Raw genomic sequence first — 55,411 nt, forward strand, 5'->3', positions numbered from 1 at the left:
GGAGGCATCGACGACCACGCCTCAAGGCCGCGGAGCGCCGGGTCGACGTCGCCGACCATGCCGCGGCCGGTGTCCACGCCGCTGTAGCCGCCGAACAGCACCCGGCCGGTGGCCGCGTCGCGCATCGCCCATCCGTACGGGGCGCTGCGCCCGCCCTCGTGCACGGTCCAGATCTCCAGGCCGGGACGGTCGGGGTCGAGGTCGCCGACGTGCATCGCGTCGCCGTGGCCGAGGCGTACGGTCTGGCCGGGCACGTTGCTCTGCGGCGGGGCCTCGGCGAAGGACGAGTACAGCACGTCGCCGTCGTCGTCGATGGTGGCGGCGCCGTACACGATCTCCTGCCGGCCGTCGCCGTCCACGTCGGCCGCGCTCATCGAGTGGAAGCCCTGCGTGGTGATGTCGGCGTATTTCGGGTTGGTGCCGGGCTGGCCGTGCGGGGAGGCGTTGAACGGGTTCGCCATCGGCACGTGGCCGCTGTCGGCGTACCAGACCTCCTTGAGCCGCCGGCCGTCCCAGTCGTAGGCGACGAGCGTGGTGCGCGTGTAGTAGCCGCGCGCGAAGACCGCCGACGGGCGCCGGCCGTCGAGGTAGGCGACGGCGGACAGGAACCGGTCCACCCGGTTGGCCGGCTCCACGCGCGCCATCGCGTAGTCGCCCCACATGAGGCCGTCGTCGCCGCGGCCCGGCTTGTACGGGACCGTCTGGAGCTCCTTGCCGGACACGCCGTCGAGCACCGACAGGTACTCGGGGCCGCTGACGACGAACCCGGCGAACTCCCGCAGCCGGTTGTTGGCGCTGCGGCCCGGCGCGTACACGTCCACGAAATGGTTCGCCAGCTCGACGGCGGCCTCGTGGGAGAGCGGGTACGTGTGCGCGGGCGCGATCCCGAACGCCTCCTCCAGCGTCCGCGGCCAGCGCCCGGCGACCACCTCGGGGTGCTCGTGCCACTTCTCGAACATGGCCACGAGGTGGTCGAAGTAGCCGGCGGCGCTCAGCCGGTAGTCGTCGGCATGGGAGCGGCCCGCCTTGACGTCGGCCTTGGGCATGGTGACGTAGCGCTCGGAGACCACCTGGCCGCGGGGGCCGTACCGGATGATCTTCGTGCCGGGGGCGGTCTTGAGCATGAGCTCCGAGCGGCCGTCGCCGTCGAAGTCGTAGACGAGGAACTGCGTGTAGTGGGCGCCGGAGCGGATGTTGACGCCGAGGTCGAGCCGCCAGCGCAGGGTGCCGTCGAGCTCGTACGTGTCCAGATAGGTGTTGCCGGTGTAGCCGCGCTGGGAGACGTCCTTGGAGTTGGACGGGTCCCATTTGACGACGTACTCGTACTGGCCGTCGCCGTCCACGTCGCCGACGCTCACGTCGTTGGCGGAATAGGTGTACGCCTCGCCGGCCGGGGTGACGCCGTCGGCCGGTTTGGTGAGCTTGAGATCAAAAAACGATTTAAGCCACGGTGTGACAACGGCGCCGCGGCCGCCCTCGCGGCCCCTCGTGACCGGGGCCACCTGGTAGCGGGAGGCGGGCGTGCCGGCCGGGTCGAGGTAGTTGGTGCTGTCGGTCACCGTCGCGATCGGCCGGCCGTCGCGGTAGACGCGGAAGTCGGCGCCGGTCATGCCCGCGGCGCCGTGGCCGGTGACCTCGTCGCCCAGCAGTCGCCAGCTCAGGAACACGCCGGTGGAGGTGGAGGCGGCGACCAGGCCGCGGTCCAGGCGTTCGAGGCGCGGTCCCGCGCCCGCGCCGCCGGTCGCGCCCGTTTCGGCGATCGGGGCGGATCCGGCTGCGGCGGCCGCGGCGGGCGGGGGCGCGGTCGCCAGGGTGGTGAGGAGGGCGGCCAGCGCGAGGGTCGCGGCGCGGCGGCGCGCGCGCGGGCCGGTGGGGAGGCTCATCGTGACGGGCTCCTCGGGGTGAGGCCCGCGTGGGGGCGCGGGATTAAATCGATATAATTAATGCGCCCGCGATATTTGTCAAGGATTCATTTACTGCTTATTACGCGCAGTATTTTCGCGAAATTACTGCACCCGTTCGCAGTGGATGTTCTCGCGAACTGGGACGAATGCGGCAAGATGCCGAACATGAACACTGACAAGGTGCTGGATGACGCGGTGCTCGCCGTGCAGCGCGACATCGATGCGACCGGCGTCGGCGGGCGGCTCGGCTTCGATGTCCCGGAATGGGACGACCATGGATATCTGCGCGTCGAGTACAAGGGGCAGTACTCCAGTCAGGGGCTGCTCGCCGGCGAAGAGCATGAACCGGTCGCCGCCCTTGTGCTGATCGCCGATCTCGCCCAGGCGGTGATCGCCGAGCAGGAATGGCGGGCCTGGCCGACCTGCCCGGAACACTCTCTCGGGTTGTATCCGCAACGGGCGGGTGGGGCGGCGCTGTGGAGGTGCAACGGCGGTGGCGGGCACCCGGTGGCCGCGATCGGGGAGCTGAAGCGAGGAGACTGACCGGTCCGGCGCCGGTCGGCTCATTGGGACTTGCAATGCTAAGTTAACATGCTAAGTTAGAGGCTGTGGAACAAAACCTCAGCCTCAACCTGCACGTGCTCGTCGCCCGGCTCGACCGGATGGCCGACCGGATCCTGCGGGCCGAGCACAACATCTCCTACAGCCGCTTCCTCGCGCTGACCCTGGTGGGCGAGCTGGGCTTCTCGACGCAGCGCGCCCTCGCCGACGGCCTGGGCGTGACCGAGCCGTCCGTGAGCCGCATGACCGCCGTCCTCGCCGCCGAAGGGCTGCTCGACGTCCGGCCCGACCCCGCGGGCGGGAACCGCAGGCAGCTCAGCCTCACCGATGAGGGAAAGCGGGTCGTGGCCTCGCTCCGGCAGGAGTTCGAGGACAAGCTGGCCGCCCTGGTCGCGCACAGCGGCGTGCCCTATGCCGAGTTCGCCGAGCACACCGCGCGACTGCTCGCGACGTTGGACCGTACGGAACAGGAGCCCACCAGATGAACCGGACCACCCAGATCACGCGGACGAGCACCGTCTCCTCGGCCGACGGCACGCCGATCAGCTATCAGACCTTAGGCGCCGGGCCGGACCTCATCGTGCTCGGCGGCAACCTGCGGACCTCGCAGGACTACCTGCCGCTGGCCTCCGTGCTGGCCCGCTCCTTCACCGTGCACGTCGTCGACCGGCGGGGACGCGGCGCCAGCGGCCCCCAGGGACCCCGGTACGACCTGGGCAAGGAAGTGGAGGACCTGCTGGCCGTCCAGGAGGAGACCGGCGCGCGGCTGGCGTTCGGCCACAGCTACGGCGGGCTCGTCGTCCTGGAGACCGCGCGGTCGTCCCAGGTGTTCGAGCGCATCGCGGTCTACGAGCCCGGAGTTCCCGTCGCTCCCGTCCCCACGCACTGGATGGCCCCCTACCGGGAGCGGCTGGCGGCGGGCGACCCCTACGGCGCGTTCGCCCATTTCATCCGGGGTTCGGGCGGCGCGCCCGCCTTCATGGCGAAGATGCCGCACTGGTACCTGCGGACCGTGTTGCGGATCGGGTTCCGCGGGCCTAGCTGGCAGCGGATGCGGCCGCTTCTCGAGGCCAACCTGGCCGAGCACGAGCAGCTGGCGGCCCAGCACGGCCGGCTCGCCCTGTTCGCGGACGTCACCGCTCCGGTGCTGCTGCTGTGCGGGGGGCGTACGCGGCCCGCGAGCAGAGCGGAGTTCGGCGTCGTACGCGACACCCTTCCGCACGCCACGCTCGAAAGTGTGCCCGGCCTCGGCCACTTCGGGCCGGAAGGGAAGACGGCCCCGCTCGTGGCCGAGCGCACCCTTCGGTTCCTTCTGCGGTAGCCGACGCGGAAGAAGCCGTCCGGGTCCTTTTGGGGCTCCGGCCGCGTGCTGGTGCGCGCGGGCGATGCTCGGGGATGTCGCGCCGGGGCGAAGGGCCGCCCCGGCCGGTGATGAGTCAGACGGGGTCGATCGCGAGGTCGGTGACCTGGTCGTCCTTGATGCCGAACACGAACGCGAAGGACAGAGGCCCGCCGGGGAACTCACCGTCCCCGGAGGCCACCAGACGGTCGCCCGCGAACGAGGTCGGCGTGATCACGATCTTGGGGTTGATCAGGTGCCCCTGGATCCACTCGCGGATCTCGGCCTCGCCGGCGTAGGTCGTCCCGTCATCGCGCACGGTGGCCCCGTCGCCGAAGACCGCGGCCAGCGCGTTCGCGTCGTGCGCGTTGGTGGCCGCGACGAAGTTCTCGACAGCCTTGGGAAGGGTGAAGTCGTCCATTTCCTCTCCGGTCTTCTCGGGTGACAGGACGCGGGCGCGTCCTGGTACGTCCCTGCGGCACCTCAGCAGCACGATGACGATGCGGGCGGCGACCCGTTACAGGCCGTGCGGCGCGGTGACCAACTCGAGGTGCCGAGCAGGGGGCAAGTCGGGCACCGACGAGGCTCCTCGCGTTCAGGCGACAGGCTCAGAAGTCCGCACCGCGCGAGAGCTTCTCGTTCGCGCGCAGCTCCGCGAGCGCGTTCTCGTGCATCGCGACAACGACGTCGTAGCCGGAGTTGCCGAGCACGATCCGTCGCGGCGGAACGGGTGCGTTCATCGCGCTGATCACGGCCTGCACTCCGCGTTCAGGGTCACCCTCTTGCTTGCCGTCATGTTCCACGAACGCCGCCTTGACGCCCTCGACCATCGGCACGTAGGCGTCGACGGTCTCGTTGACGGGCTCGTTCCGGAAGCCGGCGAAAGCCTTGGTGCGGAACGCTCCCGGCTCCACGACGAGCACGCGCACCCCGAACGGCTCAACTTCGTGGCGCAGTGTCTCCGACAGTCCTTCGAGCGCGAACTTCGCCGCTGAGTAGTAGCCGAACCCCTGTGCGCCGACGAGGCCCGCCACCGACGACATGTTCACGATCCAGCCGTCGCCGCGTGCCCGCATACCGGGCAGGACCGCGCGTATCACCTCGACCACGGCGAACAGGTTGAGGTCGAACGTGCGGCGGATCATCTCGTCGGGGGCCCCCTCCACCGAGCCGAACCAGCCCCGGCCCGCGTTGTTGACGAGCACGTCGATCCCGCCGAACCGCTCCTCCGCCGTCCTGACCGCCGCACGCACCTGCTCGGCATCGGTGACGTCGAGCTGGAGAACCAGCACCCGGTCGCCGTGCGGTTCAGCCCATTCCTGCAGTTCAGAGGGCCGACGTGCGGTCACCACCACCTGATCGCCCTGTTTCAGCGCAGCCTCGGCATAGAAGAGGCCGAACCCTCCGGGTGTCCCGCCAGTGACGAACCAAGTCCTCATGGACTTCTCCTTCCGCTATAGCGGGCAATGTAGCGCTATATAAGCTAATGTAGCAAGCATGCAGAACGCACGGGATCGACTCCTGCTCGCCGCGGCGGAGTTGCTGGAGAGCGGCGGCACGGTGTCCACGAGGGCGGTGTGCGAACGCGCCGGGGTGCAGGCCCCGACGCTGTACCACCACTTCGGCAGCAAGCAGGGCCTGATCGACGCCGTGGTGAACCACGGCTTCACCCAGTACACCGCGGTCGAGAGCTCCGACGACCCACTGCACGACCTGCGCGAGGGCTGGGACAAGCACGTGCGGTTCGGGCTGGAGCACCCGTCGTTCTACGGGCTGCTCTACGGCCGCGCCGAGCCGGGAAAGCCCTGCGCCGTCACCGCTCCCGCGCACGCCGCGTTGCGTGAGCGGTTGACCGCCGCCGCCGCCCGGGGCCTGCTCAAGGTGCCGGCAGACGAAGCCGCCGAACAGGTGCTCGCCGCCAACGTCGGCATCACGCTCACCTTGATCAGCCAGCCGGAGCCGGACTTCAGGCTGTCCGAACGCGTCCGCGAGGCCGCGCTGGCCGGAGTCCTGCACACACCCTCCGCCGACGCCCCCGCGACCCGTGCGAGCGCCGCACTGACGTTGCGTGCGCTGGTCGGCAACGACCCGGGCGACCTCACCCCTGGCGAACGCGCGCTGCTCGGCGAGCTGCTGGACCGCCTGGCCCGCTAGAGCACTGTGAATGGTCAGACAGGCCTTGGCAGGCCCGCTTGACGCCGGAATGACCACGGATTGACATGGATTGAGCGTCGCTCTGATCACGGTGCCTTGCCGCGTTCCTCGACAAATCGTACGAACGGAACGCACCTCTCATTCATGCACATGGAGGCCGCCGTGCGCTTATCCATCCCGTTGGCGAGCATCGCCGTCTCGGCCGTGCTCCTCGCCCCGGCAGGGACGGCGACCGCCGAACCGCCCGCGCCACCCCAGCCCGCCGTACGCGACTTCGGCAACGGCCCCGAACGCCACGAGGAGGCGGCAGGCGGCGACGAGCAGGCCCGGGCCCTCCGCACCCCCGCCCCTCCCACGACCGGCGAGCCGTCCGGCGGCCCGTCCCGCGACCTCGGCTACCCCCGCCGCACCGAACTTCCCGAACCGCCCGAGAACCCTGCCGACGCCTCCATCAAGCTCGGCCTGGTGCCGTACCACGGCATCGCCCCCAAGCTCAACGAGCTGCAGCGGCGCAGCGACCGGGTGAGCGCCGAGATCATCGGGCGCAGCGCCCAGGGCCGCGACCTCTACCTCGTCACCGTCACCGCCCCGGAAAGCCGCGCCGAGGCGCGTGAGCAGGCCCGCCTGCGCGAGCGCATCGCGGACGACCCGGCCGCCGCCGCCCGCGACCGCAGGCTCGCCGCCCGCTACAAGGCCCCGCTCTACGTCAACGCCAACATCCACGGCAACGAGTGGGAGGGCACCGACGCCTCACTGCGTACCATCGAGGAGCTGGCCACCAGCGCCGATCCGAAGGTCGCCGCGCTGCTCGCGCGCACCCGCCTCTACTTCAACGTCACCGCCAACCCCGACGGCCGGGTCAACGGGGTGCGCCCCAACGGCGACGGCTTCGACCTCAACCGGGACTTCGTCACCGCCTCCCAGCCGGAGGTCAGGGCGATGCGCCGGCTCATGATCGACGCCCAGCCGGTCACCATGATCGACCTGCACGGGTACGTGAACGGCACCCTCATCGAGCCCACCACCCCGCCGCACGGCGCGAACTACGAGTACGACCTGTTCATCAGGAACGCCTACGCCAACGGCCTCGGCATGGAGGCCGCCGTCAACGGTCTCGGCTACACCGCCGAGAAGGACGGCGTGCACCCGGCGCAGATCCCGTTCCGCGACAGCGCCGAGGGCTGGGACGACTGGCCGCCGATCTTCACCCCGCAGTACGCGCCCTTCCACGGGGCCGTCGCCTCGCACACCGTCGAGATCCCGCTGCGGGTCAACAACGCCGACTACGCCAACCTGCCGGTCGAAGAGCTGCGCCGTCGCTCGGCGATCAACACCGACGTGGCCGCCGCCGCCATCCGCGCCTCCTACGCCTTCGTCCAGGCCCGGCACGACGCGCTGATCGCCGACCAGATCGAGGTGTTCCGGCGCGGCGCGGCAGGGGAGCCGGCCAGGACCGTGCCGCTCGGCATCGTGCCCGGCTTCGGCCCCGAGGACGTCTACACCACGACCTTCCCCCGCGCGTACGTCATCACCGGCGAGCGCTCGGCCACCGCCGCCGCCCGCCTGGTCGACCACCTCGTGGCCAACGACGTCAGGGTCGGGCGGGCCAGGCACGCCTTCCGCGCGGACGGCCGGACCTACCCGGCCGGGTCGTACGTCGTGGACATGCGCCAGCCCAAGCGCGGCCTGGCCAACGTGATGCTGGAGCCCGGTGCGGACATCTCACCACGGGTGGATGCGATGTACGACATCTCCGGCTGGAGCCACGCTCTGCTGTGGGGCGCCACCGTCGAGCCCGTGACCGGATCGGCGCCGCGCGTGGCGGCGGAGCCGGTCAAGGCCGCCGTCCCGACCGGATCGGTGCCGCGCGGCTCAGGGCCGCTCGCGCTCAAGGTCGTGGACGCCAAGGAGGTCCGGGCGGTCAACGACCTGCTCGCCCAGGGCGTCGCCCTGACCTGGACCGACGACGGCCGGGCGATCGTCCCGGCGAGCGCCCGCCGCGCGGCCGGGACCGTCTCCGACCGGTACGGCGTCGCCTTCACCCCGGCCGCCGGCGCGACCGGCAGGTCGCTGGCGCCGGTCCGGCTGGCCGCCGCCGTCGCGGCGGACGAGCTGTTCACGCTGCGCGAGCTGGGCTTCCCGGTCACCCCGGTGTCGACCGCCGTGCTCAACGCCGGATTCGACTGGAGCGCCACGGACGTGCTGGTCGTCTCCAGCGGGCTCAGCTACACCGCGCTCAACCCGGACGCCCGCGCGGCGCTCGACGCCTTCCTCGCCACCGGCGGCGTCATCACCCGGGGCGGCACGGGCGCGGCGTTCAACGCGGCGGCCGGGCTGCTCACGGTGACGGCGGTCGCGGGCCGTTCCGACGCCAACGGCGTCGTGCGCGTGGCGTCCTCCGCCGGGCCGGTCGGCGCCGGGTCGCCGGAACACTCGTTCGTGTACTCGCCGCGCTGGTTCACCGGCCTGGGGCCGGAGGTCAGGGTGGAGCAGTCGTACGCGGCGGAGGGACCTCTCGTCGCCGGTCACTGGCGGGCCGACCCCCGCACCGGCGCGGGCGGGCCCGAGCAGGCCAGGGGGCAGGCGGCGGTGGTGAGCGGCCGGGACGAGCGCGGCGCGGCCGTCGTCATGTTCGGCACCGAGCCGATGTTCCGCAACCACCCGAAGGGCCTGTTCCCGCAGGTCGCCAGGGCCGCCTACTGGACGGCGACGGCGACGGCCGCGACGGCCGCCGCCGCTCACTGAACGAGCCGCCGGCCCCATGAGCCGGACGGGCCGGGCGGATCGCTCCGCCCGGCCCGCGCCGGTCACGGCGCCGGCGCGTACCCGGCGGGCCGGGCCGTGAACGTGCCGCGGCCGTGCGTCCTGCCGCGCAGGCGCGTCGCGTACCCGAACACCTCGGCCAGCGGCACCGTCGCCGTGACGACGACCGTGCCCGTCCGCGCCGCGGACCCGGTCACACGCCCGCGCCGCGCCGCGAGGTCGCCGAGCACCGCGCCCGCGGCCTCGTCCGGCGCGGTCACCGTGACCTCGGCCACCGGCTCCAGCAGCGCCATCGCGCACGCCGCCAGCGCCGCGCGCAGCCCCAGCCGTCCGGCGGCGCGGAAGGCGAGCTCCGACGAGTCCTTCGGATGCGTCGCCCCGTCGGTCAGAGTCACCCGCAGCCCGGTCACCGGATGGCCGCCGAACGGCCCCGCCGCGAGCGCGTCGCGGCAGCCGGCCTCGACCGCCCGGACGTACTCGCGCGGCACCCGCCCGCCGGTCACCGAGGAGCCGAACGCGAACCCCTCGCCGTCCAGCGGCTCGACGTCCAGCACGACGTGCGCGAACTGCCCGGCGCCGCCGTCCTGCTTGACGTGCCGGTACAGCACGCCCCGCACTCCGCGCACGACCGTCTCCCGGTAGGCGACCTGCGGACGCCCGGCGGCCACGGCCAGGCCGTGGTCGCGGCGCAGCTTCTCCACCGCCACCTCCAGGTGCAGCTCGCCCATCCCGGACAGCAGCGTCTGCCCGGTCTCGGCGTCGGCCCGTACCGACAGCGACGGGTCCTCCTCCGTGAGGCGGGCCAGCGCCGTGGCCAGCCGGCCGGCGTCGGCGCTCCTCCGCGCCTCGACGGCCACGGACACGACGGGCTCGGCGGGGCTCGGCGGCTCCAGCACGACCGGGGCGTCCGGCGCGCACAGGGTCGCGCCCGCGCGGGCCGCCTTGAGCCCGACCAGCGCCACGATGTCGCCCGCCACCGCCCGGTCCACCTCGGCGTGCCGGTCGGCCTGCACCCGCAGGATCCGCCCGGCCCGCTCGACGCGTCCCGCGCCGGCGTCCAGCACCGCGTCCCCTTTCCTGAGGGTCCCCGCGTAGAGCCGCACGTACGTGAGCCGTCCCGTCGCCGTCGCGCTCACCTTGAACGCCAGCGCCACCAGCGGCGCCGCGGGATCGGCGGCTCGCGCGGCGGCGGCCACGTCGAGCGGCGACGGCAGGTACGCCACGACCGCGTCGAGCAGCGGCTCCACCCCGCGGTCACGGTAGGCGGCCCCGCACAGCACGACCACGGCCGCCCCGGACAGCGTCAGCTCCCGCAGCGCGAGCGCCAGCGTCTCGTCGGAGAGCGCCGCTCCGGCGGGGGCGGCGCAGAACTCCTCCAGGGCGCCCGGGTGCAGCCCGGCCACGGTCTCCTCCAGGAGCCCGCGCCGCCGCCGCGCCTCCGGCAGCAGCTCCTCGGGCACGGGCTCCTCCCGTACCGGCGCGCCGCCGCCGTCCCAGACCAGCGCCCGCATCCGGACCAGGTCCACCACGCCGCGGAAGCCGTCCTCCGCTCCGATCGGAAGCTGGACGGGCAGCGCCACGGGGTGCAGCCGCGCCCGGATCGCGGCGACCACGGCGTCGAGGTCCGCGCCCGCCCGGTCCATCTTGTTGACGAACGCCACCCGCGGGACCCCGTGCCGGTCGGCCCGCCGCCACACGGACTCGCTCTGCGGCTCGACCCCGGCCACGCCGTCGAAGACGGCCACCGCGCCGTCGAGCACCCGCAGCGACCGCTCGACCTCGTCGGAGAAGTCGACGTGACCGGGAGTGTCGATGAGGTTGATCCGGTGGCCGTCCCAGTCGCAGCTCACCGCGGCGGCGAAGATCGTGATGCCGCGGTCGCGTTCCTGGGGGTCGAAGTCGGTGACGGTGGTGCCGTCGTGCACCTCGCCGCGCTTGTACGTGGCGCCGGTCAGGTACAGGATCCGCTCGGTGACGGTGGTCTTGCCGGCGTCCACGTGGGCGAGGACGCCGAGGTTGCGTACGGTGGCGAGGGGGTCGGCTACGACACGGGTGCGCATGGCCTGCGGCCTTTCGTGAAAGGTCGGGAAACGAGGACAGCGCGATTCGCCCGGCGAACAACCCGGCAGGATCAGGAAGAGGAGGCGTTCGTCAGGACGTCCGGCGACGGCCGCGCAGCCGGCGCCGGGGCGACGAGGACACCAGGATCACCTCGTACCGCGAGGACGGGAGGACGACGGCGGCGCTGACGGGGCGCATGGCGGGGTCCTTCCCTTCTCGATCGCGGCGGGTTCGGGGCGAGTGTAGTGAAGCGGTTTCCGGCAGGGCGACGGGTTTTCCGCGCGTCACCGCTCGACGACGTGGCCGACGCGGAAGAAGCCGTCCGGGTCGTAGGCCCGCTTGACCTCCCGCAGCCGCGCGTGGTCCGCCTCCGACCAGGCCGCGGCCGTACGCCCGGTGTCGGCGAGGAAGTTGAGGAACGTGCCCCCGTTGTCGTACGGCCGCAGCGCCTCGGCGAGCCCCGGCACCGGCGTGTCCACGATCACCGACAGCCGGGTGCGGCGGTGGCTGACGGGGCCGGCGTCCGGCCCCGGACGGCTCATCGCGCCGCCCCAGTGCCGCACCTCCACGGTCTGCGCCTGCCCGGCCGCGGCGACCAGCACGTCCACGACCTCGCCGGGGACCTCCTCCAGCATGGACATGTGACGGATCGGGGTGCCGCCCATGGCGGTGTCCGCGTACGTCGTCGTGCGGGTCTCGTCCAGCAGCGCCGGACCGGCCGCCCGCAGGAGCGGCGCCAGCAGCCGCCGGCCCTCCGCCTCGTCGCCGGCGTGCACGACCTTGAGCTGCGCCACGTGCCGCCCGGCGAGCGGCCCTTCGTCGGGCATGCGCCGCAGCACGACGGCGGTGCTGAGGTCGTCGGGGGCGGTGTCGATCCAGGTCCGGTACGCCTCCAGCAGCTCGCCCGCCACCTCGATCGGGAAGTACGCGAACCCGCTGTAGACCTGCGACACCGGGTGCAGCCGGAACTCCAGCGAGGTGACCACGCCGAACCCGCCGCCGCCCCCGCGCAGCGCCCAGAACAGCTCGGGGTGGCTGTCCGGGCTCGCCGTCACGTGCCGGCCGTCGGCCAGCAGCACCTCGGCCCGCAGCACGCTGTCGGCGGCGAAGCCGTGCCTGCGCGCCAGCCAGCCGAGCCCGCCGCCGAGCGTGTAGCCGGTGACGCCGACGTCGGGCGCCGAGCCGGACAGCGGCGCGAGCCCGAACGGCGCGGCGGCGGCGATGACGTGGCCCCAGCGCGCGCCCGGCCCGACCCGCGCGATCCGGCGGACGGGATCCACCAGCACCGACGCCATCGGCGTCGTCCGCACCAGCACGCCGCCCTCGGCCCCGGCGTGCGTGCCGTGCCCGGTGGCCTGCACCGCGAACGGCACCCCGTGCGCCCGCGCCGCCAGTAGCGCCGACCGCACGTCCGCCATGCCGTACGCCTCGGCGACCAGCGCGGGCCGGGCGTCCACGGCGGGGTTGAGCGCGCGGCGCAGCTCGTCGTAGCGGTCGTCCCCCGGCCGGTGCGCCCGCCCGGTGAAGCCGGTCAGCGTGATGTCCTCGTCGATCCTGTAGGGGTTGCTCATCTCGATCGCCCTTCTCGTCATGTCCTGTGATCAGGGTGCGGGAGGGCGCTTACGGTCTCGTTCCCGTCGCCTTACCGCACCTCTTAAGACCGTCCGAGAGTCAGAATCTCGTCGCCGCGCGGCCGGCGAATCCCGCGGGCGTCGTCTTTTCCGCTACGCCGCCGGCGGTAGGCGGGCGCCGGCCTGCCACGGCGGGAGTGGTACCGGAGAATGAAGGACGACCGGGTCTACGTGACGGGCACGATCTCGGCCCTGGTCAGGACGCCGTCCTCGACGGTGAGCAGGCCGATCGTGCCGTGCGGCTGGCGGCGGCGGTCGGTGGGGGAGCCCGGGTTGAAGATGCGCAGGCCGTCGCCGGACTCGTCCAGCGGGATGTGGGAGTGGCCGAAGACCACCAGGTCCGCCTCGGGGAAGCGGCGCCGCAGGCGGGCCAGGCGGCCCTTGGCCGGGCCGCTGTCGTGGATCATGCCGATCCGCAGGCCGTCCAGCGTGAGCTCCAGGGTCTCCGGCGCCGTCACGTCCGGGCCGTCGTTGTTGCCCTTGACCGCGTGCACCGGCGCGTACGCGGCCAGCTCGGCCAGCACCGAGGCGACGCAGACGTCCCCGGCGTGCAGGATGACGTCCGCGCCCCGCAGGTGCTCGGCGACCCGGGGCGGGCAGGAGCGCCAGCGCCGGGGCGCGTGGGTGTCGGACAGCGCGACCACGTTCATGCCCTGCCCCTGCCCGCGTCGCCCGGGCCCGTCACCCCCGCCGCCCGTGCCTCGAGGTAGTCGCGCTCGGGGGCGCTGGCCGTCAGCCGGGCCGCCTCGCGGTAGGCGTCGGCCGCCCCGGCGTGGTCGCCAGCCAGCTCCAGCAGGTGCGCCCGGACCGCGGCCGGCCGGTGGTGGTCCTTGAGCCGGCCGTCGGCCGCGAGCCGGTCGAGCCGGTCGAGCCCGGCCCGGGGGCCGTGGACCATGGCCTCGGCGACCGCGTGGTTGAGCTCGACCACCGGGTTGTCGTCCAGCCCCGACAGCACCCGGTAGAGCGCGAGGATCTGCGGCCAGTCGGTCTCGGCGGCCGACGGGGCCTCGTCGTGGACGGCCGCGATGGCCGCCTGCACCTGGTAGGGCCCGAGCGGGGCCGTGGACAGCGCCTTGCTCACCAGCTCCACGCCCTCGGCGACGAGCCGCCGGTCCCACAGTCCGCGGTCCTGCTCGGCGAGCGGGACCAGCCGCCCGTCCGGCCCGGTGCGGGCGGGCCGCCTCGCCTCGGTGAGCAGCATGAGCGCCAGCAGCCCGGCCACCTCGCCGTCGTCCGGCAGCAGCCGGTGCACGGCTCTGGCCAGCCTGATCGCCTCGCCGGTCAGCTCGTCGCGGTGCAGCTGCGGCCCGGCCGTCGCGGTGTAGCCCTCGTTGAAGATCAGGTAGAGCACGTGCAGGACGACCCGCAGCCGTTCGGCCCGCTCGCCCTCCGGCGGCGGCTCGAACCGGGCCCCCGCGGCCTTGATCCGCTGCTTGGCCCGGCTGATGCGCTGCGCCATCGTCGCCTCGGGCACCAGGAACGCGCCCGCCACCTGCGCCGTGGTCAGCCCGCCGACGGCCCGCAGCGTGAGGGCGAGCTGCGAGGGCGGCGACAGCGCCGGATGGCAGCACAGGAACAGCAGCGTGAGCGTGTCGTCCCGATCGCCGGCCGGCTCCTCGCCAGGCCCGGCCACGGTGTACGCGTCCGCGGGCTCGCCTGCCCCGGCGCTCTCCTCGCGCCGCCGGCGGGCGTGCTCGCTGCGTACGAGGTCGATGAGCCGCCGCGAGGCCACCGTCACCAGCCAGGCCCGCGGGTTGTCCGGCACGCCCTCGCGCGGCCACTGGACGGCGGCGTCGAGCAGCGCCTCCTGGACGGCGTCCTCGCAGGCGGCGAACTGCTCGTGGCGCCGTACGAGGATGGCGAGCACCTGCGGCGCCAGCTCCCGCAGCAGCGCCTCGACCTCGGTCATCCCAGAGCCGGGCCGCCCTCGCCCGCGGGCGGGTCGACCTCGTCGATGATCGGCCGCACCTCCATCGCGCACAGCCGGGCGTCCGGCCACCGGGCCGCGATCTCCGTGGCCCGCTCGACGCTCGCGCACTCCACGATGAGGTAGCCCGCCAGGAACTCCTTGGCCTCCAGGAACGGCCCGTCGGTGACGGCCGGCACGCCGCCGCGCACCCTGACCACGCGGGAGGTGGCGGGCCCGTCGAGCGCCTGCCCGCCCACCAGCTCGCCGCTCTCGGCGAGCTCCTTCATCAGGGCGTCCACCTCGGCCATCACGTCGGCCTCGTGATCGGCCACGTGCTGCTGCGACTCGGCGTTGGCGTAGATCATCAGCATGTACTTCACGGGCTCATGCTATGGGCTCAGTGGCAGCGGAGGTCCAGGCCGGCGTCGGTGCTGTCGGACGCCTCCACGATGAAGGACGTGGGGAGGCCGTCGACGTCCTGGCCCCTCTCGAAGTAGATCCGCAAGGAGACCGGCTCGGTCTCGACGCCGGCGATGCGGGCGGCGGCGTAGTAGCGGAGCACCGCCTCCTCGGAAAGGTGCGTGGACAGGGAGATGCGGACCTGGTAGTCGCAGTGGTTGCCGTTCCCTCGCAGGGCGATGGAGCCCTCGGCGGTGTTGTCCGTGTGGAAGGTCTCGGGCGGCGGCGGATAGGCGAGGAGGCGGTCCCCGAGGGCCTCGAGCTTCCTGTCGTTCGCCCACGAAGGGATGGCGAACAGCAGAAACAGCCCGGCGAAGGGCGCCAGGACCGCGCACGCGACGGCGACGAGACATCCGGATCTCATGACCGCGAACTCTACGCGGGATCAGCGCTGCGGCGGGCGGCCCCAGATGCGGCGGAAGTCGGCGAGCGGGTACGGCACGTCGGCGGGCGGCAGGTCCCAGAGGCGGGTGCGCCGCTGGTCGAGGTCGAAGCGGGGCCAGCCGGGGTCGCCGGTGGCGGCGAACGACGTCCAGGCGCGGCGGACGCGCTCCGACAGCTCGGCGAAACCGGCGGGCGGCGGGGAGCCCAGGAGCCGGCCGGCGAAACGGCTCCGGCCGTCGCCGAAGGTGAACGGCACGTCCACGCCGTGCGCCGCGCCCAGCGCCGGTCCCTTCCAGGTGAAGTCGTACAGCCAGGTACGGCCGCCGGCCCGCGCGTGGGCCTCGGCGGTCCACGTGGTCGGCATGCGGACCAGCGCGTCCGACATCAGCACGGTGAACAGCTCGGCGTCACCGGCCCCGGGATGCGCCAGGCCGTACGTGGGCACGGCGTCGGCGTCCAGCCCGAACGAGGCCGCCCCAGCGGCCGGATCGACCCCGGCGGGCGGTCCGCCAGGGGCGAGCCCGCGATACTCCTCGTGCGTGAAGCCGCAGATCAGCTCCACGCCGCGCGCGGCCGGACCGGCCATGCCCGCCCACGGCGGCCCGGTGACCAGCTCGCCGTCCACGACCGGCCCGAACGGGCTCGTCGCCGTGACGTCCCGCGCCGCGAGGACGGCCTCGGGCGGCAGCCCGGCGAGGGCTTCGTACGTCGCCGGAACCCCGGCCGCCGCGGCCAGCGCCCCGGTGACGCGCCCGGCCTCGTCCGGGGTGCGGAGACCGGCCGGGATGCTCTGCGCGATCGCCCGGCGGAACAGCCCCGCGGCGGCCGGCGCGGCCGTCAGCAGCGCGACCGAGGCCGCGCCCGCCGACTGCCCGAACACCGTCACGTTGCCGGGGTCGCCGCCGAACGCGGCGATGTTCCCGCGCACCCACTCCAGCGCGGCGACCTGGTCGCGCAGGCCGCGGTTGTCCGGCACGCCGGGCAGGTGGCCGAAGCCCTCGAAGCCCACCCGGTAGTCCACGGTCACCACCACGACGCCGGAGCGGGCCAGCACGGCGCCGTCGTACTGCGGCATGGCCGTCGCGCCGACCTGCCACGCCCCGCCGTAGAGCCACACCATGACCGGCAGCCCCGCCCCTCCCGGGTCGGGGCTCCACACGTTGAGGTTCAGGCAGGCGAGGCCGTCCCCGGGCCGCCAGATCGGCGGCACCCCCGGCGCAGGGGGGAGCTGGGGCGGCGCGGCGCCGTACGCGACGGCGTCCCGCACCCCGTCCCACGCGGGCGGCGGGGCGGGCGGCCGGAGACGCAGCGGCCCTTCCGGCGCGGCCGCGTACGGGACCCCCAGGAACGAGGCGACGCCGTCCCGCGTCGCGCCCCGCACGGAGCCCTGGGCGATCTTCACGATGACCTGCATGTTTCCAGTCTGGCCGGGCATGCTTGGAGATCACTTGGACGCGGCTGCACCCCTTATCGGCCGCGCAGCCGGGACGAGGGCGAGGCGGGGGAGCGGGGCCGGCCGACGCGGGCGATGTGCAGCAGCGAGGAGGGATCGGCGACGCCCAGGCGGGCGGCGAGCTCGCGCCGTGTGCCGGGGCTGTCGATGATCTGGCTCAGCGGATGCGTGGCGTAGCCGGCGCCCGACAGGGTGAGCCAGTGCCGGAGGAGGAGCCGCCCCTGCTCCACCTCGTCGCCCGCCGGGCCGACCAGCACCAGCACGTCGCCGTCGTGGTCGAGCAGCCCGCGCGAGGCGCCCGCCAGGACGCGGGGCAGGCCGAGCGGCCGGAGCGCCGGGTACAGCGCCAGCGACGCGCGCAGCGCCGCCGCCTCCAGCCGGGTCAGGCGCAGCGCCCGGTCGCTCAGGCCGTCGAGCAGGTAGCGGCGGTGCCTGCGGGTCAGCCGCAGCCACTGGCGCAGCTCGCGGGTCACCTCCGGCGAGCCGTACTGGTGCAGGTCGGCCGCGTGCAGCAGGTCGGCGAGGTCGCGGCACGGCACGCGGCGCATCCCGGTCAGCCCGGCCACCAGCTCGTCCGGCAGCCGGCCGGGATGGTACTCGCCCCGGTTGGCGCCGCGGGCGCGCACGTCGGCCGTGGTGAAGGGCGTCGCGTACGTCCCCGCGGCCCGCACGAGATGGCCGACGCGCAGCGGCCCTGGATCGGCGGCGAACGCCACGGGCAGGCCCGCCGACGCGCAGACGATCAGGCAGCACTCCACGAACGCCCCCAGGCCGAGCCGCAGGTCGCGGCCCGTGGGGTCGCTGACCGGCAGCGCCCGGTCCGGGTCCCAGCCGACGGTCACCCGGTCGTGCTCGTACGTCAGCGTCCAGGGCTGCGTGTTGTGCGCGCTCGGCGCCCGCCAGAAGTCGGGCTCCAGCGCCCGCAGCTCGTTCACGTGAGGTCCTTGGCGTAGAAGGCGTAGCCGTGGAGGGGGCGGCCGCCCATCGCGGTGTACTGGGCGGCCGAGCCGGGGTTGGTGCGCTCGACGTACGTGCTGCGCAGCGTGCGGTAGCCGCCGCGGCGCAGGCCCGCGTGCAGCTCGCGCGAGAGCAGGCGCATGTAGCCGCGGCCCTGCTCGTCCGGCACCGTGCCCTTGATCACCAGCACGGCCTCGCGCCGGTGGCGGGAGCGGGTGGCGAGCAGGCGGAGCTGGTTGAGCAGGTGGAGGTCGCCGCGCACCCGCATCACGAACTCGGAGATGTCGGGCAGGCACAGCACGAACGCGACCGGCCGGCCCGCCTTGGTGAGATACAGCAGCAGGTCCTCGTCCAGCAGGTGCGCCAGCCCGTCGGTCTGCGCCGCGAGCTGTTCGGCGGAGATCTCGGTGTAGTAGCCGAGCCCGGCGAAGGAGGCGTTGAGCATGCCGCGCAGGATCGGCAGCTGCTCGGCGATCCGGCGGCGGTCGCCGCGGTGCACCTCCAGCCGTTCGGCCGCGACGCGGGCGTCGTCGAAGGCGAACACGGGCTCCTGCGGCACCGGGCAGATCCAGGTGTCGGACTCGAAGCGGCGGGCGAAGCCGTACGCCTCGTACGCGGCCGGGTAGTAAGGCGGGTTCCAGGCGCTGTCGATGAAGCCGCGCTCGGCGAAGCCCGAGGTGATGACGCCGCCCGCCTGGTTCGGCAGCAGCGAGACCGGGCCGAACGCCGTCCGCCGCCCGTCCGCGCGGCCCGCCTCGCACACGGCGTCGAACAGCTCCTCGGCGGCGTCCTCCGTGAACTCGGTGAGGCCGAAGAGCTGCAGCCGCTCGCCCAGCTTGGCGTCGAACGCGGCGTCGGTGTGCAGGGTCGTGCGGGCGACGACCCGGCCGGCACGGCGCAGCACGTACAGGGCGACGCCCTGGCGCATCCACGCGCGGACCTGGGCGTGCAGCGGCGGGACGAAGCGCGGCGGCCCGTCGCCCGGCGCGTGCAGGCGGTCGGTGAGCGACAGGAAGTCGCGCAGGCCGGCCCGGCTCGTGACACGTTCGAGCCCGCTCATGCGCGTTTCACCGGCGGGCCCGCGCTCTCCGTCGACAGCGGCGTGAACGTCTCGATGTGCGCCATCCCGTCGCCCTCGGCCCGCCACACCCCGTTGCTGTAGCCCTCGGGCTCGGCGTTGTAGACCCGGATGTAGCCGCCGGTGGCGTTCTTCGTGCCGTCGGTGACCCACTGCATGAGCCTGCGGTGGTGGCGGGTGCGGGCGAAGCGCATGAGGGCGTCGCGGTCCTCGAAGAACGCCAGCGTGCCCAGCGTGAACGGGAACTCCCAGTAGACCTTGTGCCACCGGTAGCCGCGCATCCGCTTCATGTCGCGCACCATGCGCCACCAGGTGAAGGAGAGGACGACGATCGACAGCGGCCCCCGGTAGCGGGTCGCCCCTACGAACATCGCCGTCGCCTGCCCCTGCGGCGGAGCCTTGCTGAAATCGGTGGTCCTCATGCGTCCTTCACCAAATAGACGTTCTTCATCTTGGTGAGCCCGGCGAACGGGCCCTCGCCCGGGCCGAAGACCCGCACCCGCAGGTCGGCGGCCGTCGGGTCCTCGCGCAGCGACTCGGCGAAGTCGCGCGAGACGGCGCTCAGGTGGGCCAGCACGCCCTTGCGGCACAGCGCGGCCAGCTCGTCGCGATCAACCTCGCCGCGTACTTCGAGGTTCACCACCGGGCGGTACTCCAGGCCGGGCAGCTCCTCCAGGGACAGGCAGAACCGGTTGATCGCGGCGGCGTACGGGTTGCCCTGGTAGAGGCCGTACTCGACGTCCTGCGGATACAGGTTCGCCCCCATGTAGGAGATCGTCGAGTCCTTGCGGCCGAACAGGAACAGCAGCGGCAGGTTCAGCCGCTCGTCGGTCCAGGCGCGCTCGTACGCCTCGTCGCCGAGCGCGGCGCGCACCTCGGCGAGCGTGCGCAGCGCGGCCTCGTCGCCCACGTTGTAGCGCAGCTTGGGCTGCAGGGTCGTCTTGGTGTTGATCGTGCACAGCAGCTCGCCTGCGGCGTTGACCTCCAGGAACGTCTCCAGCGGGTTGTAGTGGAAGATCATCGGCAGCCGCTGCTCGCCCGGCCCCAGCAGGCGCTCGCGCAGCTCCCGATCGACGGCGAGGCGCTTGCGCAGCCACACGCTGAACCCGCTCTCCGCGCCCATCCCGATCGTCAGGTCGCTCGCGCCGTAGCCGGAGCGGACCTCCTCGAAGCGCTCCTCCAGGTAGTCGCGCAGCGCCTCGGTCATGCCCTCGCCGCCGACCATGCCCCGGATCCGGTAGTCCCGCCAGGGGAAGCCGCGCTCGTCGAGATGGTCGCGCAGGTGCTTGAGGAACGGCGGGTACGCGGAGACCACGTAGTCGTAGCCGGGCCCGAAGTGCTCCAGCGTGTCGGCGATCTTCTCCAGGTCGGGCCCGGTGTTCTTGACCATCGCGATGCGCGCCATGGCCGTGCCGGTGGTGGTGCCGGTGGCCCAGGCGCCCATCGAGTACGCGTTCACCACGAACAGCCGCCTGCCGGGGAAGACCAGGTCGATGTAGCCGGCCGCGTTGCGGTACACGCCCTTGAGCTCGCGCGGCCCGCGCACCCAGTTGTACGGCTTGCCGCTCGACCCGGACGACTCGTCCACGATCACGCCGGCCCGGTGCAGCCTGCCCTCCTGGCAGCGGCTCTCCTCGTCGTAGGCGGCGGCGTAGTTCTGCTTGGTGGTCTCGGGGAAGTCGGCGAGCCGCTTGGCGTGCTCGGCGCCGTTCTCGCGCAGGAAGTGCCGGTAGGCGGGCACGTCCACGGCGGCGAACTGGCAGGCCACGCGGGCGTGCCTGGCCGCCACGCGGTCCAGCGCCGGATGGTAGCTGCGGGCGACCAGCCGCCAGATCGCGGGATGCAGCGCGCCGAGCCGGTAGGCGCCGGTGAGGGACCAGGAGTACGCCTGGAGCCGCAGGCGGCGCCAGCGCTGGCGCGCGGTGAGGGGGCCGAGACGGGGACTGAGCCGGTTCATGAGCGGTGACCCTAGTGATCCCGAATTGCCGATCACTTGCGTCGCACTTGAACCGCCGACGCGGAACCCACCTTTCCGCATTCGTCCCTACGGTGAGCGGTGAAAGCGGACGGGCCGACCGAGGAGAACGTCGATGATCGCACTGTCGTGGCCGCAGGTGAGCGCGCGCCGGCTGGAGCGGGCCGGCCTGGGCGCGGAGCCCGCCAGGACCGGCCCGGCGGAGGTCGTGGCGGCCATGTGCGGCGCGCACGCCCAGGTGATGTCGGCGGCGGAGGTCTCCGTCGGCCTGCGCCTCGCCGGAGCCACCCGCGCGCACGTGCGCGCCGCGCTGCGGCCCGGCGGCGAGCTGGTCAAGACGTACGGGCCGCGCGGCACCGTCCACGTCCTGCCCGCCCGTGACCTGGCCACGTGGGTGAGCGCGCTGTCGTCGCTGCCGGCGGGCAGGAATCCGTTCGGGCCGTCCGTGCGGCTCACCCCCGAGCAGACCGAACGGGTGGTGGCCGCGATCACCGAGGCGGTCGCCGCGGACGAGCTGACCATCGACGAGCTGAGCGACCGGGTCGTGGACCTCGCCGGGCCCTGGGCGGGCGACCTCGTCATGCCGGCGTTCGGCGGGAACTGGCCGCGCTGGCGGCAGGCGATGCACCTGGCCGCGCACCGGGGCGCGTTCGTGTTCGGGGCCGGACGGGGGCGCAAGGTCACCTACACCGCGCCGCCCGCCGCCGCCCCCGTCGTGGACGGGCTCGGCGAGCTGGTGCGCGGCTACCTGACGGCGTACGGGCCGGCCACGCCGGAGCAGTTCGCGCAGTGGGCGGGCGGGCCGGCGCGGTGGGCGGCGCGCGCCTTCGAGGGGGCCGGGCTGGAGGAGGTGCTGTTCGAGGGGCGGCCGGCCTGGGTGGTCGCCGGGGACACGGCGGTGCCGGAGGAGCCGCCGCGCGGGGTGCGGCTGCTGCCGTACTTCGACGCGTACGTGGTGGCGGGGCGGCCCCGCGAGCTGCTGTACGCCGGGCCGGCGGCGGCGCGGGCGCTCAACCGGGGGCAGGCGGGCAACTTCCCGGTGCTGCTCGTGGACGGCGTCGTGGCCGGCGTCTGGCACCAGCGCCGCTCCGGCGACCGCCTCGACGTGACCGTGGAGCCGCTCCACGAGCTCGGCCCGGAGGCGGAACGGGAGCTGGAGGAGCAGGTGGAGCGGCTGGGCGAGGTGCTGGAGGCCCGGCCCCGGCTGACCGTCGGCACGGTCACCGTGGGCGCGCACGCCTGAAACACTCCCCGTCGTGCCCTACGAGGTCGGTCAGGTCCGGCGGACGGCGGACTCGATGCCGTCGAGCACCACGTCCAGGCCCGCCAGGAACGCCTCGCGGGTCCGGTGCTCCAGGTAGGGCTCGCCGTCGCCGCCGGGCCAGTCGTCCTCCGACTCCACCCACCGCGCCATCGGGTAGCGCCCGGCGAACCCGGGAGCCACCTCCTCCAGCAGCGACGCGCGGGCCCGCCACCACTCCTCGTCCGACACGCCGGTCTCCGACGGGGCCTCGCGCGACTCGGAGACCGTGCGGGCCGCGCCGCGCACGAAGTCGTACAGCAGCGCCACCACGCCCCGCACCCGGGCCGGCCGCAGCCCGGTCGCCCGCAGGATCCCGACCAGGGTCTCCAGCGCCGCGAACTCGTTGGGCCCGAGCACCGGCCGGGCCTGCGACACCTGGAGGATCCACGGGTGACGCAGGTAGAAGGCGCGGGTCTGCTCGGCCCACGCCGCGACGGCCGGGCGCCAGCCGCCGCTCAGGTCGTACTCGGCGGGCAGCTCGGCCATCGCCCGGTCGTACATGAGGTCGACCAGCTCGCCCTTGCTCGGCACGTACGTGTAGAGCGCCATCCCGCTGCGGCCCAGCCGCTCGCCGACCTTGCGCATCGACAGGGCCGCCATGCCCTCGGCGTCGGCCACCTCGATGGCGGCGTCGACGATCACGTCCACGCTCAGCCCCGGCTTCGGCCCCGGCCGGGTCTCGCGCCGCTCCTGCCCGTCGCGCCACAGCAGCGCCATCGAACGGCGGGCGTCACCCTGACCGGCGTAGACGACCAACGCGCGACTCCCCGTACGGACCCGACTGTGCTACGCCGTGAAGCGTAGCAGCGCCGTCCCTGACGTACGGGCCTGGCTCAGCCGGGGACCAGCAGGACCTCCGAGCCGATCGGGACGTACCCGGCCGCGAGGAAGGCGCGCACGCTCGCCGCGTTGCCCGGCGCGATCTGCGCCCACAGCGGCCGGGACGCCAGGTGGCGGGCGGCCGTGGCGAGGAGCCGGCCGAGCCCGCGGCCCCGGTGGCCCGGCTCCACCTCGACGGCGGCCTCCCAGCGGCCGGCCACGCCCCGCCCCACGGTCAGCAGGCCGCCCTCGCACGTCCAGACGCGCACCTCGTCACGGTAGGCGAGGGCCCGCTCGACCCGTGGATGATCGGCCGCGGTCACCTCGCGCAGCGCGAGCGGCGGCGGACCGGGAAGCGGGTCCGCCACGGCGAGCAGGTCGAGGTTACCTGCGCTCCGCCCGGTCCGCAGGCCCAGCTCCAGCAGGAACGGCGGGTTCACCGGGGCCGAGAGGTCGCCGGCCGGCAGCCGCTCGCGTACCCAGGCGGGCGGCAGGTCGGCGAAGACGACCGTGTGCCCCGTGAACGCGATGACGCCCAGGTCGCGCGGGGACGGCTGGGCCACCACCGTCAGCCCGCCGTCCGGAGCGGGCGGCGCGCCGCGCTCGGCGGCGGCGAGCACGGCCTCCAGAGAGTTCAACGCCCGGCCTCCTGCTTGGCCGCTTCGACCGCCTCCAGGTAGGCGAGGATGCGGTCCCGGTTGCGTGACAGGCACTCCACCCGCTGCTGGATGCGGGCCGCCTCGGACCTGAGCAGGTCGGCCAGCTCGGGCGTCAGGCAGTCCGGATGCAGATGGATGTCGTCGGGCCGGTCGAGGAACGGGATGACGCGGCGGATGATGTCCGTGGTCAGCCCCGAGTCGAGCAGCCCCCGGATCTGCTGCACCCGGTAGACCGCCGCCTCCGGATAGACCCGGTAGCCGTTGACCGCCCGGTCCGGGCGCAGCAGGTCCTGCTCCTCGTAGTAGCGCAGCATCCGAGCCGGTACGCCCGTGCGGCGCGACAGCTCCCCGATCCTCATGCGGCCTCCTCGCTTGCCTTCTCATTGATGAGAAGGTTTCAGCATGGTCGCATGACCGACACGATGACCGCTCCTCCGGGGCGGGACTCCCGCCTGCCCTGGGCCGGCCTGCTGGCCCTGTTCACCGCGGCGTTCACCGCCGTCATGACCGAGCTGCTGCCCGCGGGGCTGCTGCCGCGCATGGCCGAGGCCCTGGACGTGCCCGAGGGCCGGGTCGGCTTCCTCGTCACCGGGTACGCCGTGGCCTCCACGCTCGCCGCGATCCCGCTCACCGCCCTGGTGCGCGGGCTGCGGCGGCGGCCCGTGCTGGTGACGGCGCTGAGCGGGTTCGCGCTGCTCAACGCCGTCACCGCGGCGTCCTCCTGGTATCCGCTCACCTTCGCCGCGCGGCTGCTCGCCGGCGTGATGGGCGGGCTGCTGTGGGCCATGCTCGTCGGGTACGCCGCCCGGATGGTCCCCGCGGAGCGGCGCGGACGGGCCATCGCCATCGTCTCGGCCGGCATCACCGTCGCCCTGTGCGCGGGCCTGCCCGCGGGTGCGGCGCTCGCCGCGGCCCTCGGCTGGCGGGCCGCCTTCGCCGGGCTGGCCTGCGTGGCGGTCGCGCTGGTCGGGTGGGTGCTGTGGAAGGTGCCGGACTTCCCCGGCGAGGCGGCGGGGGAGCGTACGCCGCTGCGGCGGGTGGCGGCGGCCCCCGGCGTGCGCGTCGTCCTCGGCACGACCGCGCTCGTCCTGGTCGGGCACCAGGCCGTCTACACGTACCTGGCGCCGCTGGCCGAGCTGTCGGGGACGGCGGCGACGAGCGTCGTGCTGCTGGTGTTCGGGGCCGGGACCGTCGCCGGGATCTGGGCCACCGGCGCGACGATCGACCGGCGGCCCCGCGCGGCCCTGCTCGTGGTGCTGGCCGTGATGGCCGCCGTCATGCCCCTGCTGGGCGGGCCCGGCTGGACGCCGCTGGCGGCCGTGGCCCTGTGGGGCGCCGCGTTCGGCGGGGTGCCGACGCTGCTGCAGACGGCGCTGGTGCACGCCGCCGGGCCGGGCCACGCCGACGTCGCGACCTCCATGCAGACCACCGTCTACAACGCCGGCATCGCCGCCGGCTCGCTCACCGGCGGCCTCGTGCTGGAGTCCGCCGGCGCGGCGGCGCTGCCGTGGACCGCGCTCCCGCTGCTGGCCTGCGCCCTGGTGACGGCCGTGGTGGCCAGGCGGCACGCGTTCCCCCGGCGGGCCGCCGCGGATTGACCGTCTCTTGTGCCGGCTCGCGGCGGCGCTTGGCGCGGCAGAGGGGAGGTTGATGGGGATCGTTGCCATCCGCCGTCGTGAGGAGACGCGCATGACGACCAGACGCCCTGCCAAGGCGACGCGGTCCAAGACCGACAGCCAGCCGTGGCTGCACATGAACGGCGTGCAGATCCAGGAGTTCGGCACCGTGCGGATGTTCCCGCTCGGGCTGTCGCGGGACGCCCGGATGTACTCGTGCGAGCGGCTCAACCAGATCCTGGCCGACACCCAGATCCTCCACGCCCTGTACAAGAAGCACCACTGGCTCATGCGCGGCCCGACCTTCTACCAGCTCCACCTGCTGCTGGACAAGCACGCCGGCGAGCAGCTCGAACTGGTCGACCAGATCGCCGAGCGGGTGCAGACCCTCGGCGGCGTGGCCGTCGGCGACCCGCGCCACGTCGCCGAGATCACCGTGATCCCCCGCCCGCCGAACGGCTGCGAGGAGGTGCCGGCCATGCTCTCCCGCCTGATCGAGGCCCACGAGACCATCCTGGTCGCCTGCCACGACGCGGCGGGCCGGGCGCAGGAGATGGGCGACGACGGCACCAACGACCTGCTCGTCTCCGAGGTGATCCGGACGAACGAGCTGCAGACGTGGTTCCTCATCGAGCACCTGGTGGACACGCCGCTCGTCGAGACGCCCGGGAGCTGAGCGAGGGAAATTGTCGGGGCCGCGCGGTACGGTCGGCGTCTCGGCGAGCGGGAGGCGTACATGATCGACGACGAGGTGGCGGCGCGGCTGCGGGAGATCTGCCTGGGCCTGCCCGAGACGGAGGAGCAGCCGTTCGGCGGGCACACCGCGCCCAGCTTCCGGGTGCGGGGCAAGCTGTTCGTCATGACCAGCGAGGACGGGCGGTCGATGACGTTCAAGGCCGGGCCCGGCGTGCAGGAGGCGCTGGTCGGCTCCCAGCCTGAGCGCTTCTTCGTGCCGCCCTACGTCGGCGCCAAGGGCTGGGTGGGGGCGTGGCTGGCGGCCGGGCACGACTGGGACGAGCTCGACGAGCTGATCAGGGACAGCTACCGCCTGGTCGCCCCCAAACGCCTGGCCGCCCTCCTCGACGCCTGAGCCCCCCGCGCGGCGGCGCTTGCGCGCGGGGGGCGCTTCGCGCGGAGAGCGCTTTCGCGCGGGGTTCGCCTGCGCGGGGGGCGGCGTTCCCGCACAGGCGGGCGTTCCCGCACAGGCGGGCGCTCCCGCGCGTGGGGCGCCGTGGTCGCGTGGATGGCCGATAATGGCCGAGGCCCAGCGTGCGGGCGTTCCCCGCACCGTCCCGCCCGTTCTCGAAAGCGACTCCGCCCATGCTGCCCGACGACCTCCGCGCCGCCCTGGACCAGGCCCTGGCCCGGCACTCGCCCCAGGAGCTGGCCCGCTCGGTCGCGCGGCTCACCGAGCGCTACCGCGGCAGCGCGACCGGTGCGACCAGCGCGCCCGGCGCGCCCGGCGCGCCCGGCGCGCCCGGCGCGCCCGGCGAGGCCGCGCACATCCGCGGGCAGGCCGACGTGGCCGCCTACGCCGCCTACCGCATGCCGGCCACCTACGAGGCCGCCGCGCTGGCTATGCGACATGCGGCGGCCCGCGTCCCGTGGTTCGCGCCGGTCAGCCAGCTCGACGCGGGCGGCGGCACCGGGGCCGCGATCTGGGCGGCCGGGGCCACCTGGCCGTCCCTGCGCCAGGTCACGGTCATCGAACGCGACCCGCAGATCATCGACCTCGGCAGGCGTCTCGCCCGCACCGCGCAGGCCCCCGGGGTGCGCGGCACCGCCTGGCGGCAGGCCGCCGTCGGGTCCGGCCTCGACCGGCCGCGCGCCGATCTCGCGACCATGTCGTACGCGCTGGGCGAGTTCGCCGAGCGGGACCGCGCCGACGTCGTACGCTGGCTCGCCCGCGACGCCGCCATGGTGCTGGTCGTCGAGCCGGGCACGCCCGCCGGCTACGCCACGATCGCCGCGGCCCGCGAGGTGCTGCTGGCCGAGGGCCTGAGCGTCGTGGCCCCGTGCCCCCACGACCGCGCCTGCCCGATCGAGCCCGGCCGCGACTGGTGCCACTTCTCGGTGCGCCTGCCGCGGACGTCCCTGCACCGCCAGGTCAAGGCGGGCACCCTCAGCTTCGAGGACGAGAAGTTCGCCTACGTCGCCGCCACCGCCCGCCCCGCGCCGGCCTCCGCCGCCGACCGGGTGCTGCGCCACCCGCAGAAGCGCAAGGGCGTGGTGTCGCTGCGCCTGTGCACCGACGCCGGCGGCATCCGCGACGTGCTCGTCTCCAAGCGGCAGGGCGAGCTCTACCGCCGCGCCAGGGACGTCGGCTGGGGAGACGCCTGGGCGGCCACCGGGGAAGCCGCCGGTGAGGCCACCAGAGAAGCCGCCAGCGAAGCCACCAGAGAAGTCGCCAGCGAAGCCGCCGGGGAAGTGGATCGCCCCGCGGCCGACCCCGGATGACGGCGACCTCCCGGTGCCGACTTTCTCGAATCCTCCCGAACCGGCCGACCCCGCACGCCATTCTTAGGGGGTGCACGTAAGCGATCTTCTTCATCCCCTGTACGCCCGGCGCCTGCGCCGCCAGGTCTCGACCGGCCCGCTGCCCCGGCACGTCGGTCTCATCATCGACGGAAACCGCCGCTGGGCCAGGCAGAAGGGCCTGCCCAACCCGAGCATCGGCCACCAGTACGGCGCCGACCACATCCAGGACGTGCAGGTGTGGTGCGAGAGCCTCGGCATCAGGCACCTGACGGTGTTCCTGTGCTCGACCGAGAACCTCCAGCGCCGAGGCGACAAGGAGGTCGCCTTCCTGCTGCGGGTCATCGAGGAGATGGTCGCCGACCGGCTCGCCCGCCCGGGCGCCCGCTGGCGGGTGCACGTCGCCGGGCTGCTCGACATGCTGCCCGACACCACCGCCCGCGCGCTGAAGAACGCCGTCGAGGCGACCCGCGACTGCGCGACCGGCTTCCACCTGACGCTGGCCATCGGCTACGGCGGCCGCCAGGAGGTCATCGACGCCCTGCGCGAGCTGCTGTACGAGCGGGCCGAGGCCGGGCAGAGCATGCACGAGCTGGCCGAGACGCTGACCGCAGACGACCTCGCCGGCCACCTCTACACCGCCGGGCAGCCGGACCCCGACCTGGTCATCCGCACCAGCGGCGAGCAGCGCATGTCGAACTTCCTGCTCTGGCAGTCGGCCTACTCCGAGCTGTACTTCTGCGAGGCGTACTGGCCGGCCTTCCGCGAGATCGACTTCCTGCGCGCGCTGCGCAGCTTCGCCGCCCGCCAGCGCCGCTTCGGAGGCTGACGCGTGAACCACGACGAGGTGCTGAGCCTGTACGAGCGGCGCTTCCGCCGCGAGCCCGCGCCCGAGATGCCCGGAGCCGTGGTGGAACGGGCGGGCGCGGTCGTCCGCCAGTCCGGCCCCGCGCCCTGCTGGAACGGCGTCCTGTGGTCCGACCTCGACGAGCGGACCGCGGACGCCGCCATCGCCGAGCAGATCCGCCACTACGCGGAGCTGGGCACGGAGTTCGAGTGGAAGCTCTACGACCACGACCGCCCGGCCGACCTCGACCGGCGGCTGCTCGCGGCCGGCTTCACCGCCGAGCCGCCCGAGACCCTCATGGTGGCCGAGACCGCGCGGATCGCCGCCCTGCCCGCCGCTGGGCCGGAGGGCGTGCAGCTGGTGCCGGTGACCGGCATGGACGGCGTCGAGCTGGTGGCCGACGTGCACGAGCGGGTGTTCGGCGCCAGCCGGGTACGGATCAGGGAACGGCTGGCCGTGCAGCTCGCCGAGGGAAGCGTCGTGGCCGTCCTCGCCATGGCGGGCGACGTGCCGGTCAGCGCCGCCCGCATGGACCTGCACTCCGGCACCGAGTTCGCGAGCCTGTGGGGCGGGGGCACCGATCCGGAGTGGCGGGGGCGCGGCATCTACCGGGCGCTGGTCGCCTACCGGGCCCGCGAGGCGCTCGCCCGCGGATACCGCTACCTGCAGGTGGACGCCTCCGCCGAGAGCCGGCCGATCCTGACCCGGCTCGGCTTCGCCGCCCTGGCCACCACCACGCCGTACACGTACGGGTGACTATCCTTGAGCGTCCGCCCGCGCCCGAGGAGATCGCACGTTGCCCTCTGCTGACGACTTCCGTGAGCTGGAGCTGCTGTCCGACTGCGGCAGCTGCTTCGGCCTGTGCTGCGTCGCGCTGCCGTTCGCGGCCTCGGCCGACTTCGCCGCCGACAAGGCCGCGGGGGACCCCTGCCGCAACCTGCGCGAGGACTTCCGCTGCTCGATCCACGAGCGGCTGCGTCCGAGCGGCTACCCCGGCTGCACGGTCTTCGACTGCTTGGGGGCGGGGCAGAAGGTCTCGCAGGTCACGTTCGGGGGGCGGAGCTGGCGGGCCGCGCCGGAGACGGCCGGGCAGATGTACGCCGTCTTCCCGGTCATGCGGCAGCTCCACGAGCTGCTGTGGTACCTCGCGGAGGCGCTGTCCCTGGAGCCCGCCCGGCCGGTCCACGCCGAGCTGCGCCGCGCGCTCGACGAGACCGACCGGCTCACCCGGCAGGACGCCGGCGTCCTGGAGAAGTACGACGTGGCCCCGCACCGGGCCGCGGTCAACGAGCTGCTGCTGCGGGTCAGCGAACTGGTCAGATCCGGCCCCCAGGGAAAGGGCCGGGGCAAGGACCGGCGTGGGGCCGATCTCATCGGGGCCCGGCTCAGGGGCGCGGACCTGCGGCGGGCGAACCTGCGGGGCGCGTACCTGATCGGGGCGGACCTGCGCGGCGCGGACCTGCGGGAGGCCGACCTCATCGGCGCCGACCTGCGCGGCGCCGACCTGGCGGGCGCCGACCTCACCGGGGCGATCTTCCTCACGCAGGCCCAGCTCAACGCCGCCGCCGGCGACGCCGCCACCCGCATCCCGGCCGCTCTGACCCGGCCCGCCCACTGGGCTGAGACGGCCTCCCGTCCGGCCGCCCGGCCCGCCCCTGCCCGGCCCGCCAGGACCGCCCGCCGCCCGCGCCGCCGCTGAGCCCGGGCGCGGGAAGAGGGGGCGCGTGGGAGCATCGTGCCGACATCACGTCCAGCACCCTGGAGGAGATCGGCATGAGCATCACCGTCTACCCCGTGACCGACCCGGTGTCCGAGCACGGCGAGGGGCCGGTGTGGTCCGCCCGCTGGGGCGGGCTGCGCTGGGTGGACATGCTGGCCGGCGACGTGCTGGCGCTCGACGGCGCGACGGTGCGGCGGCGGCACGTGGGCAAGAAGGTCGCCGCCGCGCTGCGCCCCCGCGCGGCCGGCGGCTACGTGGTCGCCGCCGAGCGCGAGCTGCTGCTGGCCGACTCCGACGACCTCGACGCACCGCTGCGCCCGCTGGGCGGCGAGGCCTGGAGCGACCCGTCCGTACGGATGAACGACGGCGGCTGCGACCCCGACGGCCGCTTCTACATCGGCAGCATGGCCTACGACGCCGCCCCGGGGCGCGGCTCGTTCTACGTGGCCGGCCAGGACGGCGCCCTGCGCGTGGTGCTGCCGGAGGTGACGATCTCCAACGGGTTCGACTTCAGCCCCGACGGCTCGCTCGCCTACTACGCCGACACCGCCACCGGCCGGGTGGACGTGTTCGACTACGACCCGGACAAGGGCCTCGGCGGGCGGCGGCCGTTCGCGTACGTCGACCCGGAGCGGGGGCAGCCCGACGGGCTGACGGTGGACGCCGAGGGCGGCGTCTGGGTGGCGCTCTGGCAGGGCGGAGCCGTGCACCGCTACGACCCCGCCGGCCGGCTCGACGCCGTCGTCGCGCTGCCGGCGCGTCAGGTCACGGCGGTGGCCTTCGGCGGCGACGACCTCGGCCGGCTTTTCATCACCACCTCGGCGCTGGGCGTGGACCGGGCCGAGCAGCCGCAGGCGGGGGCGGTGTTCGCGGCCGACCCCGGCGTCCGGGGCCGCCCGGTGCTGCCGGCCGCCTTGTGAGGGCACGCGGCCCGCGCGCTTCCTCGTCAACTACTCGAAGGGAAAGGCCCGCGGGCCGTCGCGTCAGTCGAGATCGCCGCTGAGGTAGCGCTGGACGAGGGGAGCCAGGATCGCGACCAGGTGCTCGCGCTCCAGGGAGGCCAGTGGCTCGACCCGCAGCACGTATCTGGCCGTGGCGATGCCCAGCAGGTGCGCGCCCGTGAGGTTGGCCCGCAGTTCGGCTCGATCCGCCCCGATGGCGCGGGCGAGGGGAAGCATCACCTCGTCCGACATGAACGAGGCCACCATCGCCGACGCGCTCGGCGACGCCGACACGCCGCGCACCACCGCGAGGAGGCGTGCTCCTGTGCCGGGCGCCTCCCAGAGTTCGAGATAGCGGCGCGTCAGCCGCTGTCCGAGGTCCGCGAGGTCGCCGTCGTGCACCAGAGCGGTCAGTGACCGAACGGGCGGATCGGCCCGCAGGGCGGTGTCGAAGAGCTTGTCCTTGTTGCCGAAGAACTGCAGGACCAGCGCCGGATCCACGCCGGCGGCCGCGGCGACGCCTCGGATGGTGGTCGCCGTGTAGCCCTGCTCGGCGAAGCTGTGCTGGGCCGCGGCCAGGATCGCCTCGCGCGTCCCTGACACGCCGGGACGGCGCCCGCCGGCCCTCTTCTGACGGGTCTCGCTCACTCCACAAGAGTAACTCACCCATGTTGAGTTTCGTTCCGATGGCGAGTTATCGTGAACTCACCATCGTTGAGTTACCTCGTGAAGGGAGCAGCGATGTCACGAACGGTCATGATCACCGGAACGTCATCGGGAATCGGCCGGGCCACGGCTCTGGCGCTGGCCGCCCGGGGCTTCACCGTCTTCGCCGGAATACGCGAGACGGCCGACGGCGAGGCGCTGCGCCACGCGGCCGGCGACCGGATCATCCCCCTGTACGTCGATGTCACCGACGCGGACTCGATCGCCGCGGCCGTGGTGCGGGTGGAGCAGGCCACCGGCGCGGCCGGGCTGGCCGGGCTCGTCAACAACGCCGGGATCGGCGCGCCCTGGCCGATGGAGCTGGTGCCGCTCGACGAGTTCCGGCGTCATCTGGAGGTGAATCTCACCGGCCAGCTCGCCGTCACCCAGGCGTTCCTGCCGCTGGTCAAGCGTGCCAGAGGGCGGATCGTCAACGTCGGATCCGAGGGCGGGCGCATCACGCTGCCGTTTCTCGGCCCCATCACCAGCGCCAAGCACGGGCTGGTCTCGGTGACCGACGCGCTGCGCATGGAGCTGCGCCCGTGGGGCGTGCACGTGAGCATCGTGGAGCCGGGCGCCACGCGGAGCAGCGCCCCCGCGAAGCTGGTGGAGAACGGACGCCGCGCCGTCGCCGAGCTGTTCTCGCCGCAGGGCCGCGCCGACTACGGCGCGACCGTCGAGCACGTCATCGGGAAGATCGCCGCGAGCAACCAGCGCAGCGGCAGCCCGCCCGAGGTGATCGCCGGAGCCGTGGTGAGGGCGATGACCTCCCGGCGGCCGAGGACGCGCTATCCGGTCGGCGGCCACGCCAAGCTTCTCACCCGGCTGCGGCGGGTGCTGCCCGACCGCGCGATGGACGCGCTGTGCACGCGAATGCTGGACCTGCCCACCGGAGCGAGATCGGAGTACGTGAGATGAGACTGTCCGCCCGCGCACTGGTCGCAGTGCTGACATGGGGCGCGACGCTGCTGCCCGGGGGCACGGCACACGCCGCCGATACGGTGGTCGAGACCATCAACGTATGGCAGTGGAACGTGGCCGGCTGGGTGATGAACGACGGCTCCACGACCACCGGCATGGTCGAGGCCGCCGCCGCGTCGATCGTGAACCGGGACGCGGATTTCGCGGCCTTCAACGAACTGTGCTGGAGCCAGTACGTGGCACTGCAGGACCGGCTGACGGCGGCCGATTGGCCCGAGGGCGACAGCTTCGCCCGCTTCGCCACCATCCGGGAGACGACCTGCGACGGTGAGCCGTTCGGCGTCGCTCTCTTCAGCCGGCGGCAGCTCGGCATCGCCAAGAAATACGACCTGCCGGCAGACGGGCGAGGCGGGGTGCACAAGCTCCTTTGCGCGCCGCTGGACGCCCGGCCGCACCTGCGCTTCTGCACCACGCACATCACCGGCTCGGAGGCGACGATCGGCGGGAGCAACATCAAGACACAGCAGCTGGCGGCGGTGCGGGGCCACCTTGAGGACCTCCACGACAATGGCGACACCGTCCTCGTCGCCGGCGATTTCAACGTGCGGCCGCATGACGAGCGGCTCGACAGCTGGTATTCGTCGAGCCTCGACGTGCCGAACAACGCCGGCAACACCGGTGCGTACAGGGAGCTGGACGACGAGGACCCGCGATGCCCCGGCGTCGGCGAGACGACCGTCAACGAGGTCAACGGGGACGGCGAGCCGATCGGCGTCGAGGAGCCCTGCGGCCAGCGCCCCAAGATAGACCTGCTCTTCGTCCGGGAGAGCGCCATCGCCGGCCCGTACACCGGTGACGCGCTGGGCAAGGGCACGGCCTGCGGCGGAGCGTGTTCCGACCATCGCGTGACGATCGGCACGGTCCCGGTCCGCGTTCGGCTCTGACGGCCTGACCCGCCGCCGGCCTTCGTCCGCCGACCCCGGCGGCTTTCTGGCCGAAATATTTCCGGGGCAAGGCCCCTGTGGACATTTATCGAGAAATTTCGCTATGTTCCCACAGGTCAATTCATGTCCCCGGAGGTCCGCATGTTTCCCTCAGTCGCGCACGAAAGAAGGGAGGTATGGCGGACCATCTCCGGCCTCGCTGTTCCCCTTTTCGTGGCCGGGTCCGTTAATTTTGCCGCCCAGCTCGGAATTATCGCCATTCTTGGACGTATGGGGGGAGAGGCGATTTATGTGCGTTCCCTCTATCAGCCTGTCGCCCTCGTCGTCCTTGCCCTGGGTGTGGGCTTCGCGGTCTGCAACCAGGTCGCCGCCGCGATCAGCAAGGGGGCCGGGCGCCCCCAGGACGTCATGTCGAACGCCGCCAGCCTGGCCAGGGTATGGCTCGGGCTCGGCGCGGCCCTGTTCCTGGTCCTCGCGGTCGCGGCTCCCTCCCTGCCCGGTCTCCTTCATGTGGACGCCGGGCTGCGGGACACGTTCGTCTCCTTCCTGCGCTGGACCAGCGCCGCCGGCCTGCTGGCCGTCGCGGGGGAGTTGTGCGCGGCCGGCCTGCGCGGCTATGGGCACGTGCGGCAGGCCACCGTCCTGGTCATCTGTACGGCGGGCGTGCGGGTCGGCCTCGTGGCCGGACTCGGGCTCGGTGCCGGCATCGGGATCACGGCGGTGCCCGTCGCCGAGGCGGCAGCCGGTCTGACCGGCCTGGCCATGGGTCTGGTGCTGCTGCGCCGCACCGAGCTGTGGCATCCGGCGGCCGCCCGGATCTGGCGGCGCGGGGTGTTCACCGACCTGCGCCGCATCGGGGTGCCCATCGCCATGTCCTTCCTCGTGATCTCGGTGTACAACCTCGCGGCCATCGGCGTCCTCGGCAACTACGGGGAGAACGCGGTGGCCGGGTTCACCGTCGCCGCCACCGTGCAGAACGTCGTGCTGCTGCCGGGCATGGTCCTGGGCACGGCCACGGCGATCACCATCAACCAGCGACGCGGCGCGGGCGAATGGGGGCGCATCCGTGCGTCGATGCGCGGCGGCATCGAGGTCACCGTCGTCACCTACGTGGTGATCGCGGCGCTGGTGTGGTCACTGCACGACCCGCTGGCACGGCTGATCGGCGGCGACGCCGGGGTGGCCGCGGCCGCGGGCGCTTATCTGGGCGCCGTGGCGCTCACCTATGCCGTCCAGGGACCCGTGCTCGCCTCGCTGACCGTCATGGAGGAGACCGGCGGCGGCTTCCTGGCCATCGTGCTCAACGCGATCTACTTCGGCCTGATCGTCGCGGTGGGCGCGGCGGCGGCCCACGCCGCCGGCAGCGCGGACGGCTTCTACGCGGCGGTGGCGTACTGCAACCTGATCGGCGTGACGGTGCCGATCGTCGCCGTACGGCACATACGAAAGCTGTCGGCACCCACAAACCCTTTGCCCCTCGAAACTAGATAGCCTAGGTTTGTACCTAGTGATCCTAGTTTGAGGGAAGAGCCATGAACCCCGTCACCGAACGCGACCTGCGCGCGTCCTTCGTCAACTGCTCCAAAGGGGAGGCCCGCAGGCTCGGACTGCCGCGCGACCTGGCCGCCACCCCCTGGGCCGACCTCGACTTCCTGGGCTGGCGCGACCCGGGGGCGCCCGAGCGGGCGTACCTGGTGGCCGAGCGCGGCGGCGGGCTCACCGGCGTGGCGCTCCGCCTGGCCCAGGACGTGCGGAGGAGCCTCACCAAGAGCACCCTGTGCTCGGTGTGCGTCACCCCGCACGCGGGCACCGGCGTCGCGCTGTTCACCGCGCCCCGCGTCGGGGCCGCCGGCCGCCAGGGCAACACGGTCGGCGTTTACATGTGCGCCGACCTCGCCTGCTCCCTGTACGTACGCGGCAGGAAGCAGACCGAGGCGGGCACGCGGTTCGAGTCGCTGACGGCGGAGGAGAAGGTCGCGCGGGCCGTGGCCAACCTGGACGCCTTCCTCGGCCGGGTGCTCGACGACACTCTCGCGAACGCCTGAGCCCCGCGCCGGCGGCACGCGGACCTCAGGCGGGCCGCCGGCGGGCGCGCGGCACCAGGGCGGGGCTGACGTGGTGCAGCACCGTGTCGCGGGTGATCACGACCCGGGCCACGTCGTCCCTGTCCGGCACCTCGTACATCACGTTGAGCAGCACCTCCTCCAGGACCGCGCGGGCCGCCCTGGCCCCGGTGCGGCGCAGCAGCGCCTGCTCGGCGACCGCCGCCACCGCGTCCTCCTCGAAGGCGAGCTCGACGCCGTCCAGCTCGAACAGCCGCTGGTACTGCCTGATCAGCGCGTTGCGCGGCTCGGTGAGCATCCGGACCAGCCCGGCCCGGTCCAGCGGGCGCAGCGTCGTCAGCACCGGCAGCCGGCCGGTCAGCTCGGGGATCAGCCCGTACGCCACCAGGTCCTGCGGCATGACCCGGGCCAGCACGTCCTCCTCGGCCGGGTCGTGGGGCGCGCCGCCGAACCCGGCCGCCCGCCGCAGCGCGCGCCGCTCGATCACCCGCTCCAGCCCGTCGAACGCGCCCCCGGCGATGAACAGCACGTTCGTCGTGTCCAGGGCGATGAGGTCCTGGTGGGGGTGCTTGCGCCCGCCCTGCGGCGGCACGTTCGCGACCGTGCCCTCCAGGATCGTCAGCAGCGCCTGCTGCACGCCCTCGCCGGAGACGTCGCGGGTGATCGACGGGTTGTCCGCCTTGCGGGCGATCTTGTCGATCTCGTCGATGTAGACGATGCCGGTCTCGGCCCGCCGCACGTCGTGGCCGGCCGCCTGGATGAGCTTGAGCAGGATGTTCTCGACGTCGTCGCCGACGTAGCCGCTCTCGGTGAGCGCGGTGGCGTCGGCGACGGCGAACGGCACGTCCAGCATCCGCGCCAGGGTCTGAACGAGGTACGTCTTGCCGCTGCCCGTGGGGCCGACCAGCAGGATGTTGGACTTGCCCAGCTCGACCGGGTCGTCCCTGGAGACGGGGGCGCGCAGGCGCTTGTAGTGGTTGTGGACGGCCACGGCCAGGGTCCGCTTGGCCCGGTCCTGGCCGATGACGTACTGGTCCAAAAAGGTGTGGATCTCGCGCGGGGTGGGCAGGTCGCGCGCCGGCCCGGCGGGTGCCGTCGCGGCCTCCTCCTCGGCCATGAGCTCGGTGCACTGCCCGACGCACTCCTCGCAGATGTAGACCGACGGCGGCCCCGCGATCAGCCGCCGGACCTCGTTCTGGCCCTTCCCGCAGAACGAGCAGGCCGGTCCCGTCGAGCGGGTCACGGCCGTCAGCCCGCCGTGCCCAGGGTCACCGGCAGCGACAGCAGCCGGGCCGTGCCCGGGTCGGGGACGCGCCGCGGCGGCCCCGCGAGCGCGAGGCCGGGGAAGCGGCGCAGCAGCGAACCGAGCGCGACCGCGGTCTGCACGCGCGCCAGCGACGCCCCGGCGCAGAAGTGCGGCCCGTGCGCGAACCCGAGCTGCCCCGCGGCGTCCCGCCCCACGTCGAACCGGTCGGGATCGGCGAAGACGCGCGGGTCGCGGTTGGCGGCCGGGATCGCGACCGTCACCGGCTCGCCCTCCGGCACCGTCACGCCGCCGATCTCGACGTCCTCCGCCGTGAACCGGGGGATGGTCAGCAGTTGCGGACCGCACCAGCGCATCAGCTCCTCGACCGCGCCCGGCATCAGCGCCGGGTCGGCGCGCAGCGCGGCCAGCTGATCGGGATGCTCGTGCAGGGCGGCCACGGAGTTGGCGATGAGGTTCGTCGGCGTCTGCCCGGCCAGGACGAGCTGCCACACCATCGTCACCAGCTCGGCCTCCGACAGCCGGTCGCCGTCCTCCTCCTGGACGCGGGCCAGCTCGGAGATCAGGTCGTCGCCCGGCTCGGCCCGCGCCCTGGCCACGGCGGCCTTCGCGCCCTCCAGGATCCCGGGGATCGCCTCGGCGAACGCCGCCCCGTGCCCCGCCGCGACATCCGCGCCCCACGCGCGCCAGCGCGGCCGGTCGGCGGCCGGGATGCCGGTCAGCTCGCAGATCACCTCCATCGGCAGCGGCCGGGCGAAGCGCGCCAGCAGGTCCACCGTGCCGCCTCCTGGGCCGCCTCCTGGGCCGCCTCCTGGGCCGTCGTCCGACCGGTGGCCGGGCAGCTCGTCCAGCAGGGCGTCCACGACGGCCTCGACGCGCGGCCGGAACCGCTCCGCCTGCCGCGGCGCGAACGCGGGCGCGACCAGGCGGCGCAGCCGGGCGTGCTCGGCGCCGTTCAGCTCGGACATCGTCGTCATGTACGGCAGGCAGTCGGCCGGGACGTCCGGCCGCTGGTAGCTGTCCTCACGGGTGCGCAGCCGCGGATCAGCGAGCGCCGCCCGGCCCTCGGCGTGCCGCAGCACCACCCAGAACGCGAACCCCGGCCCGGTGAGCCGCGCCACGGGGGAGTCGGCGGCCGCCCTGACGTACGCGGCGGAGGGGTCGCGCAGCAGCGCGGGGTCGGTCAGGTCGAGCTCGGGCACGTCGGCCATGGGCCACCCCTCATTTCAGATGATCTCATCATTTGAGTGTTCACGGTATCCTGACCGGCGGGACCCGGCAACGCGAGGAGGACGATGGCCCGGCTGACCAGAGCGCAGGCACAGGAGCGCAACCGGGCGAGAGTGCTGGCCGCGGCGCGGGAGGAGTTCACCGAGCGCGGATACCGGGAAGCCAAGATCGACGGCATCGCCGACCGCGCCGAGCTCACGCGGGGAGCGGTCTACTCCAACTTCCCCGGCAAGCGGGCGCTTTACTTCGCGGTGCTGGCCGAGCTGGCCGAGTCCGCCGAGCCGCCCGCGCCCGCGGAGCCCGCGCTGACCGTGGGCGAGGCGCTGGGGGAGGTGGCCCGCGCCTGGCTCGCCCGGCTGCCGCTCGCCACCGACGACGAACGCGGGCCGAGCCGGCTCGGCATGCACCTGATGCCGGAGATCCTCGCCGACGAGCTGACGCGGGTGCCGTACGCGCAGCTCGTGAAGCTCGACGCGATCCTGCTCGGGCTGGCGCTGGAACGCCTGCGGCCGCCGCCCGCCCCGGACGGGCGGCTGGTGGGGCTCGCCGAGGCCGCGCTCACGCTGCTGCACGGGGCGGGGCAGCTTGCGGCGGCGGCGCCGGGGTTCGTGGAGCCGTTCAACGTGGTGCGCGCCTGCGAGCGGCTGGCCGATCTCGACCTCGACGACCGGTGGTTCGTCGCACCGCTGCTGCCGCGCCTGTCGGCCGGCGACGAGCCGTGGTCGCCGCCGTCGTCGCCCGTGCCGGACGCGGTCAGCGGCGAGCCCGTACGGCTCACCGACGACGGCGTGGTGGCGGTGCTCGGCATGCACCGGCTGTCGGCCGTCGAGGACGCCGTACGGGCCGCGCCGCCCGGGGCCGAGGTCACCGCCGTCGTGGTCAGCGGCGCGCCCGAGGAGCTGTTCCCGCTGGCCAGGCTCACGCTCGCCGAGCTGTGCGGCTGCCTGCGCCCGGCCGTGCCGCGCTCGGCCTGGCCGCGGCTGCGGGTGGTGTGGGACGAGAGCGGCGACCTCGCGGCGGCGGCCGGCGTCACCGGCGTGGACGACGCCACGGAGGTGGCGCTGCGCGTCGAGGCAGGCCGTGTCACGGTGCGCGCCGAAGGCTGGGGCGCCGCCCACGCCGCCGCCCGGCACCCCGGCTGATCGCCCCGGCTCGTCTGCCCGTATGGTCTGTCCGGTTGATCGCCCCGGCTGGTCCGCCCGCCTGGCCTGCCCGCCTGGCCTGCCCGCCTGGCCTGCCCGCCTGGTCTGTCCGGCTGATCGCCCCGGCTCGTCCGCCCACCTGGTCTGCTCGCCCGGGAGCACGTCATGCTGGTGGCAGGCGGGACCGGCTCTGTGGGGACGGGTCGCGGTGACATGACCGGCATCTGATAGGAAAGTCGCCCATGTCGGGTTATTTGTCGTCCAAGGAGGCCGTTCCCGGTCTCGTCGCGCGGCTCAGGGCCGCCGGGTGCGTGTTCGCCGAGGACGAGGCGGAGCTCATCCTCGCCACCGCCCGCACCCCTGACGAGGTCGAGGTCATGACCGAGCGCCGCGTCTCCGGGCAGCCGCTGGAGCACGTGCTGGGCTGGGCGGAGTTCTGCGGGCTCCGGCTGGCCGTCGAGCCGGGGGTGTTCGTGCCGCGGCCCCGTACCGGGTTCCTCATCGGGCAGGCCGTCGCCCTGGCCGGGGAGCTTCCCGGCACGCCGGTCGTCCTCGACCTGTGCTGCGGCACGGGCGCGATGGGCGCCGCCCTGGCCGCCGGGCTGGCCGGGCCGGTCGAGCTGCACGCGGCCGACCTCGATCCCGCCGCTGTGCGCTGCGCCCGGCGCAACCTGCCCGACGCCTCCGTCCACGAGGGCGACCTGTACGAGCCGCTGCCCGCGACGTTGCGCGGCCGGGTGGACCTGCTGATCGCCAGCCCGCCGTACGTGCCGTCCGCCTCCGTCGGGCTGCTGCCCCCGGAGGCCCGCCTGTACGAGCCGCTGACCGCGCTCGACGGCGGCCACGACGGCCTCGACGTGGTCCGCCGCGTGATCGCCGGCGCGCCCGGCTGGCTGGCCCCCGGCGGCCACCTGCTGATCGAGACCAGCGAACGCCAGGCCGAGGCCACCGCCCGCGCCGCCGAGGAGGCCGGCCTGACCGCCCGCGTCACCGGCTCCGACGAGCTGGACGCCACCGCCGTCGTCGCCACCGCCTCACGGGAGTAAAGGACCAACGGCACCCCGATCCAGGGACTTCGTCCCCGGGTGCGGCCCGCCCCGTGACGCCACGATGAAAGGGGAAGGCCGAGCCGCTGGAGGAGTGTCATGAGCGTCGAGACCCTGGTGGCCGAGCAGGTCATGAGCCGGATCCTGGTCGTCGTCAAGCCGGAGGAGTCGCCGCTGATGGCGTGGGAGCTGATGCGCCGCGCCGACGTGCACCATCTCCCCGTCGTGTCCGGCGGGCACCTGCTCGGGGTGCTGAGCCGCGAGGACCTCGCGGCCTCCTGGTCCGGCGGGCCGTGGGAGCAGTCGGGACGCCAGGTGGGCGCGGTGCTGACGGGCGAGCGCCGGCCGCGGGTGCGGCCCGGCACGCCGCTGCCACGGGTGGCGGCGATCCTGGCCGACTCCGGCTGTGACGCCTTGCCGGTGGTGGGGGAGCACGGGCTGGTCGGGCTCATCACCGCTTCCGACGTGGTCGCCGCCGTCGCGGGCCGCCGTACGCACCAGAAGGGCACGGCGGGCGAGGTGATGACCGGCATGTTCCACCTCGAACCGGTGCTTCCGCGGGAGAGCTGAGGGAGGAAGGGCGCATGTACGCGCTGGTGGTGTACGAGTCGATGTACGGCAACACGAAGGCGGTCGCCGAGTCGATCGCCGAAGGGCTGGCGGGCGCCATGCGGGCCGAGGTGGCCGAGGTCGCCACCGCCCCCGACGTGGTGGGCGCTGACGTGGGCCTGTTGGTGGTGGGCGGGCCGACGCACGCGTTCGGGCTGAGCAGGGTCTCGACCCGGCAGTCCGCTGCGGAGCAGGCCGAGGGCGGCCCGCTGGTCTCCGGGGGCCGCGGGGTGCGCGAGTGGCTGGCGGCGCTGCGCACCTCGTCGGCCGCCCTCGACGCGGCGGCCTTCGACACGCGGGTCGCCAGGCCGCGCATGCCGGGCTCGGCCGCGCAGGGCGTCGCGAGGCGGCTGCGCCGGGCCGGGGTACGGCTGGCCTGCCCGGCGCGCAGCTTCTACGTGGAGGGCACCCTGGGCCCGCTCGTCCCCGGCGAGCTGGACCGGGCCAGGGAATGGGGCGAGAGCCTGGCCCGCGCCCGCACCATCCCGGCGGCGTAACCCGGCAGGCTCCGCGCGGTCCGCGCGCCGGACCTCGGGCGGTCCGCGCGCCGGACCTCGGGCGGTCCGCGCGCCGGACCTCGGGCGGTCCGCGCGGTGGACTCCGGGCGGTCCGCGCGTGGTCCGGTGCGGCGGGCGGGCGCGTGGATTCCGTGCGGCGGCGAGGAGACTCGTCGCCGCACGGTTTTTTGTTTCTCGTGAAATGTCGCGAATTAAGGCCGTTCGCCGCTTCCACCTGCATGGACTTCCTGCCGGATTCGCGATTTCATTTCCCCGTCATCGCCAATTCTTGATGGGGGGAATAAATGGTTCGGATGCGACGGACAATGGCGGTCGCCGTCATTCTGGTGGCGGCGGCGGCGTTCTCGGCGCCGTCGGCGTCGGCGGCCGGACGGCGCGAGCCGGTGCGCGTCACCCGCTTCCTCGGCGAGCGGACCCTGCCGCATCTGACCCGCCTGGACGGCACGACGGTGGGCGGCCTGTCCGGCATCGACCACGACCCCCGCACCGGCACCTGGTACTTCATCTCCGACGACCGCTGGCGCTACAATCCCGCCCGCTTCTACACCGGCCGCCTGCACATCGACCGCGTCACGGGGGAGTTCCGCGGCGTACGGCTGACCGGCGTCACCACGCTCACCCGCGCCGACGGCACGCCCTACCCCGGCTACGGCAAGCCCGAGTCCGCCGACCCCGAGTCGATCAGGTTCGACCGCTGGAACGGCCGGCTGCTGTGGGGCGACGAGGGCGACCGGCCCGACGACCGCAACCCCGGCATCCCGCTCTCCCAGCCCGCCGTCCGCGCCATGGACCGGCAGGGCCGCCACCTCGGCGCGTTCCCGCTGCCGCGCGGCCTGCGGCTGACCCGCGCCGAACGCGGCCCGCGGCGCAACTTCGGCTTCGAGGGCCTCGCCGTCACGCCCCGCGTGGTCACCGCCGTCACCGAGGGCCCCCGCTACGAGGACGGCCTGCCGCCCACCGCCGAGAGCGGCGCCCCCGCCCGGGTCACCGTGTGGAGCCGCGACGGCAGGCCGCGCGGCCAGTACGTCTACCCGCTCGACCCGCTGCCCGCCGCGCCCGTCCCGCCGACCGGCGACGCCGACAGCGGCGTGTCGGAGATCCTGGCCGTGGACGACCTGCGCTACCTCGCGCTCGAACGGTCCTGGATCCAGGGCGTCGGCTACCGCGCCCGGCTGTACGAGTTCGACCTGCGCGGCGCGACCGACGTCCTTCGCCGGCGCTCCCTGGCCGACGGGCGGGCGTACCGGCCGGTGGTCAAGCGGCTCGTCCTCGATCTGGGCGAGGCGGCCCCGCAGGTCCAGAACTACGAGGGTCTGGCCTGGGGGCCGCGGCTGGCGAACGGCGAGTGCACGCTGGTCGTCGGCTCCGACGACAACTTCAGCCAGGAGGAGGTCACCCGGTTCCTGGCGTTCGGGGCCACGGGCTGCCACTGAGCGCCCGTGGCCCCGTACTCGGTCAGGCGCCCGAGACGGCGGCGGTGACGACGGCGGCGAAGCCGCGCATGCCGAGCGCGTTCGGGTGGAAGGGGGTCGCGGCCGAGGCGGGCACGTACGGCTCGATCCAGCGGGTCCCCGGCGGGGTGCACGGGTCGTGGCCGACGCTCGGGGTCTGCAGGTCGATGAAGCCGACACCGGCCGCGGCGGCCTGCTCGGCGAGCATCTGGTTGAAGTACTGCAGGGTGGCGCGGATGTAGTTGGCGTCGGCCTTGATGATCGGGACGCGCGGATAGCAGCCGTTGGGCGGGGCGTACGTCGCATAACCGACCACGAAGATCCGGGCCTGCGGGGCGCGGGCGCGGATGTCGCCGGCGAGCTGGATCAGCTTGGGCCGCAGCGCGTCGGTCTTGACCCGCCAGCTGTCCTGGCCGTCGACGATGTAGTCGTCGTTGCAGGCGTCGCCGACGGGCGGCGGCAGCAGGTTGAGGCAGTCCTCGATGAAGCCGGTCAGTCCCACGTCGTTGGCGCCGATCTGCACGGTGACCAGCGTGGTGTCCGCGGTGACGGCGTTGAGCTGCGGCGCCACCGAGCCGAGGTCGGTGCTCTGCGACTGGTACATGTGCGTCGTCCTGGCGCCGGAGCAGGTGACGTCGCGCAGTGTGCGGGCGCCGATGGCCTGGGCCGTCAGGTGCGCGTAGTTGCGGGTGGAGCGCCAGCAGCCCAGCTCGGGCAGCACCTGGTCGGGGATGAGCGGGCCCGCCGCGGCCGAGTCGCCGAGCGCCACGTAGACGTCGTTCTGAGCGGCGGCGTGGGCGGGCGGGGAGACCGATAACAGCAGGGCGACGGCGGCGAGCATGGCGAGGACACGTCGGGACATGAGGGGACTCCTCGGGCGAGGGGGGTGAGTGGGGGGTGCCGAGTTTCCGATCGATGATGATGACCCGCGGCTCAACGATGATCCCCGAAGGTCCTTCTGTGAATTGGACGCGGTAGTGAAACAGAGCTGTCAATTCCGGTACATCTCACCAACCCCTGCGGGCCTTGGTGCGACGAATCACAAGAAACTTGGACCAGTCCGCTTGAAAGCCGACGATGTGGGCACTGTGGCTGCGTGTCTTTCGTGCTCACATCGCTCCGTCCCGCCGAGGCCGTGCACACTCCGCTCGGCGAGGACCTGGCCCCGCTGCGCGAGCTGGTGCGCGCGTTCGCCGTACGGGCCGGGCTGGAGCGTTCACGTGCCGACCTGCTGGTGCTCGCGGTCAGCGAGGCGGCGGGGAACGTCCTGGAGCACGCCCGCGCCCCCGGCACCGTGAGCCTGCGCAGCGACGCCGACGGCGTCACGGTGCACGTCGCGGACGAGGCGGGCGCCCTCACCGCCGAGCACCTGCGCGCCGCGCCGCGCCGGCCCGGTCACGGCGGCCTCGGGCTGCGGATCATCCAGCGCGTGTGCGATCGGGTGCGGCTCGACCACCCCGGCGGCCGCACCAGGCTGGAGCTGTTCATGAGCCGCCGGCTGAGCGCGGCCTGACGGCCCGGATCACCCCGCCCGGCCGTTTCGGTCCCGCCGGAAAGGGAACCTGGGGGCGATGCCGCTCGACAACACCCCACTCATGCTCCTTGAAGGTTACGGCTGGCTCCCCGCACGCCGCCGCGAGGCCCCGGACGGCGTGGCCCGCACCCGCGTCCTGGGCCGCCGCGCGACCGGCCTGTGCGGCCCCGACGCCGCCCGCTTCCTCTACGACGAGGACCACGTGCTCCGCCACGGCGCCCTCCCCGGCCTCGTGCAGAGCACACTGTTCGGCCACGGGCCGGTCCACACCCTGGACGGCGCCGACCACCGGGTCCGCAAGGCGATGTTCCTGTCGCTCATGACGCCCGCGGGCATCGCCGACCTCCGCCGGCGCACCGCCGCCGCCTGGGACGAGGCCGCGGCCGGCTGGGCCGCCAGCGGCGAACCGGTCGTGCTCTTCGACGAGGCCGCCCGCGTGCTCGGCCGCGCCGTCACCGCCTGGGCCGGCGTCACGATGTCCCCCGGCGAGGCCGACGAGCTGGCCGACGACTGCGTGGCCATGGTGGACGGCTTCGCCACGCTCGGGCCGCGCCACTGGCGCGCCCGCCGGGCCCGCGACCGGCAGGAGGCCCGGCTGACGAAGCTGCTGGAGGACGTGCGGCGCGGCGCGATCCACGCGCCCACCGGCTCGGCGCTGGCCGCGGTCGCCCGGCACACGGACGCCCACGGCGAGCGCCTCGACCCGCACCTGGCCGCGGTGGAGCTGCTCAACTTCATCCGGCCCACGGTGGCCGTCTGCTGGTTCGTCGCGTACGCGGGCCACGCGCTGCACCGTTGGCCCGAGCACCGGGCGCGGCTGCGTACGGGTGACGAGGAGTTCGCCGAGGCGTTCGCGCACGAGGTGCGGCGCTTCTACCCGTTCGCGCCGTTCGTCGGCGGGCGCGCGGCGCGCGACCTGACCTGGCGCGGCCACGAGATCCCCGAGGGCACGCTCGTGCTGCTCGACGTGTACGGCCAGAACCACGACCCGGACCTGTGGCCCGAGCCCTACTCCTTCCGCCCCGGACGTTTCCTCGGCCGCCCGATGGACCCCTTCGAGCTGATCCCGCAGGGCGGCGGCGACCCGCGCACCGGGCACCGCTGCCCCGGCGAGGACATCACCGTCACGCTGCTGCGGGAGCTGGTGGTCCGGCTGGCGCGGCTCGACCACGACGTCCCGCCGCAGGATCTGGGCATCTCGCTGCGCCGGGTCCCCGCCCGCCCGGCGAGCGGCGTCGTGATCAGCGGCGTCCGCGCTCCCGTGCCGGCCGCCGCCTCCGGCGAATAGCTATGCTCGCATAGGTATTATGGAGGGCATGTCACCCTCCGCACCGGCCGCGCCGACGGCGAACGGGGTGGTGGAGGTCATCCCTCTGCTGCACCGCGCCCTCGACCGGCGCATCGAGCTGGACTTCCCGCACCCCAAACCGCCGGAGGTCCAGCTCGCCGCGTTGCGCCTGGTGCGGGAGCGGGACGGCATCACGGTCCGTGAGCTCGCCGAGGCCCTGCTCATGAAGACCAGCAACGCCAGCGCCATGATCACCCAGATGACGGCGGCCGGGCTGCTGCGCCGCGAGCGCGACCCGGCCGACCGGCGGGTGCTCCACCTGCACCTCACCGACGAGGCGCGGCGGCGCGTGGAGGAGGCCCACGACCTGTTCACCGGCTCTGTGCTGCGCGCGTTCGGCTCGCTGGGCGAGGACGACCGGGCCGCCATCGCCGCCGCGCTGCCCGCCCTGCGCCGCCTGGCCGGCCTCATCCAGAAACCCTCCTGACCCCGCCGGGCCGCGCTCGACAAGGCCCGGTTGGAACGTTCCACGAAAGACAGGGACCAAGCTCCGCATGTCCGCACACCAGACCGACACTGTCACCGCGCCCGCCCACAGCCCGCCGCCCCGGGGCGTGCGCGCCAACCCGTGGTGGAGCCTCGTCGCCGTCGCGTTCGGCCTGTTCATGGTCGGCCTCGACGGCTCCGTCGTGTCGATCGCCAACCCCGAGATCGGCAGGGACCTCGGCGCCACCACCGCCGACCTGCAGTGGGTCACCAACGCCTACCTGCTCGCCCTCGCCGCCGCCCTCATCCTGGGCGGCAAGCTCGGCGACCGCTACGGCCGCCGCACGTACTACCTGATCGGCGTGGCCGGGTTCACGCTCGCGTCGGTCGCGATCGGCCTGTCCGGCTCCATCGCGGGCGTCATCGCCTTCCGCGCGCTGCAGGGCTTCTTCGGCGCGCTGCTCATGCCCAACACGCTCGGCACGCTGCGCGCGGTGTTCCCGCCCCGCAGGTTCGGCATGGCCGTCGGCATCTGGGCCATGGTCTCCTCGGTCTCGACCGCGCTCGGCCCGATCGTGGGCGGGCTGCTCGTCGAGCACGTCTCCTGGGAGTCGGTCTTCTTCATCAACGCCCCCATCGGCCTGCTCGCCCTGGTCGTCTCGGCCCTCGTCCTGCCGCAGACCAGGACCTCCACCGGCCACCACCGCTTCGACGCCGGCGGCGTGCTGCTGCTCGCCGCCGGGCTGGTCGCCGTCGTCTTCGCCGTCGTCAAGGGCGAGACGTGGGGCTGGACCGACGCGAGGACGCTCGGCTGCGGCCTGGCCGGCCTGCTCGTGCTGGCCCTCTTCTGCTGGTACGAGACCCGCCGCGAGCACCCGCTGCTGCCGATGCGGCTCTTCCGCAACCCGACGCTGACGATCGGCACCGTCATCACCGCGATCAACTTCTTCGCGCTGCTCGGCTCGATCTTCTACCTCATGCTCTACCTGCAGAACGTCCGCGGTCTCAGCCCCGTGGAGGCCGGCGTCCACACGCTGCCCCTGAGCGTCGCCTCCGTCGTGGCCGCGCCGCTCGGCGCCGCCGTCACCGGGCGCTTCGGCGCGCGGGTGTCGATGCCGCTCGGCATGCTGCTGCAGGCCGCCGCCGCCACCGGGCTGGCCCTGCTGTCGGCCGGCTCGTCCTACCACGCCATGTGGCCGCCGTTCGTCGCCTTCGGCCTCGGCGTCGGCATGGTCATGGCCGCCTCCTCCGAGGCCATCGTCGGCAACGCGCCCGTCAGGGACGGCGGCGTCGCGGGCGGCCTGCAGAGCACCGCGCTCCAGATCGGCGGCGCGCTCGGCACCTCGGTGCTGGTCTCGCTGATCGGCAGCCGGGTCTCCGGCACCCTCACCGGCGAGCTCGCCGCGGTCGGCGTCCCCGGCGCGGAGGGGTTCCGCGCGGCCGAGGACGCGGTCGCGATGGGGGTCGCCCCGGTGACGCCGGACATGCCCGCGCAGCTGCGGGCGGCCGTCACCGAGGGCGCGCACCAGGCGTTCATGAACGGCGTCCACACGGCCGCGCTCGTCACGGCGGTCGTGTGCGCCGCGGCCGCCGTGGTGGCCGCCCTCGGCGTCCGCCGGTCCTCCTACGGCCAGCCGTAGACCTTCTTGATCGCGGCGGCGATCTCGTTCACCAGGCCGGCGTCGCTGCCGTTGGCGAGGACGGCGAACCCCGCCCCGAGCTTCGGATAGCCCTGGAACAGCGAGCGGAAGCCGTAGTTCGAGCCGTCGTGGCTGTAGGAGAAGCCGTCGGTCCCCGCGCCCGCGAGGAACAGCCCGCGCCCCATGCCCGGCTGCGGGCCCTCCGACAGCAGCGTGCGCACCGACGCCCTGCTGAGCGGACCGGCGACGTCGCCGGAGGCGGTGTACGCCCGGTTGAGCCAGGACACCAGCCGGCACAGGTCGAGGACGTTCGTGTAGAGGCCGGCGGCGGCCGACTCCGGGTAGCGGTTGCGCTTGCCGGGGATCACGGCGCCGGCCGCGGTGTGGCCGGAGGCCAGCTCGAAGGCGGGCGTGAGGGCGTACGAGCTGGTCGTCATGCCGAGCGGCGCGAACACCTCCCTCTGCATGTAGTCCGCCAGCGTCCCGCCGGTCCGCTGCTCCAGCATGCGCTGCAGCAGCACGAAGCCCGCGCCGGAGTAGTGGTACTCGGCGCCGGGCGTGGTGGTCAGCTCGATCTTCGGCGAGTTGCCCTCGCCGTTCATGACCTGCAGCAGCGTCGGCACGGTGGCGTCGGGGCCGTAGCCGGCGAAGCCGCCGCCGCCGGAGGCGAACCCGGAGCAGGCGCCGGCCGGCGAGGTCGAGCCGCGCCCGACGACGCCGGCCCGGTGGGCGAGCAGCCGGTCGATCGTCGGGACCGCGGTGGAGGTCACGCAGTCGCGCTGCGGCAGCGTCCAGCCGAGGTGCGGGCGGACGTCGGCGCTCAGCGCCGGGCCGCCGGTCTGCGCGAGGCGCAGCACGCCGAGCGCCGTCACCGCCTTGCTGATCGAGGCGGCCTGGAACGCGCTCTCCGGATGGGCGGCCGCCGCGCCGCCCGCCTCCAGCCGGCCGTAGCCGGTGGACCAGGCGATCTTGTTGCCGACGACCACGGCGACCGTGACGCCCGGCGTGTGGTAGGCGCTCATGCGCTGCCAGAGCGTCGCGCCGCCGACCTTGTTCTCGACCTGGCGCACCTTGTCGGCGGGCAGCGCGGGCGCCTTGCCGCGGGTGCTCAGCACCCAGCCGCCGCCCGGCGCGAACGCCACGGTGTGCACCTGCCAGCCGCCGCCCGCGAGCGTCCCCATCCTGGTGAAGCAGGCGTCGGGGATGCCGCGCGCGAAGTACTCGTCCTGCGCGACCACCACCCAGCCGCCCGCCTTCGGGAAAGCGACCCGGGTCAGCTTGCGGCCGCCCTGGGTGAGGTTGCGCATCATCTGGTAGCACTCGTCGTCCACGCCCTTGGCGTAGAAGGCGTTCGTGGCGGTCACCACCCACCGGTCGCCGCCCGCGGGCGGGAACGCCACGTCCACGACCTGCTGCCCGGCGGCGTAGTAGGACTTGATCCGGTCCAGGCAGGCCGCCGGCAGGCCGCGCGCCGACACGCCCTTGTCGGTGGTGATCACCCAGCGGTCGCCGCCCTCCGGAGGGAAGGCCAGGCAGTGGATCCGCCGGCCCGCCTTGGACAGCGCCCCCAGCTCGGTGAAGCAGGCGTCGGGGATGCCCCGGGCGAAGTAGCGGCCGTCCTGGGTGACGACCACCCAGCCGCCTGACGGCGTGAACGCGAACGCCGTCACCCCGTACGGCGCCAGCTCGCCCAGCTTCGCGTGCGCCTCGGCGGTGACGCCCGCGTCGTAGAAGGGGTAGCTCGCCGCCAGCGCCGGGCTCGCGGACCCGGCGGCGGCCAGGCCGGCGGCGCCGGCCAGGGCGAGAAAACGTCTGCGTTCCATGCGGTTAACTCCTCACGTCGAGCCCCCGGGGCGAGGCGCGCGGACGATCTTACGACCGTGTGGCACAGACGTGGGAATCGTTGTCAGAAGGGGCCTCTCGGCCCAGGTGGCTCAGTCCAGGCGACTCAGTCCAGGTGACCGGCGATCTCGGCGATCTCCTCGGTCTGCGCCTTGACGATGCGGTCGGCCAGCTCGTGCGTCGGCCCGTGCACGCCGCCCGCCTTCACCTCCTCGGCCATGTGGATGCCGTGTTCGAGATGCTTGGACACCAGCGTCAGCCAGCCCCGGTCGAAGCCCGGCCCGGCCTTCAGCTCGGCGCCCGCCGTCGAGGTCTCCTCCTTCGGCACCAGCTGGTCCCAGGACGTGAGCCAGTCCGACATCGCCTTGATGTCGGCCTGCTCCTTCGGGATGAGCTCGGCGCCGAGTTCGCGTACGTACGCGCCGGAGCCGCGCTCGACGGCCAGCCCGGCGAGGTGGATCGTCTCGCGGTGATGGGTGATCATCTGCTGGTTGAAGCGCACGTCGGCCTGCGAGTAGCCCGGATCGGCGCCGGCCGCGGCGCACCCGGCCGCCGCCGTCAGCAGGGTCGTCAGCAGGGCCGCCGTGGTCATCCTGAAGCGCATGTAGGAGGGTACGCGGGCGGCGCCGCCCGGGTTCAGCCGAGTTTGGCGGCCAGCTCCGCGGCCAGGACCAGATCCTCGGCGATCAGCCCCGAGGAGGTGAACAACGTCGGCGCGCCGGGCGGCGGCGTGCCCTCGCCGGTGAGCACGTGGTGCAGGTCGGTGTCGCAGCCGGGCATCCCCGCGTGCTCGCCCACCACGTACGGCCGCCGGCTCCCGGGCTCCGGCGTCCGGCCGCCGATCACGTTGACGTGCGACCCCGGCCCGGGAGCCGGTCCCGGGAACAGCGGGCCGGGCAGGCAGACGCACACGATGTCCGCCTCGGCCACGTCGTCAGGGTCGCCGGGGACGACCTTCGCGCCGTGCTCGGCGTCCAGCTCCTCGGCCAGGCGGCGGGCCCGGCGGGCGTCGGGGCCGACGACGCGCACCTCGTCGGGCTGGCGTACCGAGAGCATGGCCCGTACGTGTGCGCGGGCGTCGGCCCCCGTCCCGAGCACCACCAGCCGCCGGGCGTCGGCCTGGGCGAGGTGCCGGGTCGCGAGCGCGCTCACCGCCGCCGCGCGCAGCACGGCGAGCGCCCGCGCGTCGAGCAGCAGCCGCGGCCGCAGCTCGTCCGCGTCGAACACGACGAACACCGCGTCGTCCCCAGGCCCGGGTTCAGGAGAGGGGAGGGGGCGGGACACGGGGGCGGCGGTCAGGCGGGCGGCGGCCCACCGGCCGCGCTCGCCCGCCGACAGCACCAGCTCGCCGCCCCCCAGCCCGGCGCGGGCGGCGGGCGCGTCGGGACCGGGAGGTCCCGCGCGGAAGGCCGCCTCCAGCGCCATCACCGCGTGTTCCATCGGCAACATGCGCCGGATCTGCTCGTCTCCCAGGTACGGCGGCCCGGCCACGCGCGTCTCCCCCCGTCTCGGCTCGGCTGCCGCGCCAGTCTGCCGCAGCCCCGCACCCCCCGACAGGGCCCCGGGCACGGTGAACCGCCGGGGGAGTGGTCGCCGCGCACACCCACGGCGACCGTGACCGGGCTACGGTCGCGTCACCGCCTTGCTAGAGAGGAGCTCGCTCATGAGCCGATACCGGGTCTCCATGGATATCGGCGGCACGTTCACCGACGTCATCGGGTACGACGAGACGACCGGCCGCTACCATGTCGGCAAGTCGTCCACCACGCCCGACGATCTGACGAGGGGTGTGCTGACCGCGCTGGAGTCCTTGGTGGACTCCCCCCGTGACATCTCGTTCACCGTGCACGGCACCACCCAGGGACTCAACGCCTTCCTCGAACGGCGCGGGGTCAAGGTGCTGCTGCTGGCCTCCAAGGGAGCGGGCGACACGTACCACATCGCCCGTGGCCCCCGCACCCGCCTGTACGACCTGCACTTCCGCAAGCCCGAGCCGCTGGTGCCGAAGCGCGACATCGTGGAGATCGGCGGCCGTTTCGACGCCGCGGGCGAGCAGCTGGAGCCGCTGGACGAGCAGGCGGTGCGCGAGGCCGCCCGCCGCTACCGCGAGGGCGGGTTCGGCGCGATCGCGGTGGCCTACCTGTTCAGCTACCTGGACCCGGCGCACGAGCTGCGCACCAGGGAGATCCTGCTGGAGGAGCTGGGCTCCGAGGTGACGGTGTCGCTGTCGCACGAGGCCGCCAAGGAGTGGCGCGAGTACGAGCGCACCTCCTCCGCCGTGGTCGAGGCGTACACGGGCCCGGTCGTGCGCCGCTACCTGGAGCGCCTTGAGGCGAACCTCAAGGAGCGCGGGCTCACCGTGCCGATGCACGTGATGCAGTCCTCCGGCGGCATCCTGACCGCGGAGTCGGCCCGCCGCCGCCCGCTGCAGACGCTGCTGTCCGGCCCCGTCGGCGGCGCCATGGGCGGCGTCGAGCTGGCCCGCGCGATCGGCCGGCCCAACCTCATCGGCGTGGACATGGGCGGCACCTCGTTCGACGTGTCGCTGGTCATCGACGGCCAGCCGGACATCTCGCCCGAGGCCAACATCGAGGGCCTGCCGATGCTCATGAGCGTCGTCAACATCCACACCATCGGCGCCGGCGGCGGCTCGGTGGCCTGGCTGGAGGCGGGCGGCCTGCGCGTCGGACCGCGTTCGGCCGGCGCGACCCCCGGCCCGGCCTGCTACGGCCGCGGCGGCACCGAGCCGACCGTGACCGACGCCAACCTCGTGCTCGGCCGCATCGACCCCGACTGGTTCGCCGGCGGCACGCTGGACCTCGACACCGAGGCGGCCCGCCGCGCGCTCGACACCGTCGGCCAGGGCCTCGGCCTGGACACCCTCGCCATCGCCGAGGGCGTCTGCGACGTCGCCAACGCCAAGATGGCCCAGGCCATCAGGACGATCACCGTCTCGCGGGGCATCGAGCCGCGCGAGTTCACGCTCGTCGCCTTCGGCGGCGCCGGTCCGATGCACGCCGTCTTCCTCGCCCGCGAGCTGGGCATCAAGGAGGTCGTGGTGCCGCGCTTCCCGGGCGCGTTCTCCGCCTGGGGCATGCTGCAGACCGACATCCGCAAGGACTTCTCCGACACCTACTTCCACCTCGACGCCGACCTCGACGGCGCGGACATGGCCGCCAGGCTGCGCGGCATGGCCGAGGAGGGCCTCGCCTCGCTGGCCGGCGAGGGCGTCCCGGAGGAGAACCGCCGCGTCGAGCACGCCGTGGACATCCGCTACGCGGCCCAGGAGTACACGCTCACCGTGCCGCTGTCCGACGCCGACGAGCCGGCCGCCGAGGGCTTCGTCGAGGTCATCGCCAAGCGCTTCGCCCAGCAGCACGAGACCCGCTACGGCCACGCCAACCTGGGCGCGCCCATCGAGTTCGTGACGCTGCGCACCACCGCCTTCGGCGACCTCGGCCGCGGCGCCGCCGAGCAGGTCGGGGAGGCGCAGGGGCCGGACTTCGCGCACGAGACGCGCGAGGTCGTCTTCGACGGGCAGGCCCGCCCGACCATCCTGGTGCGCCGCGAGGCGCTGTCCGCCGGCCACTCCTTCGAGGGTCCGGCGATCATCGTGGAGAGCACCGCCACCACGGTCGTCCCGCCCGGCTTCTCGGTGTCGGTCGACCCCATCGGCTCGCTGGTCGTTCGCAACACCGAGGAGGAGCAGTGACCACCCCCGCCCAGACCACCCCCGCCCAGACCTCCGGGGCCCCGGCCGCCGACGCCCAGACCGTCGACCCGGTCGTCGTCGAGATCATCCGCAACGCGCTCGCCGCCGCGGCCGACGACATGAACGCCACCCTCATCCGCTCGGCGTACACCCCCATCATCTACGAGTGCGGCGACTGCGTCGTGGCCCTGCTGGACGACCAGCACCAGGTCCTCGGCCAGTCCGCCGGCCTGCCGATCTTCCTGGGCAACCTGGAGACCTGCACCAAGGCCACCGAGGAGCAGTTCGGGCGGGAGGTGTGGCAGCCGGGCGACGTGTGGATCCTCAACGACAGCTACCTCGGCGGCACCCACCTCAACGACGTGACCATCTTCGGCCCCGTCTTCGTGGACGAGGAGCTGGTCGGTTTCACCGCCACCCGCGCCCACTGGATCGACGTCGGCTCCAAGGACCCCGGCGGCTCCATGGACTCGGTCAACATCTTCCAGGAGGGCCTGCGGCTCGCGCCGCAGAAGCTGGTCGAGGGCGGCGTGGACGTCCACGGCGCGATGAGCACGATCGCCACGAACGTGCGCTTCCCGTACCAGACCAGTGGCGACATGCACGCCATGATCGCCACGATCAAGATGGGCCAGGCGCGCCTGGAGGAGATCGTGCGCCGGTGGGGCCTGGACACCCTCCGCGCCGCCCGCGACGAGATCTTCGCCCAGACCGAGCGCCTGGAGCGCGAGGTCATCGCGGCCATCCCCGACGGCGTGTACGAGGCCGAGGGCTGCCTCGACAACGACGGCATCGACCTGGACACGACGATCCCGATCCGGCTGAAGATCACGGTGTCCGGCTCGGAGATCGACTTCGACGTCCGCGACTCCGCCGACCAGACCGTCGGCCCGGTCAACTGCGGCGTCTCGCAGACCGTCTCGGCCTGCCGGGTCGGCTACAAGCTGCTGGTCAGCCCCGACGTGCCCGGCAACGGCGGCTCGTTCCGCCCGATGACCGTCCAGGTCAGGGAGGGGTCGGTGTTCGGCGCGGTGGCGCCGGCCGCCTGCCAGTGGTACTTCTCGCACCTCGGCCTGCTCATCGACATGGTCGCCAAGGCGCTCGCCCCCGCCATGCCGGACAAGGTCGCCGGGGCCAGCCACGGCGACTCGATGATCGTCCTGCTGGCCGGCACCGACCCGCGCACCAAGCGCGACTACGTCAGCCTGGAGGCCACGCTCGGCGGCTGGGGCGCCTGGGACGGCTCCGACGGCGAGACCGCGCTGATCAACAACGTGAACGGCTCGCTCAAGGACATCCCGGTCGAGGTGTTCGAGACCCGCTACCCGTTCCGGATCAGCGAGTACGCCATCCGCCCCGACTCCGGCGGCGCCGGCCGCTTCCGCGGCGGCAACGGCGTGGTCCGCGAGTACACCGCGCTGCACGACTGCACGGTGTCGCTGTGGTTCGAGCGGTCGCTGACACCCGCCTGGGGCCTGTTCGGCGGCCACGACGCCACCCCGCCGGAGATCATCATCAACCCGGGCAGGGAGGACGAGCGCCGCCTGCTGAAGTGCAACGGCATGAAGCTGAAGAAGGGCGACGTCATCCTCTGCAAGACCGGTGGTGGCGGCGGCTTCGGCGACCCGGCCGAGCGCGACGCCGAGGCGGTCCGGGCCGACGTGCTCGACGGCCAGGTCTCGGCCACGCGGGCCGGCGAGGTCTACTCCTTCTCCGCCTGACCAGCGGAGCGACGGCCGGCCTCCGGAGCATCGCGCTCCGGGGCCGGCCGTCGCCGTTCTGCGCGCCGGTCTGTCGGCGGGTCCGCGCGCGGGTCCGCGCCGATCGGCAGGCGGTCCGCGCCCCGACCGACCGGCCTCTGCCGACGGGCCTGTCTGCCGGTCGGCCTACGGCTGCTGGGTTGTCGCCTGCTGGCCGTTCTGGAGCTCGGGCAGGAGCGCGTAGCAGGCCAGGTGGAGTGCGAGCCGCTGGTCGGGGTGGTCGAAGTCGACGCCCCGGGCGCGGATGC

54 protein-coding genes (2 of these 54 cut by a window edge) are annotated in these 55,411 nt (G+C 73.7%); 29 read left to right on the forward strand and 25 right to left on the reverse strand.

The window, feature by feature from the left end; all coding sequences use genetic code 11:
- Positions 1-1,883 carry the 5' portion of a rhamnogalacturonan lyase gene (locus tag ACBR40_RS01560; protein WP_371247084.1) on the reverse strand. 475 nt of this gene lie to the left of the window's left edge, so 1,883 of the gene's 2,358 nt are visible here — the first part of the coding sequence; its start codon is at positions 1,881-1,883; the stop codon falls past the left edge of the window.
- 186 nt (positions 1,884-2,069) lie between these two features.
- Here ACBR40_RS01560 and ACBR40_RS01565 point away from each other — a divergent pair, with 186 nt between their 5' ends.
- The 3 genes from ACBR40_RS01565 (at position 2,070) to ACBR40_RS01575 (ending at position 3,786) form a co-directional block, all read left to right on the forward strand.
- Positions 2,070-2,447, forward strand: a complete 378-nt coding sequence (locus ACBR40_RS01565) for a hypothetical protein (protein WP_371247085.1) — start codon at positions 2,070-2,072, stop codon at positions 2,445-2,447.
- Positions 2,448-2,512: 65 nt separating this feature from the next.
- Positions 2,513-2,950 carry a MarR family transcriptional regulator gene (locus ACBR40_RS01570; protein WP_344215296.1) on the forward strand — a complete coding sequence of 146 codons (438 nt, stop codon included), beginning with the start codon at positions 2,513-2,515 and terminating at the stop codon, positions 2,948-2,950.
- Positions 2,947-3,786, forward strand: a complete 840-nt coding sequence (locus tag ACBR40_RS01575) for an alpha/beta fold hydrolase (RefSeq protein ID WP_371247086.1) — start codon at positions 2,947-2,949, stop codon at positions 3,784-3,786. Before ACBR40_RS01570 ends, ACBR40_RS01575 begins: the two co-directional genes overlap by 4 nt.
- A gap of 115 nt (positions 3,787-3,901) precedes the next feature.
- Here the strand turns inward: ACBR40_RS01575 and ACBR40_RS01580 are convergent, their stop codons facing one another.
- Entirely contained in the window at positions 3,902-4,225 is a 324-nt protein-coding gene (locus tag ACBR40_RS01580) for a nuclear transport factor 2 family protein (protein WP_371247087.1), read from the reverse strand.
- Positions 4,226-4,412: 187 nt separating this feature from the next.
- Positions 4,413-5,243 (reverse strand): SDR family NAD(P)-dependent oxidoreductase, encoded by an 831-nt coding sequence (locus ACBR40_RS01585; RefSeq protein WP_371247088.1) that lies wholly within the window; start codon positions 5,241-5,243, stop codon positions 4,413-4,415.
- Positions 5,244-5,301: 58 nt separating this feature from the next.
- Here ACBR40_RS01585 and ACBR40_RS01590 point away from each other — a divergent pair, with 58 nt between their 5' ends.
- Both ACBR40_RS01590 and ACBR40_RS01595 read left to right on the forward strand, forming a co-directional pair.
- Positions 5,302-5,958: a TetR/AcrR family transcriptional regulator gene (locus ACBR40_RS01590; RefSeq protein WP_371247089.1), complete on the forward strand. Its 657-nt coding sequence runs from the start codon at positions 5,302-5,304 to the stop codon at positions 5,956-5,958.
- A gap of 162 nt (positions 5,959-6,120) precedes the next feature.
- The gene (locus ACBR40_RS01595; RefSeq protein WP_371247090.1) at positions 6,121-8,703 is read left to right on the forward strand and encodes a M14 family zinc carboxypeptidase; all 2,583 of its coding nucleotides are present in this window, start codon (positions 6,121-6,123) and stop codon (positions 8,701-8,703) included.
- Between the two features lie 62 nt (positions 8,704-8,765).
- On the opposite strand, the gene fusA is transcribed toward ACBR40_RS01595, so the two are convergent.
- The 11 genes from fusA to ACBR40_RS01650 all read right to left on the reverse strand — a co-directional run bounded on the left by fusA (position 8,766) and on the right by ACBR40_RS01650 (position 20,610).
- Positions 8,766-10,781 (reverse strand): elongation factor G, encoded by a 2,016-nt coding sequence (gene fusA, locus ACBR40_RS01600; protein WP_371247091.1) that lies wholly within the window; start codon positions 10,779-10,781, stop codon positions 8,766-8,768.
- A gap of 285 nt (positions 10,782-11,066) precedes the next feature.
- The gene (locus ACBR40_RS01605; RefSeq protein WP_371247092.1) at positions 11,067-12,353 is read right to left on the reverse strand and encodes an FAD-binding oxidoreductase; all 1,287 of its coding nucleotides are present in this window, start codon (positions 12,351-12,353) and stop codon (positions 11,067-11,069) included.
- Positions 12,354-12,580: 227 nt separating this feature from the next.
- Positions 12,581-13,063, reverse strand: a complete 483-nt coding sequence (locus ACBR40_RS01610; protein WP_344215280.1) for a metallophosphoesterase family protein — start codon at positions 13,061-13,063, stop codon at positions 12,581-12,583.
- Positions 13,060-14,322, reverse strand: a complete 1,263-nt coding sequence (locus ACBR40_RS01615; RefSeq protein ID WP_371247093.1) for an RNA polymerase sigma factor — start codon at positions 14,320-14,322, stop codon at positions 13,060-13,062. Before ACBR40_RS01615 ends, ACBR40_RS01610 begins: the two co-directional genes overlap by 4 nt.
- Positions 14,319-14,693, reverse strand: a complete 375-nt coding sequence (locus ACBR40_RS01620; RefSeq protein ID WP_344215874.1) for a YciI family protein — start codon at positions 14,691-14,693, stop codon at positions 14,319-14,321. The genes ACBR40_RS01615 and ACBR40_RS01620 overlap by 4 nt, the downstream gene beginning before the upstream one ends.
- Positions 14,694-14,719: 26 nt before the next feature.
- Positions 14,720-15,145, reverse strand: a complete 426-nt coding sequence (locus tag ACBR40_RS01625) for a hypothetical protein (RefSeq protein WP_371247094.1) — start codon at positions 15,143-15,145, stop codon at positions 14,720-14,722.
- A 21-nt stretch (positions 15,146-15,166) separates the two neighbouring features.
- On the reverse strand, positions 15,167-16,579 hold the full coding sequence (locus ACBR40_RS01630; protein ID WP_371247095.1) for a carboxylesterase/lipase family protein: 1,413 nt from the start codon (positions 16,577-16,579) through the stop codon (positions 15,167-15,169).
- Between the two features lie 53 nt (positions 16,580-16,632).
- Positions 16,633-17,553 carry a hypothetical protein gene (locus ACBR40_RS01635; RefSeq protein WP_371247096.1) on the reverse strand — a complete coding sequence of 307 codons (921 nt, stop codon included), beginning with the start codon at positions 17,551-17,553 and terminating at the stop codon, positions 16,633-16,635.
- Positions 17,550-18,635 carry a hypothetical protein gene (locus ACBR40_RS01640; protein WP_371247097.1) on the reverse strand — a complete coding sequence of 362 codons (1,086 nt, stop codon included), beginning with the start codon at positions 18,633-18,635 and terminating at the stop codon, positions 17,550-17,552. The genes ACBR40_RS01635 and ACBR40_RS01640 overlap by 4 nt, the downstream gene beginning before the upstream one ends.
- Positions 18,632-19,075 (reverse strand): DUF4188 domain-containing protein, encoded by a 444-nt coding sequence (locus ACBR40_RS01645; RefSeq protein WP_344215268.1) that lies wholly within the window; start codon positions 19,073-19,075, stop codon positions 18,632-18,634. Before ACBR40_RS01645 ends, ACBR40_RS01640 begins: the two co-directional genes overlap by 4 nt.
- Entirely contained in the window at positions 19,072-20,610 is a 1,539-nt protein-coding gene (locus ACBR40_RS01650; RefSeq protein ID WP_371247098.1) for a phenylacetate--CoA ligase family protein, read from the reverse strand. The genes ACBR40_RS01645 and ACBR40_RS01650 overlap by 4 nt, the downstream gene beginning before the upstream one ends.
- A gap of 133 nt (positions 20,611-20,743) precedes the next feature.
- Between ACBR40_RS01650 and ACBR40_RS01655 the strand changes: the two genes are divergently transcribed.
- Entirely contained in the window at positions 20,744-21,871 is a 1,128-nt protein-coding gene (locus ACBR40_RS01655; RefSeq protein WP_371247099.1) for a winged helix DNA-binding domain-containing protein, read from the forward strand.
- Positions 21,872-21,901: 30 nt separating this feature from the next.
- Here ACBR40_RS01655 and ACBR40_RS01660 read toward each other — a convergent pair whose 3' ends face one another.
- The 3 genes from ACBR40_RS01660 to ACBR40_RS01670 all read right to left on the reverse strand — a co-directional run bounded on the left by ACBR40_RS01660 (position 21,902) and on the right by ACBR40_RS01670 (position 23,768).
- Positions 21,902-22,687: a TetR/AcrR family transcriptional regulator gene (locus tag ACBR40_RS01660; protein ID WP_371247100.1), complete on the reverse strand. Its 786-nt coding sequence runs from the start codon at positions 22,685-22,687 to the stop codon at positions 21,902-21,904.
- A gap of 77 nt (positions 22,688-22,764) precedes the next feature.
- Entirely contained in the window at positions 22,765-23,388 is a 624-nt protein-coding gene (locus tag ACBR40_RS01665; RefSeq protein WP_344215260.1) for a GNAT family N-acetyltransferase, read from the reverse strand.
- Positions 23,385-23,768 (reverse strand): MerR family transcriptional regulator, encoded by a 384-nt coding sequence (locus ACBR40_RS01670; protein ID WP_344215258.1) that lies wholly within the window; start codon positions 23,766-23,768, stop codon positions 23,385-23,387. Before ACBR40_RS01670 ends, ACBR40_RS01665 begins: the two co-directional genes overlap by 4 nt.
- A gap of 51 nt (positions 23,769-23,819) precedes the next feature.
- Between ACBR40_RS01670 and ACBR40_RS01675 the strand changes: the two genes are divergently transcribed.
- From ACBR40_RS01675 to ACBR40_RS01710, 8 genes are all read left to right on the forward strand, one after another.
- Positions 23,820-25,007, forward strand: a complete 1,188-nt coding sequence (locus ACBR40_RS01675) for an MFS transporter (RefSeq protein ID WP_371247101.1) — start codon at positions 23,820-23,822, stop codon at positions 25,005-25,007.
- A gap of 91 nt (positions 25,008-25,098) precedes the next feature.
- Positions 25,099-25,701 carry a DNA starvation/stationary phase protection protein gene (locus ACBR40_RS01680; RefSeq protein ID WP_344215254.1) on the forward strand — a complete coding sequence of 201 codons (603 nt, stop codon included), beginning with the start codon at positions 25,099-25,101 and terminating at the stop codon, positions 25,699-25,701.
- A 60-nt stretch (positions 25,702-25,761) separates the two neighbouring features.
- Positions 25,762-26,115, forward strand: coding sequence for an MmcQ/YjbR family DNA-binding protein (locus ACBR40_RS01685; protein WP_344215252.1), 354 nt, complete (start codon positions 25,762-25,764; stop codon positions 26,113-26,115).
- A 230-nt stretch (positions 26,116-26,345) separates the two neighbouring features.
- Positions 26,346-27,482 (forward strand): small ribosomal subunit Rsm22 family protein, encoded by a 1,137-nt coding sequence (locus ACBR40_RS01690; protein WP_371247102.1) that lies wholly within the window; start codon positions 26,346-26,348, stop codon positions 27,480-27,482.
- A gap of 70 nt (positions 27,483-27,552) precedes the next feature.
- Positions 27,553-28,329, forward strand: a complete 777-nt coding sequence (gene uppS / locus ACBR40_RS01695; RefSeq protein WP_364452490.1) for a polyprenyl diphosphate synthase — start codon at positions 27,553-27,555, stop codon at positions 28,327-28,329.
- A gap of 3 nt (positions 28,330-28,332) precedes the next feature.
- The gene (locus tag ACBR40_RS01700) at positions 28,333-29,103 is read left to right on the forward strand and encodes a GNAT family N-acetyltransferase (protein WP_371247103.1); all 771 of its coding nucleotides are present in this window, start codon (positions 28,333-28,335) and stop codon (positions 29,101-29,103) included.
- Positions 29,104-29,143: 40 nt separating this feature from the next.
- Positions 29,144-30,046, forward strand: coding sequence for a pentapeptide repeat-containing protein (locus ACBR40_RS01705; protein WP_371247104.1), 903 nt, complete (start codon positions 29,144-29,146; stop codon positions 30,044-30,046).
- A 74-nt stretch (positions 30,047-30,120) separates the two neighbouring features.
- A complete protein-coding gene (locus ACBR40_RS01710) occupies positions 30,121-30,987 on the forward strand; it encodes an SMP-30/gluconolactonase/LRE family protein (RefSeq protein WP_371247105.1) in 867 nt (288 codons plus the stop codon).
- 63 nt (positions 30,988-31,050) lie between these two features.
- On the opposite strand, the gene ACBR40_RS01715 is transcribed toward ACBR40_RS01710, so the two are convergent.
- Positions 31,051-31,656, reverse strand: coding sequence for a TetR family transcriptional regulator (locus ACBR40_RS01715; protein WP_364452479.1), 606 nt, complete (start codon positions 31,654-31,656; stop codon positions 31,051-31,053).
- A 93-nt stretch (positions 31,657-31,749) separates the two neighbouring features.
- Between ACBR40_RS01715 and ACBR40_RS01720 the strand changes: the two genes are divergently transcribed.
- The 4 genes from ACBR40_RS01720 to ACBR40_RS01735 all read left to right on the forward strand — a co-directional run bounded on the left by ACBR40_RS01720 (position 31,750) and on the right by ACBR40_RS01735 (position 35,623).
- Positions 31,750-32,631 carry an SDR family NAD(P)-dependent oxidoreductase gene (locus ACBR40_RS01720; protein ID WP_371247106.1) on the forward strand — a complete coding sequence of 294 codons (882 nt, stop codon included), beginning with the start codon at positions 31,750-31,752 and terminating at the stop codon, positions 32,629-32,631.
- On the forward strand, positions 32,628-33,578 hold the full coding sequence (locus ACBR40_RS01725) for an endonuclease/exonuclease/phosphatase family protein (protein WP_371247107.1): 951 nt from the start codon (positions 32,628-32,630) through the stop codon (positions 33,576-33,578). Before ACBR40_RS01720 ends, ACBR40_RS01725 begins: the two co-directional genes overlap by 4 nt.
- Positions 33,579-33,719: 141 nt before the next feature.
- Entirely contained in the window at positions 33,720-35,069 is a 1,350-nt protein-coding gene (locus ACBR40_RS01730) for an MATE family efflux transporter (protein WP_371247574.1), read from the forward strand.
- A 41-nt stretch (positions 35,070-35,110) separates the two neighbouring features.
- Positions 35,111-35,623, forward strand: coding sequence for an FBP domain-containing protein (locus ACBR40_RS01735; protein WP_344215232.1), 513 nt, complete (start codon positions 35,111-35,113; stop codon positions 35,621-35,623).
- Positions 35,624-35,648: 25 nt separating this feature from the next.
- On the opposite strand, the gene clpX is transcribed toward ACBR40_RS01735, so the two are convergent.
- Both clpX and ACBR40_RS01745 read right to left on the reverse strand, forming a co-directional pair.
- A complete protein-coding gene (gene clpX, locus ACBR40_RS01740; protein WP_344215230.1) occupies positions 35,649-36,884 on the reverse strand; it encodes an ATP-dependent Clp protease ATP-binding subunit ClpX in 1,236 nt (411 codons plus the stop codon).
- A 5-nt stretch (positions 36,885-36,889) separates the two neighbouring features.
- A complete protein-coding gene (locus ACBR40_RS01745) occupies positions 36,890-38,116 on the reverse strand; it encodes a cytochrome P450 (protein WP_344215228.1) in 1,227 nt (408 codons plus the stop codon).
- Positions 38,117-38,200: 84 nt separating this feature from the next.
- Here ACBR40_RS01745 and ACBR40_RS01750 point away from each other — a divergent pair, with 84 nt between their 5' ends.
- From ACBR40_RS01750 to ACBR40_RS01770, 5 genes are all read left to right on the forward strand, one after another.
- Positions 38,201-39,277, forward strand: a complete 1,077-nt coding sequence (locus ACBR40_RS01750) for a TetR/AcrR family transcriptional regulator (RefSeq protein WP_371247108.1) — start codon at positions 38,201-38,203, stop codon at positions 39,275-39,277.
- 242 nt (positions 39,278-39,519) lie between these two features.
- Entirely contained in the window at positions 39,520-40,323 is an 804-nt protein-coding gene (locus ACBR40_RS01755; protein WP_371247109.1) for a putative protein N(5)-glutamine methyltransferase, read from the forward strand.
- Positions 40,324-40,422: 99 nt separating this feature from the next.
- Positions 40,423-40,893, forward strand: a complete 471-nt coding sequence (locus ACBR40_RS01760; protein ID WP_344215222.1) for a CBS domain-containing protein — start codon at positions 40,423-40,425, stop codon at positions 40,891-40,893.
- Between the two features lie 14 nt (positions 40,894-40,907).
- Entirely contained in the window at positions 40,908-41,429 is a 522-nt protein-coding gene (locus tag ACBR40_RS01765) for a flavodoxin family protein (RefSeq protein WP_371247110.1), read from the forward strand.
- 314 nt (positions 41,430-41,743) lie between these two features.
- Positions 41,744-42,883, forward strand: a complete 1,140-nt coding sequence (locus ACBR40_RS01770) for an esterase-like activity of phytase family protein (protein ID WP_371247111.1) — start codon at positions 41,744-41,746, stop codon at positions 42,881-42,883.
- Positions 42,884-42,905: 22 nt separating this feature from the next.
- Here the strand turns inward: ACBR40_RS01770 and ACBR40_RS01775 are convergent, their stop codons facing one another.
- Entirely contained in the window at positions 42,906-43,763 is an 858-nt protein-coding gene (locus tag ACBR40_RS01775) for an SGNH/GDSL hydrolase family protein (protein ID WP_344215216.1), read from the reverse strand.
- Between the two features lie 234 nt (positions 43,764-43,997).
- Between ACBR40_RS01775 and ACBR40_RS01780 the strand changes: the two genes are divergently transcribed.
- The 4 genes from ACBR40_RS01780 (at position 43,998) to ACBR40_RS01795 (ending at position 47,849) form a co-directional block, all read left to right on the forward strand.
- The gene (locus ACBR40_RS01780) at positions 43,998-44,414 is read left to right on the forward strand and encodes an ATP-binding protein (protein ID WP_344215214.1); all 417 of its coding nucleotides are present in this window, start codon (positions 43,998-44,000) and stop codon (positions 44,412-44,414) included.
- Positions 44,415-44,496: 82 nt separating this feature from the next.
- Entirely contained in the window at positions 44,497-45,723 is a 1,227-nt protein-coding gene (locus ACBR40_RS01785; RefSeq protein ID WP_371247112.1) for a cytochrome P450, read from the forward strand.
- Positions 45,724-45,751: 28 nt separating this feature from the next.
- On the forward strand, positions 45,752-46,210 hold the full coding sequence (locus tag ACBR40_RS01790) for a MarR family winged helix-turn-helix transcriptional regulator (RefSeq protein ID WP_371247113.1): 459 nt from the start codon (positions 45,752-45,754) through the stop codon (positions 46,208-46,210).
- A gap of 67 nt (positions 46,211-46,277) precedes the next feature.
- The gene (locus tag ACBR40_RS01795) at positions 46,278-47,849 is read left to right on the forward strand and encodes an MFS transporter (protein ID WP_371247114.1); all 1,572 of its coding nucleotides are present in this window, start codon (positions 46,278-46,280) and stop codon (positions 47,847-47,849) included.
- On the opposite strand, the gene ACBR40_RS01800 is transcribed toward ACBR40_RS01795, so the two are convergent.
- The 3 genes from ACBR40_RS01800 to ACBR40_RS01810 form a co-directional block, all read right to left on the reverse strand.
- Positions 47,834-49,672: a serine hydrolase gene (locus ACBR40_RS01800; RefSeq protein ID WP_371247115.1), complete on the reverse strand. Its 1,839-nt coding sequence runs from the start codon at positions 49,670-49,672 to the stop codon at positions 47,834-47,836. The two genes, ACBR40_RS01795 and ACBR40_RS01800, sit on opposite strands and share 16 nt — an antisense overlap.
- A 125-nt stretch (positions 49,673-49,797) precedes the next feature.
- Positions 49,798-50,295, reverse strand: a complete 498-nt coding sequence (locus ACBR40_RS01805) for a DUF305 domain-containing protein (RefSeq protein WP_371247116.1) — start codon at positions 50,293-50,295, stop codon at positions 49,798-49,800.
- Between the two features lie 32 nt (positions 50,296-50,327).
- Positions 50,328-51,182 (reverse strand): hypothetical protein, encoded by an 855-nt coding sequence (locus ACBR40_RS01810; protein ID WP_371247117.1) that lies wholly within the window; start codon positions 51,180-51,182, stop codon positions 50,328-50,330.
- A 172-nt stretch (positions 51,183-51,354) separates the two neighbouring features.
- Between ACBR40_RS01810 and ACBR40_RS01815 the strand changes: the two genes are divergently transcribed.
- Positions 51,355-53,403 carry a hydantoinase/oxoprolinase family protein gene (locus ACBR40_RS01815; RefSeq protein ID WP_371247118.1) on the forward strand — a complete coding sequence of 683 codons (2,049 nt, stop codon included), beginning with the start codon at positions 51,355-51,357 and terminating at the stop codon, positions 53,401-53,403.
- A complete protein-coding gene (locus ACBR40_RS01820; protein ID WP_371247119.1) occupies positions 53,400-55,124 on the forward strand; it encodes a hydantoinase B/oxoprolinase family protein in 1,725 nt (574 codons plus the stop codon). Before ACBR40_RS01815 ends, ACBR40_RS01820 begins: the two co-directional genes overlap by 4 nt.
- Before the next feature lie 165 nt (positions 55,125-55,289).
- Here ACBR40_RS01820 and ACBR40_RS01825 read toward each other — a convergent pair whose 3' ends face one another.
- Positions 55,290-55,411 carry the 3' end of a PucR family transcriptional regulator gene (locus ACBR40_RS01825; protein WP_371247120.1) on the reverse strand. 1,393 nt of this gene lie beyond the right edge of the window, so only the last 122 of its 1,515 coding nucleotides appear in the window; its start codon lies beyond the right edge, outside the window — the gene reads right to left on this strand; its stop codon occupies positions 55,290-55,292.

Source organism: Nonomuraea sp. AD125B (assembly GCF_041402765.1).
Classification (GTDB): domain Bacteria; phylum Actinomycetota; class Actinomycetes; order Streptosporangiales; family Streptosporangiaceae; genus Nonomuraea; species Nonomuraea bangladeshensis.

Excerpts from the sequence above, each read along its gene's own strand:
- ACBR40_RS01565 (WP_371247085.1), top strand. The coding sequence starts at position 2,070 with ATGAACACTGACAAGGTGCTGGATGACGCGGTGCTCGCCGTGCAGCGC.
- ACBR40_RS01575 (WP_371247086.1), top strand. The coding sequence starts at position 2,947 with ATGAACCGGACCACCCAGATCACGCGGACGAGCACCGTCTCCTCGGCC.
- ACBR40_RS01580 (WP_371247087.1), bottom strand. The coding sequence starts at position 4,225 with ATGGACGACTTCACCCTTCCCAAGGCTGTCGAGAACTTCGTCGCGGCC.
- ACBR40_RS01585 (WP_371247088.1), bottom strand. The coding sequence starts at position 5,243 with ATGAGGACTTGGTTCGTCACTGGCGGGACACCCGGAGGGTTCGGCCTC.
- ACBR40_RS01590 (WP_371247089.1), top strand. The coding sequence starts at position 5,302 with ATGCAGAACGCACGGGATCGACTCCTGCTCGCCGCGGCGGAGTTGCTG.
- fusA (WP_371247091.1), bottom strand. The coding sequence starts at position 10,781 with ATGCGCACCCGTGTCGTAGCCGACCCCCTCGCCACCGTACGCAACCTC.
- ACBR40_RS01605 (WP_371247092.1), bottom strand. The coding sequence starts at position 12,353 with ATGAGCAACCCCTACAGGATCGACGAGGACATCACGCTGACCGGCTTC.
- ACBR40_RS01610 (WP_344215280.1), bottom strand. The coding sequence starts at position 13,063 with ATGAACGTGGTCGCGCTGTCCGACACCCACGCGCCCCGGCGCTGGCGC.
- ACBR40_RS01615 (WP_371247093.1), bottom strand. The coding sequence starts at position 14,322 with ATGACCGAGGTCGAGGCGCTGCTGCGGGAGCTGGCGCCGCAGGTGCTC.
- ACBR40_RS01620 (WP_344215874.1), bottom strand. The coding sequence starts at position 14,693 with ATGCTGATGATCTACGCCAACGCCGAGTCGCAGCAGCACGTGGCCGAT.
- ACBR40_RS01625 (WP_371247094.1), bottom strand. The coding sequence starts at position 15,145 with ATGAGATCCGGATGTCTCGTCGCCGTCGCGTGCGCGGTCCTGGCGCCC.
- ACBR40_RS01630 (WP_371247095.1), bottom strand. The coding sequence starts at position 16,579 with ATGCAGGTCATCGTGAAGATCGCCCAGGGCTCCGTGCGGGGCGCGACG.
- ACBR40_RS01640 (WP_371247097.1), bottom strand. The coding sequence starts at position 18,635 with ATGAGCGGGCTCGAACGTGTCACGAGCCGGGCCGGCCTGCGCGACTTC.
- ACBR40_RS01645 (WP_344215268.1), bottom strand. The coding sequence starts at position 19,075 with ATGAGGACCACCGATTTCAGCAAGGCTCCGCCGCAGGGGCAGGCGACG.
- ACBR40_RS01650 (WP_371247098.1), bottom strand. The coding sequence starts at position 20,610 with ATGAACCGGCTCAGTCCCCGTCTCGGCCCCCTCACCGCGCGCCAGCGC.
- ACBR40_RS01655 (WP_371247099.1), top strand. The coding sequence starts at position 20,744 with ATGATCGCACTGTCGTGGCCGCAGGTGAGCGCGCGCCGGCTGGAGCGG.
- ACBR40_RS01670 (WP_344215258.1), bottom strand. The coding sequence starts at position 23,768 with ATGAGGATCGGGGAGCTGTCGCGCCGCACGGGCGTACCGGCTCGGATG.
- ACBR40_RS01675 (WP_371247101.1), top strand. The coding sequence starts at position 23,820 with ATGACCGACACGATGACCGCTCCTCCGGGGCGGGACTCCCGCCTGCCC.
- ACBR40_RS01680 (WP_344215254.1), top strand. The coding sequence starts at position 25,099 with ATGACGACCAGACGCCCTGCCAAGGCGACGCGGTCCAAGACCGACAGC.
- ACBR40_RS01685 (WP_344215252.1), top strand. The coding sequence starts at position 25,762 with ATGATCGACGACGAGGTGGCGGCGCGGCTGCGGGAGATCTGCCTGGGC.
- ACBR40_RS01690 (WP_371247102.1), top strand. The coding sequence starts at position 26,346 with ATGCTGCCCGACGACCTCCGCGCCGCCCTGGACCAGGCCCTGGCCCGG.
- ACBR40_RS01710 (WP_371247105.1), top strand. The coding sequence starts at position 30,121 with ATGAGCATCACCGTCTACCCCGTGACCGACCCGGTGTCCGAGCACGGC.
- ACBR40_RS01720 (WP_371247106.1), top strand. The coding sequence starts at position 31,750 with ATGTCACGAACGGTCATGATCACCGGAACGTCATCGGGAATCGGCCGG.
- ACBR40_RS01725 (WP_371247107.1), top strand. The coding sequence starts at position 32,628 with ATGAGACTGTCCGCCCGCGCACTGGTCGCAGTGCTGACATGGGGCGCG.
- ACBR40_RS01730 (WP_371247574.1), top strand. The coding sequence starts at position 33,720 with ATGTTTCCCTCAGTCGCGCACGAAAGAAGGGAGGTATGGCGGACCATC.
- ACBR40_RS01735 (WP_344215232.1), top strand. The coding sequence starts at position 35,111 with ATGAACCCCGTCACCGAACGCGACCTGCGCGCGTCCTTCGTCAACTGC.
- ACBR40_RS01745 (WP_344215228.1), bottom strand. The coding sequence starts at position 38,116 with ATGGCCGACGTGCCCGAGCTCGACCTGACCGACCCCGCGCTGCTGCGC.
- ACBR40_RS01750 (WP_371247108.1), top strand. The coding sequence starts at position 38,201 with ATGGCCCGGCTGACCAGAGCGCAGGCACAGGAGCGCAACCGGGCGAGA.
- ACBR40_RS01755 (WP_371247109.1), top strand. The coding sequence starts at position 39,520 with ATGTCGGGTTATTTGTCGTCCAAGGAGGCCGTTCCCGGTCTCGTCGCG.
- ACBR40_RS01760 (WP_344215222.1), top strand. The coding sequence starts at position 40,423 with ATGAGCGTCGAGACCCTGGTGGCCGAGCAGGTCATGAGCCGGATCCTG.
- ACBR40_RS01765 (WP_371247110.1), top strand. The coding sequence starts at position 40,908 with ATGTACGCGCTGGTGGTGTACGAGTCGATGTACGGCAACACGAAGGCG.
- ACBR40_RS01770 (WP_371247111.1), top strand. The coding sequence starts at position 41,744 with ATGCGACGGACAATGGCGGTCGCCGTCATTCTGGTGGCGGCGGCGGCG.
- ACBR40_RS01775 (WP_344215216.1), bottom strand. The coding sequence starts at position 43,763 with ATGTCCCGACGTGTCCTCGCCATGCTCGCCGCCGTCGCCCTGCTGTTA.
- ACBR40_RS01785 (WP_371247112.1), top strand. The coding sequence starts at position 44,497 with ATGCTCCTTGAAGGTTACGGCTGGCTCCCCGCACGCCGCCGCGAGGCC.
- ACBR40_RS01790 (WP_371247113.1), top strand. The coding sequence starts at position 45,752 with ATGTCACCCTCCGCACCGGCCGCGCCGACGGCGAACGGGGTGGTGGAG.
- ACBR40_RS01795 (WP_371247114.1), top strand. The coding sequence starts at position 46,278 with ATGTCCGCACACCAGACCGACACTGTCACCGCGCCCGCCCACAGCCCG.
- ACBR40_RS01800 (WP_371247115.1), bottom strand. The coding sequence starts at position 49,672 with ATGGAACGCAGACGTTTTCTCGCCCTGGCCGGCGCCGCCGGCCTGGCC.
- ACBR40_RS01805 (WP_371247116.1), bottom strand. The coding sequence starts at position 50,295 with ATGCGCTTCAGGATGACCACGGCGGCCCTGCTGACGACCCTGCTGACG.
- ACBR40_RS01815 (WP_371247118.1), top strand. The coding sequence starts at position 51,355 with ATGAGCCGATACCGGGTCTCCATGGATATCGGCGGCACGTTCACCGAC.